The 56248-nt window shown below is 70.4% G+C and carries 53 protein-coding genes and 4 pseudogenes (1 of these 57 running past the window's edge); 24 read left to right on the forward strand and 33 right to left on the reverse strand.

The window, feature by feature from the left end; all coding sequences use genetic code 11:
- The first annotated feature begins 38 nt into the window (after positions 1-38).
- Together ACIBNA_RS27805 and ACIBNA_RS27810 are read left to right on the forward strand one after the other, a co-directional pair.
- Complete coding sequence (locus tag ACIBNA_RS27805; protein ID WP_399167929.1) at positions 39-1376, forward strand: hemolysin family protein; 1338 nt, start codon at positions 39-41, stop codon at positions 1374-1376.
- Entirely contained in the window at positions 1373-2398 is a 1026-nt protein-coding gene (locus tag ACIBNA_RS27810) for a hemolysin family protein (protein WP_399167930.1), read from the forward strand. The genes ACIBNA_RS27805 and ACIBNA_RS27810 overlap by 4 nt, the downstream gene beginning before the upstream one ends.
- A 219-nt stretch (positions 2399-2617) precedes the next feature.
- On the opposite strand, the gene ACIBNA_RS27815 is transcribed toward ACIBNA_RS27810, so the two are convergent.
- From ACIBNA_RS27815 to ACIBNA_RS27825, 3 genes are read right to left on the reverse strand one after another with little or no spacing between them, the layout of a single operon-like run.
- Positions 2618-3664 (reverse strand): ABC transporter ATP-binding protein, encoded by a 1047-nt coding sequence (locus ACIBNA_RS27815; RefSeq protein ID WP_399167931.1) that lies wholly within the window; start codon positions 3662-3664, stop codon positions 2618-2620.
- Complete coding sequence (locus ACIBNA_RS27820; RefSeq protein WP_399167932.1) at positions 3661-5307, reverse strand: ABC transporter permease; 1647 nt, start codon at positions 5305-5307, stop codon at positions 3661-3663. Before ACIBNA_RS27820 ends, ACIBNA_RS27815 begins: the two co-directional genes overlap by 4 nt.
- A 6-nt stretch (positions 5308-5313) precedes the next feature.
- Positions 5314-6360, reverse strand: coding sequence for an iron ABC transporter substrate-binding protein (locus ACIBNA_RS27825; RefSeq protein ID WP_399167933.1), 1047 nt, complete (start codon positions 6358-6360; stop codon positions 5314-5316).
- Positions 6361-6625: 265 nt separating this feature from the next.
- On the opposite strand from ACIBNA_RS27825, the gene ACIBNA_RS27830 reads away from it, so the two are divergent.
- Complete coding sequence (locus ACIBNA_RS27830) at positions 6626-9202, forward strand: AMP-binding protein (RefSeq protein WP_399167934.1); 2577 nt, start codon at positions 6626-6628, stop codon at positions 9200-9202.
- Between the two features lie 21 nt (positions 9203-9223).
- Here the strand turns inward: ACIBNA_RS27830 and ACIBNA_RS27835 are convergent, their stop codons facing one another.
- Positions 9224-10525 (reverse strand): cytochrome P450, encoded by a 1302-nt coding sequence (locus ACIBNA_RS27835; protein WP_399167936.1) that lies wholly within the window; start codon positions 10523-10525, stop codon positions 9224-9226.
- A 9-nt stretch (positions 10526-10534) separates the two neighbouring features.
- Complete coding sequence (locus tag ACIBNA_RS27840) at positions 10535-10960, reverse strand: hypothetical protein (RefSeq protein WP_399167937.1); 426 nt, start codon at positions 10958-10960, stop codon at positions 10535-10537.
- A gap of 156 nt (positions 10961-11116) precedes the next feature.
- Between ACIBNA_RS27840 and ACIBNA_RS27845 the strand changes: the two genes are divergently transcribed.
- Positions 11117-11872: a HipA family kinase gene (locus ACIBNA_RS27845; RefSeq protein WP_399167938.1), complete on the forward strand. Its 756-nt coding sequence runs from the start codon at positions 11117-11119 to the stop codon at positions 11870-11872.
- Positions 11869-12282, forward strand: a complete 414-nt coding sequence (locus tag ACIBNA_RS27850; RefSeq protein ID WP_399167939.1) for a DUF3037 domain-containing protein — start codon at positions 11869-11871, stop codon at positions 12280-12282. The genes ACIBNA_RS27845 and ACIBNA_RS27850 overlap by 4 nt, the downstream gene beginning before the upstream one ends.
- A 22-nt stretch (positions 12283-12304) precedes the next feature.
- Here ACIBNA_RS27850 and ACIBNA_RS27855 read toward each other — a convergent pair whose 3' ends face one another.
- Positions 12305-12733 carry an excalibur calcium-binding protein gene (locus tag ACIBNA_RS27855; protein WP_399167940.1) on the reverse strand — a complete coding sequence of 143 codons (429 nt, stop codon included), beginning with the start codon at positions 12731-12733 and terminating at the stop codon, positions 12305-12307.
- A gap of 230 nt (positions 12734-12963) precedes the next feature.
- Here ACIBNA_RS27855 and fabG point away from each other — a divergent pair, with 230 nt between their 5' ends.
- From fabG to ACIBNA_RS27880, 5 genes are all read left to right on the forward strand, one after another.
- Positions 12964-13725: a 3-oxoacyl-ACP reductase FabG gene (fabG, locus tag ACIBNA_RS27860; protein ID WP_059418653.1), complete on the forward strand. Its 762-nt coding sequence runs from the start codon at positions 12964-12966 to the stop codon at positions 13723-13725.
- A 12-nt stretch (positions 13726-13737) separates the two neighbouring features.
- A complete protein-coding gene (locus tag ACIBNA_RS27865; protein WP_399167941.1) occupies positions 13738-14496 on the forward strand; it encodes an SDR family oxidoreductase in 759 nt (252 codons plus the stop codon).
- A gap of 197 nt (positions 14497-14693) precedes the next feature.
- Positions 14694-16280 carry an ABC transporter substrate-binding protein gene (locus tag ACIBNA_RS27870; protein WP_399167942.1) on the forward strand — a complete coding sequence of 529 codons (1587 nt, stop codon included), beginning with the start codon at positions 14694-14696 and terminating at the stop codon, positions 16278-16280.
- 94 nt (positions 16281-16374) lie between these two features.
- On the forward strand, positions 16375-17058 hold the full coding sequence (locus ACIBNA_RS27875; protein ID WP_399167943.1) for a uracil-DNA glycosylase: 684 nt from the start codon (positions 16375-16377) through the stop codon (positions 17056-17058).
- A 101-nt stretch (positions 17059-17159) separates the two neighbouring features.
- Positions 17160-17651, forward strand: coding sequence for a hypothetical protein (locus tag ACIBNA_RS27880; protein WP_399167944.1), 492 nt, complete (start codon positions 17160-17162; stop codon positions 17649-17651).
- Between the two features lie 199 nt (positions 17652-17850).
- Here the strand turns inward: ACIBNA_RS27880 and ACIBNA_RS27885 are convergent, their stop codons facing one another.
- The 3 genes from ACIBNA_RS27885 to ACIBNA_RS27895 form a co-directional block, all read right to left on the reverse strand.
- Positions 17851-18366, reverse strand: coding sequence for a hypothetical protein (locus ACIBNA_RS27885; protein ID WP_399167945.1), 516 nt, complete (start codon positions 18364-18366; stop codon positions 17851-17853).
- 112 nt (positions 18367-18478) lie between these two features.
- Positions 18479-18991 carry a DinB family protein gene (locus ACIBNA_RS27890; RefSeq protein WP_399167946.1) on the reverse strand — a complete coding sequence of 171 codons (513 nt, stop codon included), beginning with the start codon at positions 18989-18991 and terminating at the stop codon, positions 18479-18481.
- A 44-nt stretch (positions 18992-19035) separates the two neighbouring features.
- Entirely contained in the window at positions 19036-19626 is a 591-nt protein-coding gene (locus ACIBNA_RS27895) for a TetR/AcrR family transcriptional regulator (protein ID WP_399167947.1), read from the reverse strand.
- A 106-nt stretch (positions 19627-19732) separates the two neighbouring features.
- Here ACIBNA_RS27895 and ACIBNA_RS27900 point away from each other — a divergent pair, with 106 nt between their 5' ends.
- Both ACIBNA_RS27900 and ACIBNA_RS27905 read left to right on the forward strand, forming a co-directional pair.
- The gene (locus ACIBNA_RS27900) at positions 19733-20917 is read left to right on the forward strand and encodes an FAD-dependent monooxygenase (protein WP_399167948.1); all 1185 of its coding nucleotides are present in this window, start codon (positions 19733-19735) and stop codon (positions 20915-20917) included.
- A 13-nt stretch (positions 20918-20930) separates the two neighbouring features.
- Positions 20931-21836: a Gfo/Idh/MocA family protein gene (locus tag ACIBNA_RS27905; protein ID WP_399167949.1), complete on the forward strand. Its 906-nt coding sequence runs from the start codon at positions 20931-20933 to the stop codon at positions 21834-21836.
- Here ACIBNA_RS27905 and lnt read toward each other — a convergent pair.
- From lnt to ACIBNA_RS27930, 5 genes are all read right to left on the reverse strand, one after another.
- Positions 21760-23334 (reverse strand): apolipoprotein N-acyltransferase, encoded by a 1575-nt coding sequence (gene lnt / locus ACIBNA_RS27910; protein ID WP_399167950.1) that lies wholly within the window; start codon positions 23332-23334, stop codon positions 21760-21762. The two genes, ACIBNA_RS27905 and lnt, sit on opposite strands and share 77 nt — an antisense overlap.
- Positions 23335-23397: 63 nt before the next feature.
- Positions 23398-23868, reverse strand: a complete 471-nt coding sequence (locus tag ACIBNA_RS27915) for a nuclear transport factor 2 family protein (RefSeq protein WP_399167951.1) — start codon at positions 23866-23868, stop codon at positions 23398-23400.
- 193 nt (positions 23869-24061) lie between these two features.
- The gene (locus tag ACIBNA_RS27920) at positions 24062-24241 is read right to left on the reverse strand and encodes a hypothetical protein (RefSeq protein ID WP_399167952.1); all 180 of its coding nucleotides are present in this window, start codon (positions 24239-24241) and stop codon (positions 24062-24064) included.
- Positions 24242-24338: 97 nt separating this feature from the next.
- A complete protein-coding gene (locus ACIBNA_RS27925) occupies positions 24339-25214 on the reverse strand; it encodes an undecaprenyl-diphosphate phosphatase (RefSeq protein WP_274814797.1) in 876 nt (291 codons plus the stop codon).
- Positions 25215-25376: 162 nt separating this feature from the next.
- Complete coding sequence (locus ACIBNA_RS27930) at positions 25377-25847, reverse strand: winged helix-turn-helix transcriptional regulator (protein WP_399167953.1); 471 nt, start codon at positions 25845-25847, stop codon at positions 25377-25379.
- A gap of 95 nt (positions 25848-25942) precedes the next feature.
- Here ACIBNA_RS27930 and ACIBNA_RS27935 point away from each other — a divergent pair, with 95 nt between their 5' ends.
- Positions 25943-27112, forward strand: a complete 1170-nt coding sequence (locus ACIBNA_RS27935; protein WP_399167954.1) for a thiolase family protein — start codon at positions 25943-25945, stop codon at positions 27110-27112.
- A gap of 21 nt (positions 27113-27133) precedes the next feature.
- Here the strand turns inward: ACIBNA_RS27935 and ACIBNA_RS27940 are convergent, their stop codons facing one another.
- A complete protein-coding gene (locus ACIBNA_RS27940) occupies positions 27134-27925 on the reverse strand; it encodes a TVP38/TMEM64 family protein (RefSeq protein WP_399167955.1) in 792 nt (263 codons plus the stop codon).
- Positions 27926-28280: 355 nt separating this feature from the next.
- Between ACIBNA_RS27940 and ACIBNA_RS27945 the strand changes: the two are divergent.
- Positions 28281-28547 (forward strand): annotated as a pseudogene (locus tag ACIBNA_RS27945) (GTP-binding protein); the annotation flags it as partial.
- Between the two features lie 322 nt (positions 28548-28869).
- Here the strand turns inward: ACIBNA_RS27945 and ACIBNA_RS27950 are convergent.
- The 11 genes from ACIBNA_RS27950 to ACIBNA_RS28000 all read right to left on the reverse strand — a co-directional run bounded on the left by ACIBNA_RS27950 (position 28870) and on the right by ACIBNA_RS28000 (position 39850).
- Complete coding sequence (locus tag ACIBNA_RS27950) at positions 28870-29088, reverse strand: hypothetical protein (RefSeq protein WP_399167956.1); 219 nt, start codon at positions 29086-29088, stop codon at positions 28870-28872.
- Between the two features lie 568 nt (positions 29089-29656).
- Positions 29657-30505, reverse strand: a complete 849-nt coding sequence (locus tag ACIBNA_RS27955; RefSeq protein ID WP_399167957.1) for a helix-turn-helix domain-containing protein — start codon at positions 30503-30505, stop codon at positions 29657-29659.
- Positions 30506-30518: 13 nt separating this feature from the next.
- Positions 30519-31043, reverse strand: coding sequence for a DUF6879 family protein (locus ACIBNA_RS27960; RefSeq protein ID WP_399167998.1), 525 nt, complete (start codon positions 31041-31043; stop codon positions 30519-30521).
- Entirely contained in the window at positions 31015-31257 is a 243-nt protein-coding gene (locus ACIBNA_RS27965) for a hypothetical protein (RefSeq protein ID WP_399167958.1), read from the reverse strand. The genes ACIBNA_RS27960 and ACIBNA_RS27965 overlap by 29 nt, the downstream gene beginning before the upstream one ends.
- Positions 31258-31606: 349 nt before the next feature.
- The gene (locus tag ACIBNA_RS27970) at positions 31607-32407 is read right to left on the reverse strand and encodes a transglycosylase SLT domain-containing protein (RefSeq protein ID WP_399167959.1); all 801 of its coding nucleotides are present in this window, start codon (positions 32405-32407) and stop codon (positions 31607-31609) included.
- A 32-nt stretch (positions 32408-32439) separates the two neighbouring features.
- A complete protein-coding gene (locus tag ACIBNA_RS27975; protein WP_399167960.1) occupies positions 32440-34653 on the reverse strand; it encodes a hypothetical protein in 2214 nt (737 codons plus the stop codon).
- A 1205-nt stretch (positions 34654-35858) separates the two neighbouring features.
- Positions 35859-36113, reverse strand: coding sequence for a hypothetical protein (locus ACIBNA_RS27980; RefSeq protein WP_399167961.1), 255 nt, complete (start codon positions 36111-36113; stop codon positions 35859-35861).
- 488 nt (positions 36114-36601) lie between these two features.
- On the reverse strand, positions 36602-36850 hold the full coding sequence (locus ACIBNA_RS27985; RefSeq protein WP_399167962.1) for a hypothetical protein: 249 nt from the start codon (positions 36848-36850) through the stop codon (positions 36602-36604).
- A gap of 3 nt (positions 36851-36853) precedes the next feature.
- Entirely contained in the window at positions 36854-37228 is a 375-nt protein-coding gene (locus tag ACIBNA_RS27990; RefSeq protein WP_399167963.1) for a hypothetical protein, read from the reverse strand.
- Positions 37229-37236: 8 nt separating this feature from the next.
- Entirely contained in the window at positions 37237-38010 is a 774-nt protein-coding gene (locus ACIBNA_RS27995; protein WP_399167964.1) for a hypothetical protein, read from the reverse strand.
- Between the two features lie 1336 nt (positions 38011-39346).
- Positions 39347-39850 (reverse strand): hypothetical protein, encoded by a 504-nt coding sequence (locus ACIBNA_RS28000; RefSeq protein WP_399167965.1) that lies wholly within the window; start codon positions 39848-39850, stop codon positions 39347-39349.
- Between the two features lie 399 nt (positions 39851-40249).
- Between ACIBNA_RS28000 and ACIBNA_RS28005 the strand changes: the two genes are divergently transcribed.
- Positions 40250-40456, forward strand: coding sequence for a hypothetical protein (locus tag ACIBNA_RS28005; protein WP_399167966.1), 207 nt, complete (start codon positions 40250-40252; stop codon positions 40454-40456).
- A 52-nt stretch (positions 40457-40508) separates the two neighbouring features.
- Here the strand turns inward: ACIBNA_RS28005 and ACIBNA_RS28010 are convergent, their stop codons facing one another.
- Complete coding sequence (locus tag ACIBNA_RS28010) at positions 40509-41999, reverse strand: recombinase family protein (protein WP_399167967.1); 1491 nt, start codon at positions 41997-41999, stop codon at positions 40509-40511.
- Positions 42000-42040: 41 nt separating this feature from the next.
- On the opposite strand from ACIBNA_RS28010, the pseudogene ACIBNA_RS28015 reads away from it, so the two are divergent.
- A pseudogene (locus ACIBNA_RS28015) lies at positions 42041-42961 on the forward strand (elongation factor Tu); the annotation flags it as partial.
- Positions 42962-43070: 109 nt separating this feature from the next.
- Positions 43071-43916 (forward strand): spermidine synthase, encoded by an 846-nt coding sequence (locus tag ACIBNA_RS28020; protein WP_399167968.1) that lies wholly within the window; start codon positions 43071-43073, stop codon positions 43914-43916.
- A 129-nt stretch (positions 43917-44045) separates the two neighbouring features.
- Here ACIBNA_RS28020 and ACIBNA_RS28025 read toward each other — a convergent pair.
- Positions 44046-44261: pseudogene (locus ACIBNA_RS28025) on the reverse strand (MFS transporter); the annotation flags it as partial.
- Between the two features lie 92 nt (positions 44262-44353).
- Complete coding sequence (locus ACIBNA_RS28030) at positions 44354-45370, reverse strand: hypothetical protein (protein WP_399167969.1); 1017 nt, start codon at positions 45368-45370, stop codon at positions 44354-44356.
- Between the two features lie 164 nt (positions 45371-45534).
- Here ACIBNA_RS28030 and ACIBNA_RS28035 point away from each other — a divergent pair, with 164 nt between their 5' ends.
- Positions 45535-45987 carry a DUF4442 domain-containing protein gene (locus tag ACIBNA_RS28035; RefSeq protein WP_236711722.1) on the forward strand — a complete coding sequence of 151 codons (453 nt, stop codon included), beginning with the start codon at positions 45535-45537 and terminating at the stop codon, positions 45985-45987.
- A gap of 93 nt (positions 45988-46080) precedes the next feature.
- On the opposite strand, the gene galU is transcribed toward ACIBNA_RS28035, so the two are convergent.
- The gene (gene galU / locus ACIBNA_RS28040; RefSeq protein ID WP_399167970.1) at positions 46081-47028 is read right to left on the reverse strand and encodes a UTP--glucose-1-phosphate uridylyltransferase GalU; all 948 of its coding nucleotides are present in this window, start codon (positions 47026-47028) and stop codon (positions 46081-46083) included.
- A 351-nt stretch (positions 47029-47379) separates the two neighbouring features.
- Here galU and ACIBNA_RS28045 point away from each other — a divergent pair, with 351 nt between their 5' ends.
- Positions 47380-49254, forward strand: coding sequence for a ricin-type beta-trefoil lectin domain protein (locus tag ACIBNA_RS28045; RefSeq protein WP_399167971.1), 1875 nt, complete (start codon positions 47380-47382; stop codon positions 49252-49254).
- A 461-nt stretch (positions 49255-49715) separates the two neighbouring features.
- Here ACIBNA_RS28045 and ACIBNA_RS28050 read toward each other — a convergent pair whose 3' ends face one another.
- Entirely contained in the window at positions 49716-49946 is a 231-nt protein-coding gene (locus tag ACIBNA_RS28050; protein ID WP_399167972.1) for a hypothetical protein, read from the reverse strand.
- A 239-nt stretch (positions 49947-50185) separates the two neighbouring features.
- Between ACIBNA_RS28050 and ACIBNA_RS28055 the strand changes: the two genes are divergently transcribed.
- On the forward strand, positions 50186-52573 hold the full coding sequence (locus ACIBNA_RS28055) for a phosphoketolase (RefSeq protein ID WP_399167973.1): 2388 nt from the start codon (positions 50186-50188) through the stop codon (positions 52571-52573).
- A 71-nt stretch (positions 52574-52644) separates the two neighbouring features.
- Entirely contained in the window at positions 52645-53268 is a 624-nt protein-coding gene (locus ACIBNA_RS28060) for a DedA family protein (RefSeq protein WP_399167974.1), read from the forward strand.
- Positions 53269-53280: 12 nt separating this feature from the next.
- Here the strand turns inward: ACIBNA_RS28060 and ACIBNA_RS28065 are convergent, their stop codons facing one another.
- Positions 53281-53808 carry a gamma carbonic anhydrase family protein gene (locus ACIBNA_RS28065; RefSeq protein WP_399167999.1) on the reverse strand — a complete coding sequence of 176 codons (528 nt, stop codon included), beginning with the start codon at positions 53806-53808 and terminating at the stop codon, positions 53281-53283.
- A gap of 112 nt (positions 53809-53920) precedes the next feature.
- On the opposite strand from ACIBNA_RS28065, the gene ACIBNA_RS28070 reads away from it, so the two are divergent.
- From ACIBNA_RS28070 to ACIBNA_RS28080, 3 genes are all read left to right on the forward strand, one after another.
- Positions 53921-54685 (forward strand): acyltransferase, encoded by a 765-nt coding sequence (locus ACIBNA_RS28070; RefSeq protein WP_399167975.1) that lies wholly within the window; start codon positions 53921-53923, stop codon positions 54683-54685.
- Between the two features lie 100 nt (positions 54686-54785).
- Complete coding sequence (locus ACIBNA_RS28075) at positions 54786-55358, forward strand: XRE family transcriptional regulator (RefSeq protein WP_274814778.1); 573 nt, start codon at positions 54786-54788, stop codon at positions 55356-55358.
- A gap of 43 nt (positions 55359-55401) precedes the next feature.
- Positions 55402-55959, forward strand: a complete 558-nt coding sequence (locus tag ACIBNA_RS28080) for a YbaK/EbsC family protein (protein ID WP_399167976.1) — start codon at positions 55402-55404, stop codon at positions 55957-55959.
- 25 nt (positions 55960-55984) lie between these two features.
- Here ACIBNA_RS28080 and ACIBNA_RS28085 read toward each other — a convergent pair.
- A pseudogene (locus tag ACIBNA_RS28085) lies at positions 55985-56248 on the reverse strand (IS481 family transposase); it runs 719 nt beyond the window's last position.

Raw genomic sequence — 56248 nt, forward strand, 5'->3', positions numbered from 1 at the left:
CGCCCGACCCATGCGACCGAGGGAGCGGGGGTGGCACGGTGACCGAGGTCCTGCTGCTCCTGCTGGCCCTCCTCCTCACACTGGCCTGCGCGGTGTTCGTCGCGGCCGAGTTCTCCCTGACCACCGTTGAGCGCGGTGAGCTGGAGCGGGCCGCCGAGGCCGGCGAGCGCGGCGCGGACGGCGCGCTGAAGGCCGTACGGCGCCTGACCTTCCAGCTGTCCGGCGCGCAGCTCGGCATCACCGTCACCTCCCTGGTGATCGGCATGCTCGCCGAGCCGTCCTTGGCGGCGCTCCTGCGCGGCCCGCTGCAGGCGGTCGGCCTGGGCGGCGCCGCGTCATCGGTGGCGACCGTGCTGGGCGTGGTGATCTCCACCGTCGTGCTGATGGTCGTCGGTGAGCTGGTGCCCAAGAACTGGGCGATCTCCCGGCCGCTGGCGGTCGCCAAGGTGGTGGCCGGCCCACAGCGCGGATTCACGGCCGCGTTCGGCCCGTTCATCCGGCACCTGAACAGCACCGCGAACCGTTTTGTACGCCGCTTCGGCCTGGAGCCCGCCGAGGAGTTGGCCTCCGCCCGCAGCCCCGGGGAACTGGTCGCCCTGGCCCGGCACTCGGCCGCGGAAGGCGCCCTGGAAGCCGACTCCGCCGAGCTCTTCGTCCGCACCCTGCACCTGAGCGAGCTCACGGCGGAGAACGTGATGACGCCCCGGGTCGATGTGAAGGCACTCGAAGTGCACGCGACGGCCGCCGACGCCGCGAACCTCTCCCACGCGACCGGCCTGTCCCGCTTCCCGGTCTACCGCGACAACCTCGACGAGGTCGTCGGCAGCGTCCACATCCGGGACGTCCTCGCCCTGGATCCGGACAAACGGGCCGCCACCGCGGTCACGGAGCTGGCCACCGAACCCCTGCTGGTTCCGGACAGCCTCACCGCCGACCGGCTGCTGGAGCGACTGCGGGCCGCGCGCACGATGGCCGTGGTCATCGACGAGTACGGCGGCACGGCCGGCGTGGCCACGGTGGAGGACATAGTCGAGGAGGTCGTCGGCGAGGTCCGCGACGAGCACGACCCCGTCGAGGTCGTCGACCTGCTGCCCGGGCCCCGCACCGGGGACGGCCGCGCGGTGTGGGAGGCGGACGGCAGCGTCCGCCTCGACCAACTCGCACAGACAGGACTCACCGCGCCCGACGGCCCGTACGAGACCGTGGCCGGCCTGATCGCCACCCGACTGTCCCGTATCCCCGTCAAGGGGGACGTGGTGGATCTCGACGGCTGGGAGCTGGAGGTCCTCGACGTCGACCATCACCGCGCCGACCGCGTCCGCATCACCGGACCGGTCACCGGGCGGACCCTCCAGCTCGCGGAGGAAGCCCGATGACCCTCCTGCAACTCGCCATCGGCGCACTGACCCTGCTGACCAACGCGTTCTTCGTCGGCGCCGAGTTCGCGCTGGTCTCGGTGCGCCGTAGCCAGATCGAGCCGCACGCCCAGGCGGGCGACAAGCGGGCCCGGATGACGCTGTGGGCCCTGGAACACCTCTCGGCGATGATGGCCACCGCCCAGCTAGGCATCACCGTCTCCTCGCTGGTGCTCGGCGCGGTCGCCGAACCCGCCATCGCCCACCTGCTGGAACCCGGTTTCGAGGCCGCCAGCATCCCGCACGCCCTGGTGCACCCCATCGCGTTCGTCATCGCGCTCACCCTCGCCACCTATCTGCACATGCTGATCGGCGAGATGGTCCCGAAGAACATCGCGCTCGCCGCGCCGGTGCCCAGCGCCCTGCTGCTCGGCCCGCCCCTGGTCGCCCTCACCCGGGCGCTCAAGCCGGTCGTGTTCGGCATCAACGCCTTCGCCAACGTCCTGCTGAAACTGCTGCGCGTCGATCCGAAGGACGAGGTCGAGTCGGTCTTCACCGACGACCAGCTCGCCCGCATGGTCCTCGACTCCAGCCAGGCGGGACTCCTCTCACCCGCCGACGGCGAACGGCTCCGCGACGCGCTGGAACTGGGCACCCGTCCGGTCGGCGAGATCCTCGTCCCCGCCCGGCGCATGCGCACCGTCGACCACACCGTCACGCCCGCGCGGCTGGAGCGGGTGGCCGCGGAGGCGGGCTACTCCCGCTTCCCCGTCACCGGCCCCGAGGGTGCCCTTCTCGGTTACCTGCACATCAAGGACACCCTCGGCGTCACCGACCGCGACCGCCCCTTCCCCCGTACCGCGCTGCACAAGGTCACCCGGGTGCGCATCGACACCCCGCTGGACGACACCCTCACGGCCCTGCGCGCCGAGGGCAGCCATCTCGCCGCCGTCGTCGGCGAGAGCGGCAAGGTCATCGGCTTCGTCACCATGGAGGACGTGCTGTCCGAACTGGTCGGCCCCGCGGCTGCGGCCCCCGCGTGACCGCCGGACCGCCCCGAGCGCGCCCTCGCATGGGGCGGTTCGGCCCGACAGGCCGATCGCGGAACCGGCCGGGTGGTTCGGCGCGGAGTCGGCGGGCCGTTCGGGCCGGCCTGGCCCAGGGCACCGGCTCCGCGTATGGCCCCCCGGGCCCGGCCGGCTGAGCCGGTACGCCCTTCGCGATCGAGTACTCACATGCGAGAGGGCCGCAGGTAACCGTTGCTACGGGTGGAGGGCGGCCTCGCCCACGATGAGGACACCCGTCTCCTCTCCCGGGCGGACGGACAGGGGGCCTGTGACCCGGATGCCGACGGGCGTGTCGTGGCCCTCGACGGTCACGGTGACCATGGCGTCGTGGCCGTAGTAGCAGACGTCTGTCACCGTGCCCCGGACAGCGCCTTCGGAGTCCGTGCCGGTGAGACGGAGTTGCTCGGGACGGAGCAGTACCGTGCCGGTCCGGAGGGTCTGGGGCGGGGTGGCGAGGCGCACGGTGCCCAGGGCGGTCCGTGCCGTGCCGTGGGTGTCGACGGTGCCGGGGAGCAGGACGGCGTCGCCGACGAAGTCGGCGACCCAGGGATCGGCGGGGCGCTGGTAGAGGTCCTGTGGGGTGGCGCACTGGGCGACCCGGCCGTCGCGTACGACGGCGACGAGGTCGGCGGTGGACAGGGCCTCCTGCTGATCGTGGGTGACGAGGACCGCCGTTGCTCCGGTCGCCCGAAGTGCTGCCCGTACGTCTGACCTCACTCCTGCCCGCAGCGCGCTGTCGAGGGCGTTGAACGGCTCGTCCAGCAGCACGAGCCCCGGCCTCGGGGCGAGCGCGCGGGCCACGGCGACGCGTTGTTGCTGGCCGCCGGACAACTCGTGCGGCATGCGGTCGTCGTATCCGGCGAGGCCGACCAGCTCCAGCATCTCCGCGGTACGGTGCCGCCGTTCGGCCCGGTCGGAACCGGTGAGGCCGAAGGCGACGTTGCGGGCGACGCTCAGGTGCGGGAAGAGGGCGCCTTCCTGAGGGACGATGCCGATGCGGCGGCGCTCCGGCGGAAGGTGGACGCCGGGCCCGTTCAGGAGCCGGTCGCCGAGTCGGACGGTGCCCGCGTCGGCGCGCAGGAAGCCCGCGACGAGGCGCAGCATGGTGGTCTTGCCGCATCCGGAGGGGCCGAGGACCGCGGCCAACGCGCCCGCCGGGACGGTGAGTTCCAGCCCGCGCAGGACGGGTTGTTCGCCGGCTCCGTAGGACTTGGTGAGTCCCCCTACGTGCAGTTCGTTCATGTCCGGTGCCTGCCCAGGAGATAGGAGGGGACGGCGGCCAGCAGGATGAGCGCGGCGGCGTAGGGGGCGGCGGCCGCGAAGGATCCGGCGCCGGTCTCGGTCCACAGCCGGGTGGCGAGGGTGTCCATGCCGGTGGGGCGCAGGAGGAGGGTGGCGGGGAGTTCCTTCATGCAGACCACGAAGGTGAGGGCGGCCCCGGCGGCCACGCCGGGCGCGGCCAGCGGGACGGTGACCTCGCGGAGGACCTGCCATGGCCGTCGGCCCAGCGAGCGGGCCACGTCCTCCAGGACGGGCGGTGCCTGGAGCACGGCCGCGCGGGTGGCGGCCACCGCGACCGGTAGGAAGAGGACGGCGTAGGCACAGACCAGGAGCGGGAGTTGCTGGTACAGGGGGTATGCGTAGCGCACGGCGAAGAACACCAGGGCGAGCGCGACCGTGATGCCGGGCAGCGCGTGACCCGCGTACGCCGCCTGCTCCAGCAGGCGGGCTCCGCGCCCCCGGTGCCGGGCGGCGATCACACCGACCGGCAGGGCGAGGACCGTGGTGAGGCCCGTGCCCGCCGCCGCGACGCCGAGGGTGGTCCAGGCCGTCTGAGCGAGCCCGCTCAGGTCCCAGGTGGCCGAGCTGCCGACGGTCAGCCAGTACCCGAGGGTGCCCAGCGGGAAGGCCACGGCGACGGCCACCACCGCCCCGCACCACAGAAGGGCGAGCGGCCGCCATCGGCCGAGTGCGAGGGGAACGGCCGGGCGGGCGGTTCCGGTTCCGGTTCTGGCGTGTCCGGACCGGCCGCGGGTACGGGCCTCGGCGGCGACCAGCGTGATCGTCATCACCACCAGCACCACGCTGAGCGCGGCGGCCGGCGTGCGGTCGAAGGATGCGCGGTAGGAGGTGTGGATGGCGCGGGTGAAGGTGTCGTACCGCATGAGGGAGACCGCGCCGAAGTCGGAGAGAACGTACAGCGCGACGAGCAGTGCTCCACCTGCGGCGGCCGGGCGCAGTTGCGGCAGGGTGACCTTGACGAACGTCCGCAGCGGGCCGTGCCCGAGGGAGCGAGCGGCCTCCTCCTGCGCCGGGTCGATGCCCCTGAGCGCGGCGGCGACCGGCAGATGGACGTACGGGAAGCTGACCAGTGTCAGGGCCAGTGCCGCGCCGCCGAATCCGGCGAGGTCCGGCCCGGCCGACAGCCACGCGAACGCGGCGACGTAACTGGGCACGGCCAGCGGCAGCGCGACCAGCACGGACCAGGCGCGGGTCGCGGGCAGTGCGGTGCGCACGGTCAGCCATGCCAGCGAGACGCCCAGCACCAGGCAGGCCGCCACGACCACGGCGGTCAGGCCGAGGCTGCGGCCAAGGAGTTGGAGTGTGCGTTCGTCGGCGACGACATTCCAGGCGAACGCGGGGCCGCGTTCCCAGGCGCGGACGGCGAGGTAGCCGAGGGGCAGCAGGGCGAAGAGGGCGGCCACGCCGGCGGGGACGAGCAGGACCAGGGGCGGCCTTCGCTCGGCCGTACGCCCTTTCCGCTGGGCGGAGGGCCTTCCGGGCCTGCGGAGTGAACGACCCGAGCCGCCCGGCCCGGCCCCGCGCTCGCGCCCGTCCGGCGCGGGGGCCCCGGCCGGGCGCGAGGTGGACGGTGATGTGCGCACGGCGGGTCAGACCAGTCCGACGTCCTGGAGCATGGCCAGCGTCTCCTGGAGGGAATCCAGCTTGCCGAGGTCGATGTCGGGAGACTGCAGCGACTCCAGCGGCGGCAGGTCCTCCACGGTGCTGGTGACACCCGCGGCCAGCGGGTACTCCTTCGTCTCGTCGGCGAAGTAGCTCTGCGCCTCCTTCGACAGCAGGTAGTCCACCGCCTTCTGGGCGGCCGCGCTCTGCCCACTGTCCTTGAGGATGCCCGCGCCGGAGACGTTGATCAGCGCGCCGGGGTCCTTGCCGGGCAGGAAGTGCAGCTTGGAGTTGACCTTGTCCTCGCCCTTCTCGGCGACGCGCTCGTACCAGTAGTAGTGGTTGACCAGGCCGAGGGAGACCTCGCCGGCCTCCACGGCATCGAGGGTGGCGAGATTGTGGGCGTAGGTCTTGGCGCCGTTCGCCTTCAGGTCCGCAAGCCACTTGCGGGTGGTGTCGTCGCCCTTAAGAACGCGCATGCCGGTGACGAACGCCTGGAAGGAGGCGTTGGTCGGCGCGAAGCCCACCTTGCCCTTCCACGCCGGCTTGACGACGTCGAAGACACTGTCCGGGACGTCGTCCTCGTCGACCTGGTCCGGGTTGTACGCGATGACGCGGACGCGTCCCGAGAGGCCGACCCAGTCGCCGGCGGAACCGCGGTACGCCTCGTCGACCTCGTCGAGGGTGCCCTGGGGCAGTTTCTGCAGCATGCCCTCCCTGGAGAGGGCGCCCAGTGCGCCGGCGTCCTGGGAGAAGAACAGCCCGGCCTTGGTGCGGTCTCCCTCCTCCAGGATCTGGGCGGCCAGTTCGGCGCTGTCGCCGTAGCGCACCTCGACCTTGGTGTCCACGGCCTTCTCGAGCTTGTCCAGAAGTGGCTTGACGAGCTTCTCGTTGCGGCCGGTGTAGATGACGAGGGAGGGGTCCCCGCCGTCACCTGCGCCGTCCTTGTCGCCGGAGCCGCACGCGGCCAGGGCGGGGAGCAGCAGACCGGCCGCGACCAGCGCGGTTATCCGGCGAACCGAGGGGCGTCGCATGGTGTCCGTGTGCCTTCCTGCGGGGCTCGCCTGTACCGCCGGTCATGCCGGTGGAGAGCGGGGGCGAAGCGTTCCTGTGACTTTTCTGTGGCTTGTTTACGACCATGCTATGAATAAGGTAAAGCTTACCTAAACGTCAAGGGCTCCGTGCTGACAAGCGGACGTTGCCGCAGAAAGGGCGCGCCCCGTGATCCACCTCTCCGGGCCCCGCCCGGCACCCGCCGCTCCGGCCTCACCCGCGGTGCCGCTCCCGCAACCGAAGGCCGTGCCGTTCGCACACCAACTGGCGGACCACGGCGACCGCGTCGCGCTCGTCACCCCGGACGGACACGTGTCGTACGGCGAGCTGGCCGAGCGGGTTGCCGTCACCGCCGAACGCCTCGGGCCCGTACGGCGCCTGGTGCTGCTCGCCGGGGCCAACAGCACCGACGCGCTCGTCACGCACCTGGCCGCCCTGTCCGCCGGTCACCCCGTCCTGCTCGTCCCCGGCGACAGCGAGTACACCATCCGCTCACTGACTCAGGCGTACGCCCCGGACGTCGTGGCCCGCCCGGATGCCGACGGGAGGTGGACCCTCGACGAACGGAACCCGGAGAGCGCCCACACCCTCCACCCGGACCTCGCCCTGCTGCTGAGCACGTCCGGCTCGACCGGCTCACCCAAGCTGGTGCGGCTCTCGCACGAGAACCTCCAGGCCAACGCCGAGTCCATCGCCACCTACCTCGGCATCGACGACACGGACCGGGCAGCCACCACGCTGCCCATGCACTACTGCTACGGCCTGTCCGTCATCCACAGTCATCTGCTGCGCGGCGCCGGGCTGATCCTCACCGAACGGTCGGTGTCCGACGCGGCCTTCTGGGCGGAGTTCCACGCCGCCCGCGGCACCTCGCTGGCCGGTGTGCCGTACACCTTCGACCTGCTCGACCGGATCGGCTTCGAGCGGATGGGCCTGCCGCACCTGCGCCGCGTCACCCAGGCCGGGGGCCGACTCGCGCCGGAACGCGTCGCCCGCTACGCCGAGTTGGGCCGCCGCTCGGGCTGGCGGCTGTTCGTGATGTACGGGCAGACCGAGGCCACGGCCCGCATGGCCTACCTCCCGCCGCACCTCGCCGCCGAGCGTCCCGAGGCCGTCGGCGTGCCCATACCCGGCGGCTCCTTCAGGCTCCAGCCGGTCGACGGCCACGGACCTTGTGTCGGTGAACTGGTCTACTCGGGGCCGAACGTGATGCTCGGTTACGCCGAGAGCCCGGCCGACCTCGCCCTCGGCCGGACCGTGCGGGAACTGCACACCGGGGACCTCGCCCGGCGCGCGTCCGACGGGCTGTACGAAATCGTGGGCCGCCGCAGCCGCTTCGTGAAGGTCCTCGGGCTGCGGATCGACCCGCAGCGCATCGAGACCCTGCTGGAGGAGCAGGGCGTCAGCGCCTACTGCGCGGGCGACGGGGAGGCGCTCGCGGTGGCCGCGCTCAGCCGCGCCGGCGACGAGGGACGGATCCGGCGGCTGATCGCACAGAAGTGCGGACTGCCACCGCGCGTCGTACGGGTCCGGGCCGTCGCCGAACTGCCCCGCCTGGCCTCGGGCAAGCCCGACTACGAGGCCGTACGACGGCTGACGCACCCCTCGCAGGAGGCGACGCCCCAACCCGCCGGTGATCTGGTCCGCCTTTACGCGGAGATACTCGATCGCGCCGACGTCACCGAGGACAGCAGCTTCGTCAGCCTGGGCGGCGACTCGCTGTGCTACGTCGAGATGTCCCTGCGCCTGGAGGAAACCCTGGGCCACTTGCCCACGGACTGGCACACGAGGACCATCCGCGAGCTGCACACCATGGCGGCGCCCGCGCCGGAACGGCTGGAAGGGCTGCAAGGACAGGCCGGGCCGGAGCCACCGCGGGCCCGGCCGGCCACGGGCATCCGAAGAGCCCTGCGGGCCTGGACGAACCCGCGGTCCTGGAGGACCCGCCGCACCCTGGAGACCAGCATCGCCCTGCGCGCCCTCGGGATCGTCCTCATCGTCGGCTCGCACGTCCAGGTTTTCGACATCAAGGGCTTCGCTCACATCCTCATCGGCATCGCGGGCTACAACTTCGCCCGCTTCCAGCTGACCGATGCCGAACTCCGCGAGCGAGTGCGGAACCTGTGGCGCAGCATCGCCCGCATCGCTGTTCCGAGCATGGTGTGGATCACCGGCGCGGTGATCCTGACCGACTTCTACGACCCGGCCAACGCCCTGCTCCTCAACAGCCTGCTCGACCAGGGGAACGACCGCTTCGACTGGGCCTACTGGTTCGTGGAGGCCCTGGTCTACTTCCTCGTCGTCCTCGCCCTCCTCATGGCCGTACCCCTGCTGGCCCGGCTGGAGCGGCGGTACCTGTTCGGTGTGCCGCTGGCGCTCGTGGCCGTCGGCCTGGTCGGCCGCTATGACCTGCTGGACCTGGCGTCCGCCCGCCCGCAGCTGAGCCCCACCGTGGTCTTCTGGCTGTTCGCGCTGGGCTGGGCGGCCGCGCGGGCGAACACCGTGCGGCAACGGGCACTGCTGACGGCGGTGCTGCTGTTCACCCTGCCCGGCCTGTTCCAGGACCAGCCGGTACGCACGGCCATCGTGATCGCCGGGGCAGGGCTGCTGATCTGGGTGCCGACCCTGCCCAGCCTCGGCCCGCTCAGCGCGCTCGCGGGTGTCCTGGCGAGCAGCTCCCTCTACATCTACCTCACGCACTACCAGGTCTACCCCTACCTCCAGGAGGACTTCCCGCTCACCGCCCTGTTCGCCTCTCTCGTCGTCGGCGTCGGCTACGCGGCGGTCGTGACCCGGGTGGCGCGAACTGTCCGGTGGCTGTAACCCGGGGCACCGCGACGACCATCAGTGACCACACTCGCCGGCAGGTGTCGCGCGGCTGAGGCCGCGTGGGGGACCGTCGGTCCGCAGGTTCTGCGGGCCTGTGTCGTGTTCGGCCGAGAACGGGGTGAAGGCGACGTCCAGCCGGGTGAGGCCGCGGAAGTTGAGGCTGCGCTGCCACTGTGGCGCGGTGCCGTCCAGGCGCAGGCCGGGGAGCCGGGTGAGGAGTGCTTCCAGTGCGATCGTGCCTTCCAGCCGGGCCAGCGCCGCGCCGAGGCAGAAGTGCGGTCCGTGCCCGAACGACATGTGCCGTCCGCCGGGCCGCTCGAAGTCCAGTACATGGGGATCGGGAAACGCGGCCGGATCCCGGTTGGCGGCACCGCTTACGAGGAGCACGGTCTGCCCTTCGACGACGGTGCGGCCCGCCAGGTCCAGGTCCTGGCGTGCCCGGCGCAGCATCAGCTGTACCGGGGCGTCGTAGCGCAGGAGTTCCTCGATGGCGGCGGGCATCAGATCGGGCCGGCGGCGCAGTTGGTCGGCCGCGTGCGGGTGGCGGAGCAGGGCGAGTGTGGCGTTGCCGATGAAGTGGGTGGTCGTCTCGTGGCCGGCGATCAGGAGCAGGGCGCAGTTGGCGAGGAGTTCGTCGACGTTCTGCTCGGTGTCCTGTGCCTGTGCGGTCACCAGCGCGCGCAGGGTGTGGGGGGTCGGCGGGGTGTCGTGGCGCGTGAGGAGTTCGCGGAGGTAGGCGAGCATCTCCGCCATGCTCTGCGAGGCCGCGCGGTTGCCGTCGGCGTCGAGCCGGGAGTTGCCGATGGCTTCGGCGATCGGCTCGGACCAGGCGGCGACAGCGGGGCGATCCTGCTGTGGTACGTCGAGGAGGTCGCAGATGATGGTGAGAGGCAGGGGGCGGGCGAGGTCCGCGACGATGTCCATCCGGCCGGTCGGCGCGGCGTCGGTGATGATCCGGTCGACGGCTTCGACGATCCGTGGGCGGAGTGCCGCTACCGCCTTGGGGATGAAGGCCCTGCTGATCAGGGCCCGCAGCCGGGGGTGGTCGGGGACGTCGTTGTAGAGCATCTGCCGGCTCAGGACTCGGGCCAGCGGCCGCAGTTCCTCGCAGACGGCTGCGATGTCGGGATAGCGCACCGAGGACAGCCTCGGGTCACCTGCGGCGCTGCTGACCACTGCGTGCCCGGTCGCGACCCAGGCGTCCAGGTGGCGGTCCCAGAAGAGGTCGTCGGCGCTTCGCAGCTCTTCGTAGAAGTCGTAGAGGCGCTCTTGGACTTGGGGACGAAAGGCCCGTAGCAGCGATGAGGATGTGCGCATTGTCGGATGTTAGTGGTTACGCAGGGGCTCGTCGGCGTTCTTCATCCACATACAGCGCCACGGGATCGGCACCTGCGGAATCTGCTCGGTGAGGATCTGCCGTCCCAACTTGGCCCAGGCGTCCGGGGATTCGACCAGGCCGGGGGCCTTCTCCGCCTCTGCGGTCCGGTCGTCCACCTCGACGGACTCCAGATGCGAGTAGTTCCCACCGCCCTCGAACACCGATGAACCGTGGAACAGCTGCGGCAGGGTCTGGGACCCGGAGGGCCACTCGGAGCTCCAGCCGGTGACATAGAGGTCGAACTCGTTGTCCAGCGCGCCGGCCCGCGGGCTACGGATTACCCGGGTGAGTACGTCGGCTTCGGCGATCACGCGGTCCTGGAGTTCCGTGGCGACGGTCCTGTCCATCCCGAACCGCAGATACGTACGGGGCATGCGCCGTCCAGCGTGATCACCCTCGGTTACTATGCTCGCTTCATGCCGGAGACCGGAAGCAAGGGGCGAACCGCCGGCGACGGACTGCTCGGGAAGCAGGGAGAACCGCATGCCGGTCGCGGATTGCAAGGTTGAAGAGATGGATGGCCTGGGAAAGTGTTGAAAGAGGTCACCGCGACCCGTTACATCACGCCGCTGCGTGAGGGCGGTTCGCTGCCGGGACTCGTCGAGGCCGACGACTCCGGGACGTACGTCCTGAAGTTCACCGGCGCGGGACAGGGGCGCAAGACGCTCGTCGCCGAGGTGGTCTGCGGGGAACTCGCCCGCCGGCTGGGATTGCGCGTGCCGCGGCTGGTCACCGTCGACCTCGACGCGGAGCTAGGCCTCGGTGAACCCGAAGAGCAGGTGCAGAGCCTGCTCCGGTCCAGCGGCGGCACCAACCTCGGCATGGAATTCCTCTCCGGCGCACTCGGCTTCGACCCGCTCGCCTTCCCGGTGAGTTCCCAAGAGGCGGGGCGGATCGTCTGGTTCGACGCGCTGGTCAACAACGTCGACCGGTCCTGGCGCAACCCCAACCTGCTGATGTGGCGGGGCGAGCTGTGGCTCGTCGACCACGGGGCGACCATGATCTGGCACCACAACTGGCCCGGAGCGGAGGCCTCCACGGCCCGCCCGTACGACGCCTCCGACCATGCCCTCGCGCCCTTCGTGCCCGATGTCGCCGCCGCGGCGGCCGAGTTGGCTCCCCAGGTGACCGAGGAACTGCTCGCCGACGTCACCGCGCAGGTCCCGGACGCCTGGCTGACGGGCGAGCCCGGCTTCGACGCGCCGGACGACCTGAGGCAGGCCTACGCGCGGCCGCTGCTCGCCCGTGCCGCCGTCATCCACGACCGCATCCAGGGGATCAAGTGAGCGACCGGCACATCATCAAGGGCGGGGCGCGCGACCGCCAGATCTACGAGTACGCCGTCCTGCGTGTCGTCCCACGCGTCGAGCGCGGCGAGTGCATCAACGCCGGGGTGCTCGTCTACTGCCGCGCGGAGTCCTACGTCGGCGCCCGCACCCACCTCGACGAGGCCCGCCTGCTGGCTCTCGACCCCCGGGCCGACGTGGTCGGCGTCCGCGCCGCGCTGCGTGCCGTGGAGGGCATGTGCGCGGGCGGCCCAGCGGCCGGCCAGGCAGCGGACGACACCCCCGGCCGCCGCTTCCGCTGGCTCGTCGCCCCGCGCTCCACGATCGTCCAGCCCGGCCCCGTTCACACGGGCCTGACCACGGACCCGGCGGCGGAGACGGAGCGGCTGCTGGACCTGTTGGTGAAGTGATGCCCACCGCCGCGCCGGGGCGTCAGCTCCGGCGGCGTTTCACCACGTAGGCGGCAACGAGTGTGGCTCCGCCGACGAAGGCCAGACCGAGACCGACCTCCCATTCGCTCGGCCCTGAAGCCACCGCACCCCCGGTCCCGCCCCGCACGCCTCGGGGCGGGGCGGTAGTGGGGGTGGGGGTGACCGGAGAAGGTGTGCTCGTCGGGACGGCGGGGGAGATGACACCAGTGCCGAGGCGGGGCAGTGCCTCGCACGCGATGCCGTCGTCCGGGCCCTGGTCCTCGTCGAGCCTGTTGGGATCGCTCGGATCCGCGTCGAACACGGCCTGGGCGTCCTCCTGGAAGGCGAAGTCGCGGCAGTCCCGGTCGGTCTGGGCGTGAGCGGGACCGGCCAACGGCACGATCGCGGCGATCGTGAACAGGGTGCCCGTGACACGGGTGCGACGGCGCATGGGAGCGCCTCCTTTCCGCCACGAGTGGCTCGCCCTCCGACGCTAGGGGCACAGGGCCGCAGCGGCGCGAAGCCATAGGCCGATCGGGTGCCCGCGGGAGGCGGGCAGGGCAAGGTGGGCGCGGGTAATGGATCACATGCCGAGCCCGGCCGTTGACACCACGTGCCAGGGCTTCTAGCGTCACCTCCACTGAAGGTACTAAGCGGTCGCTCACCTGAGGAGAAGCAGCCATGTCCACCACTGAGCAGCGGGTCGCCGTCGTCACCGGTGCCGCGCGCGGGATCGGCGCCGCCACCGCCGTACGGCTGGCCGCGGAGGGCCGCGCGGTCGCCGTGCTCGACCTCGACGAGGCGGCCTGCAAGGACACCGTCGAGAAGATCACCGCCGCCGGCGGCAAGGCCATCGCGGTCGGCTGTGACGTCTCGGACGAGGCACAGGTCGAGGCGGCCGTCGCGCGGATCGCCGAGGAGCTCGGCGCGCCGACGATCCTGGTCAACAACGCGGGCGTGCTGCGCGACAACCTGCTGTTCAAGATGAGCGTCTCCGACTGGGACACCGTCATGAACGTGCACCTGCGCGGCGCCTTCCTGATGTCCAAGGCCTGCCAGAAGCACATGGTGGACGCGGGATTCGGCCGGATCGTCAACCTGTCGTCGTCCTCGGCGCTGGGCAACCGCGGCCAGGTCAACTACTCGGCCGCCAAGGCCGGTCTCCAGGGCTTCACCAAGACCCTCGCCAAGGAGCTCGGCAAGTTCGGCGTCACCGCCAACGCCGTCGCCCCCGGCTTCATCGCCACCGAGATGACCAAGGCCACCGCCGACCGCGTCGGCATGGGCTTCGAGGACTTCAAGGCCGCCGCCGCCACCCAGATCCCGGTGGCGCGCGTCGGTGAGCCGGAGGACATCGCCAACGCCATCGCCTTCTTCACGGGCGAGGCGGCCGGGTTTGTCTCCGGCCAGGTGCTGTACGTGGCCGGCGGACCGCTCGACTAGAGGACGGCAGACATGACTTCCGTGGAACTCTCCGGCAAGACCGCCCTCGTCACGGGCGCCAGCCGCGGCATCGGCTACGGCGTCGCCGAGGCGCTCGTCGCACGCGGCGACCGCGTGTGCATCACCGGCCGCAACGAGGACGCCCTCAAGGAGGCCGTCGAGCAGCTCGGCGCCGACCGCGTGATCTACGTGGCGGGCAAGGCGCACGACGAGGCCCACCAGGCCGTCGCCGTCGAGCGCACGATGGAGGCCTTCGGCCGCGTCGACTTCCTGGTCAACAACGCCGGCACGAACCCGGTGTTCGGGCCGATCGCCGACCTCGACCTGGACGTCGCCCGCAAGGTCTTCGAGACCAACGTGATCTCTGCGCTCGGCTTCGCCCAGAAGACCTGGCACGCCTGGCAGAAGGACAACGGTGGCGCGATCGTCAACATCGCCTCCGTCGCCGGCCTCTCGCCCTCGCCGTTCATCGGCGCGTACGGCGTCAGCAAGGCGGCGATGATCAACCTGACCGTGCAGCTCGCGCACGAGTACGCGCCCAAGGTGCGGGTCAACGCGATCGCCCCGGCCGTCGTGAAGACGAAGTTCGCCCAGGCCCTGTACGAGGGCCGGGAGGAGGAGGCGGCCGCGGCCTACCCGCTCGGCAGGCTCGGCGTGCCCTCGGACATCGGCGGCGCGGCCGCGTTCCTCACCTCCGGGCAGTCCGACTGGGTCACCGGCCAGACGCTCGTCGTGGACGGCGGCATCTTCCTCAACGCCGGCACGGGCTGACCCGGCGCGTACGCGGCCCGGAACGGGCGCCCCTTCGCACAGGCGGCGCCCGCGCCCGGGTAAGGACGCTGCAAATGGCGATGACAACGTCGTTAAAGGTTTATCGATCAAGGAGTCATGTCCCTGGGCGGGTCAGGGGGCACGGCACTGCGGTATGGTCTGCCGACCCTTGGTATGGCAGATCGAGGAGCGTGCGCGTGTTCAACCGGAACCGATGCCTGCGGCGGGTGGCGGCCATCGCGTCCATATCGTCCCTGGTCGCCGGGTGCGGTGTGCTGTCGTCCGACACCCCGGAGGACGCAGGGCCGATCGTCGTGGGCACCACCAGTGCCCCCAGCACGCTCGACCCTGCCGCCTCCTGGGACAGCTCCTGGGAGCTGTTCCGCAACGTCTACCAGACGCTGCTGAGCTATCCGACGGGCGCGAGCGAGCCCCAGCCGGACGCCGCCGAGAGTTGCGGCTTCAGCGACTCCTCGAACCAGGTGTACCGCTGCGAGCTGCGCGAGGGCCTGAAGTTCTCCAACGGCGACGCGCTCGACGCCCGGGCCGTGAAGTACTCGTTCGACCGGATCCGCAAGATCAACGTCAACGGCGGCCCCGCCGGTCTCCTCGGCAGCCTCGAACGGGTCCAGGCGTCGAACGAGCGCGAGGTGATCTTCCACCTCAACAAGCCCGACGCGACCTTCCCCTTCGTGCTCGCAACCCCCGCCATGTCGATCGTCTCCCCGGACGCCTATCCGGAGAACTCCCTGCGCAAGGGCGGCGACGTCGTGGGCTCCGGGCCGTACACCCTCGACTCGTACGACGACGGCAAGGAGGCCGTCCTCGTCCGCAACGACGGCTACAAGGGCTACGCGGAGCGCCGGAACGACGCGGTGACCATCCGCTACTTCCAGGACTCCGGCGCCATGGTCAAGGCCCTGCGGGACGAGCAGATCGACGTGACCTACCGCGGCCTGGCCGCCGGCGACGTCGTCGATCTCCAGAGCAAGACCTCCAACGAGAAGGAGATCCAGCTCGTCGAGGGCACCGGCACCGACATCAACTACCTGGTGTTCAACCCCAAGGACTCCTGGGCGAACAAGAAGGCCGTACGCCAGGCCATCGCGCAGGTCGTCGACCGGGCGGCGATCGCCCACAAGGTCTACAAGGACACCGTCGACCCGCTGTACTCCATGGTCCCCAAGGGCCTCACCGGTCACACGACGGGCTTCTTCGACGACTACGGCGACCCGGACGTCGACAAGGCCCGCAAGATCCTCACCGACGCGGGCATAAACCGGCGGGTCCCGCTCACCTTCTGGTACACGAGCGACCGCTACGGCTCCGAGACCGCCGCGGAGTTCAAGGAGCTGGAGCGCCAGCTCGAGGCCTCCGGCCTGTTCCAGATCACCCTCAAGAGCCGCCCCTGGAAGACGTACGTCGAGGGCTACCAGAAGGGCGAGTACCCGGTGTTCGGGCGTGGCTGGTTCCCCGACTTCCCGGACGCGGAGAACTTCATCGCGCCGTTCGTCGGCGAGCAGAACGCCCTCGGTACGCCCTACCCGGCGCCCGAGATCACCGGCGACCTGCTGCCCCGCTCGCGCCGCGAGAGCGACCGCGCGAACGTGGAGAAGGAGTTCGAGGAGGCCCAGCGGATCCTCGTGGACGACGCGCGGCTGCTGCCGCTGTGGCAGGGCAGGCAGTACGTGGCGGCGAGCCGGGACGTCTCGGGCGCGGAGCGGGCCATGGACCCGTCGACGATCATGATGATGTGGGAGCTGCACCACAAGACCGCCTGGTAGGCGGGGCGGGCCCCGGGCTTTCCCGGGCACGTTGTCAGTGGTCGCCTGTAGGTTCTGTGGCCTGGAAGTGACCGCACATCGTGAGGACGTTGACGTGACCGACATCGCCATGCTGCCCGAGTCCTGGCGCGGGGTTCTGGGTGACGAGCTTCAGCAGCCCTACTTCAAGGAGCTGACGGAGTTCGTCGAGGAGGAGCGGGCGAAGGGTCCGGTCCATCCGCCGCGCGAGGAGGTCTTCGCCGCGCTGGACGCCACGCCGTACGAGGGAGTGAAGGTCCTCATCCTCGGCCAGGACCCGTACCACGGCGAGGGGCAGGGGCACGGGCTGTGCTTCTCGGTCCGGCCCGGTGTGCGGATCCCGCCGTCCCTGCGGAACATCTACAAGGAGATGCACGAGGAGCTGGGCATCCCGATCCCGGACAACGGCTATCTGATGCCGTGGGCCGAGCAGGGCGTCCTGCTGCTCAACGCGGTGCTCACGGTCCGTGGCGGCGAGGCCAACTCGCACAAGGGCCGGGGCTGGGAGAGGTTCACCGACGCGGTCATCCGGGCGGTGGCCGGCCGGCCCGACCCGGCGGTGTTCGTGCTGTGGGGGAACTACGCGCAGAAGAAGCTCCCGCTGATCGACGAGTCGCGGCATGTGGTGGTCAAGGGCGCGCATCCGTCGCCGCTGTCGGCGAAGAAGTTCTTCGGCTCGCGTCCGTTCACGCAGATCAACGCGGCGGTGGCGGCGCAGGGACACGAGCCGATCGACTGGACGATCCCGAACCTGGGCTGACGGCAGCCGGACGCTCCGGCGGCGTACGGAGCGGCCTCAGCCGGTTCCACCCCGCCTGCGGTTAGCGTCGGGAGGGACAGCGGGCGAGCGGTGCGGAGGGCGTGGTCGTGGAGCGACAGGGACAGGCGACGCCGGATGCCGTGCCGACGCGGATCGGGCAGGTCGTCATGCTGCACCACGCCGGGGACCGGGAGGAGGCCCGGCAGCGGTTCCTGGACCTGTGGGCGGAGATCGGGGAGCACGGCGACCCGCTGCACCGCTGCACCCTCGCCCACTACCTGGCCGACACGCAGGACGATCCCGCCGACGAACTGGCGTGGGACCTGCGCGCGTTGACGGCCGCTGAGGAGATCACCGGCGCCGGGTCCACAGCGGGGGAGGGCGCGCTCGCGGTACGCGCGTTCTACCCCTCCCTGCATCTGAACCTGGCCGCCGACTACGACCGACTCGGCCACCGCGTCGCCGCCCGCGCACACCTGCGGCGGGCCCGGGGAGCGGCCACCGCCCTCACCGACGACCCCTACGGCGAGGGCGTCCGGGCGGCCATCAGACGGCTGGAGTCCCGGCTGGGCGAGGAGGGCGATGGGATGTAGACACCGCCGCGGCAGCGGCCGTAGCGCCGGGAGCGGGGCCGGGGCCTTCTCGGGGCAGTGGCCGAGCGCCGGTAGCGGGCAGGTCCATCCGGGCAGCGGCCGTAGCGCCGGAGCCGGGGCCGGGAACTGGTGTGAGGGCCGCCGTACGGGCAGGTCAGGTCCGGGTCGGCGTCCCGGCTGCGCCGGCCCGGGACGCGGTTCAACGCCCGTAGGTGTCGCGGCAGATGGTCGCCTCCGGGCTGTCCGCCCCCCACCCCCCGTAGCGCCTGCCCAGCGCGCACACGTCCGTGTTGTCCGGGACGCTCTCGTGGACGTCCTGATGTACCGACTCCGGGACGTAGGGCAGATCGGCGTGCGGACGCCGTGGGCCGCGCGGGGCCGGCTCGGGGCGTTCCGGGCGGGCGGGGCGCGGACGGACGTCGCGGGTGCCGGACGGCGGCTGCATCCGCTCCGGCGAGGCCGCCGGGGGCGTGGCCGGGCGGGACGCGGACGCGGCCGGCTCCGGGCGGTCGGACTCCTCGATGAGTTGCAGGGCCTCGCGGGCCGGCGCCTGCGCGATCTGTGTCTGCGTCCGCCCCTCCGGCTGCGGTGCCGACGGCCGGGACGGTGCCGCCGAGGACCCCGGCACGGGCGGATGCCGGACGGTCGTACAGCCGGAAAGGGCCGAGACAGCCACGGTCACCAGGAGCGTCGCTGTGGTCGTCGTTCGATGCACCCGCGCCACTCTGGTGCGTCCGGCCCGCGGCGGGGCAGCGGACAGCCGGAGGATGCCCCGCACGGGTGATCTCCCGCCCCGTGCGGAAGCAGTCGGCCTGTCCGGGGTGACGTCAGTCGCCGGTCGAGCCGTCGATGCGCTCGCGGATCAGGTCGGCGTGGCCGTTGTGCCGCGCGTACTCCTCGATCATGTGGGTGTAGATCCACCGCAGGTTGTACCGCTCGCCGGTGCGGCGGTGCTTGCCCTCGGAGATGTCGTCCAGGCCGAAGCGGGCCGCGTTGCTCCGGGCGGTCTCGATCTCGGCCTGCCAGGCGGCGTGCGCCTCCTCGTAGGTGTCCGCCTCGGTCAGGTGGAACTCGCCGTCCAGGTCTTCATCGCTGAAGTAGATCGGTGCCGCATCCTCGTTCGTCAGCACCCGGCGGAACCAGCTCCTCTCCACGTCCGCCATGTGCCGCACCAGCCCCAGCAGGGACAGCCCGGAAGGCTCCACGGCGCAGGACCTGAGCTGCTCGTCGCTCAGACTCTCGCACTTCCACGCGAGGGTCTGACGGTGGAACTCCAGCCAGCCCTCCAGCATGGTGCGTTCGTCGGCGGTCGTGGCAGGCATACGGCGTTCGGTCGTCATGCCCGCATCCTTTCCCAACGCCCCTTGCCGCACCACGGCTTTTCTCAGGCCTTGAGCATCCCGTCCAGCAACTCCCGCAGTCCGGCCCGGACTTCCTCCAGGCTCGGCACCTCGGCACCGAACGACCCCGCCACACAACTGAACATCAGCCCGTCCGCCCAGGCGACGAGCGACAGCGTGTGCCGGGCCGGATCCGTCGAGCCCATCCCCGTGACGAGGGCGGTGAGCTGCTCGCGGAAGCGGGCGCCGGTCGCGTCGAAGTAGGCCCGCAGCTCCGGGCGGCGGGTGGCCTCCAGGGCCAGTTCGTAGCGGGCGAGGGTCAGTTCGCGGTTGCGGGTCAGCGCGCGGTGGGTGGCCAGGGCCAGCGCGTTCGCCAGGGAGCCGGCCCCGGCCCGGGGGTCAGGCATCTCGTGCAGCGCCAGCACTCGCGCCTCGCGGTCGGCCAGGCGCCGCACCGCCAGTTCCAGCAGGGTCTGCCGGGTCCGCGCGAGGTTCGACGTGGAGCCCTGGGGGAGTCCGGCCGCCTCGTCGACCGCCCGGTGCGTGAGGCCCCGCATCCCCCGCTCGGCGAGCAGGGCCAGGGCGGTGTCGGCGACGAGGTCGGAGCGGGAGGGGCCGGCGGCGCGTACGGACATGGAGCTCACGCTACCCGTATGACTACAGCTGTAGTAAAGTCGAAACGGAACTACAGGTGTAGTCGCCACCGGGCAGCAGGTCCGGTCGCCGGTTCGAGGAGGAGCCATGACGCAGCGGAGGCGGGCCGTCATGATCGGCGGCGGAATCGGCGGCCTGACCGCGGCGGCCGCACTGCACCGGCGCGGCTGGCAGGTCACCGTGCTGGAGCGCGCCCGCTCACTGGAACCGGTCGGCGCCGCCATCTCGCTCGCTCCCAACTCCCTGCGCGCGCTGGACGTCATCGGCCTCGGCGACGAGATCCGTGACCTCGCCGCCTGGGCGGGGGACGGCGGGCTGCGCACACCGTCCGGGCGGTGGCTCGCGCGATCCTCCGCCGACGCCGCCGCCGAGCGCTTCGGCGGCCCGCTCGTGCTGCTGCACCGCGCCACCCTCGTCGAGCGGCTGACCGCACAGCTCCCACCGGACGCCGTCCGCACGGCCGCCGCCGCGACCCTCACCGACAGCGGCGACACCGACCGACCCGCCCGCGTCACCACTGCGGACGGCGAGCTGGAGGCCGACCTGGTGGTGGGCGCCGACGGCATCCGGTCCGCCGTACGCCGCGCGCTCTTCCCCGGCCACCCGGGGCCCGTCTATTCCGGGTTCACCACCTGGCGGGTCGTGATCCCCGTCCCCGGCGTGGAGTTCGCCTCGCACGAGACCTGGGGCAGGGGCCGCATCTGGGGCACGCACCCGCTCAAGGACGGCCGCGTCTACGCCTACGCCGCCGCCGTGACACCAGCCGGTGGACGCGCGCCCGACGACGAGAAGGCCGAGTTGCTGCGCCGCTTCGGCGACTGGCACGACCCGATCCCCACCGTGCTCGCCGCCGCCCGCCCCGAGGACGTACTGCGGCACGACGTCCACCACGTCGCCGAGCCCCTGCCCGCCTACCACCGCGGCCGGGTCGCCCTGGTCGGCGACGCCGCGCACGCCATGCCCCCGACCCTCGGCCAGGGCGGCAACCAGGCCATCGAGGACGCGATCGTCCTGGTTCACCACTGCGAGGAGCTCCCCGCCTACACCGCCGCCCGGCTGCCCCGTACGACCGCCATCGCACGCCAGGCCGTGCGGGTCGCCCGCCTCAACCTCATGACCAGCCGCGCGGGGATCGCCGTACGGGACACTGCCGTGGCCGCGCTGTCGAAGGCCGGACCTGCACTCTTCCTGCGCGGCTTCGACGGCATCGCCGACTGGCGCCCGCCGCAGCAGCCGTATGCTTCCGACCAGACCCCGGCAGGCAACCGTTAGAGGAGAGCACCCCGTGAAGGTCGGCTGCATCGGACTCGGCGACATCGCGCAGAAGGCCTACCTTCCGGTTCTCGCCTTCCAGCCCGGGGTGGAGCTGCACCTCCAGACCCGCACGCCCGCCACGCTCGCCCGGGTCGCCGACAGCCTCCACCTCCCGTCGCAGCGGCGGCACACCACCCTCGACTCCCTCCTCGCCCAAGGCCTCGACGCCGCCTTCGTGCACGCGCCCACGATCGTCCACCCGGATATCGTGACCCGGCTGCTGGAGGCGGGCGTGCCGACGTACGTCGACAAGCCGCTCGCCTACGAACTCGACGAGTCAGCGCGACTGGTGGCGCTCGCCGAGGAGCGGGATGTGAGCCTCGCCGTCGGCTTCAACCGGCGTCACGCCCCCGGCTACACACAGTGCGCCGACCATCCGCGCGAGCTGATCCTGATGCAGAAGAACCGCATCGGGCTCCCGGAGGAGCCGCGCGCGATGATCCTCGACGACTTCATCCACGTCGTCGACACCCTGCGGTTCCTGGTGCCCGGCGAGGTCGACGACGTCACTGTGCGCGCCCGCGTCCGGGACGGCCTGCTGCACCACCTCGTGCTCCAGCTCGCCGGGGACGGCTTCACCGCGCTCGGCGTGATGAACCGGCTCAGCGGTTCGGCCGAGGAGATCCTGGAGGTGTCGGGGCAGGACACCAAGCGGCAGGTGATCAACCTCGCCGAGGTCGTCGACCACAAGGGTCAGCCGACCGTGCGGCGGCGCGGCGACTGGGTGCCGGTGGCCCGGCAGCGCGGGATCGAGCAGGCGGTGCTGGCGTTCCTGGACGCGGTGCGGGCGGGCAAGGTGCTCAGCGCCCGGGACGCGCTGGAGACCCATGAACTGTGCGAGCGGGTCGTACGCGCGGTTCAGGAGCCGACGGCCTGAGCCGCAGCGTCCGTACGCCCTCGCCGGCGGCCCAGGCGGCGAGGATCAGCATGGCCGCGTGCACGGTCCAGTCGCCGAGGCGGACATACGGCGTGGTGCCGTGGGCGAGGGGGATCTCGTAGATCTGCGCGGCGGACGCCTCCGTACCGAGCCACGAGCCGACGCGCTGCCCGCTCGGGCCGTAGACGGCGGAGACACCCGTCAGCGTCGCGTGCACCATCGGACGGCCGGTCTCGGCGGCGCGCAGCGCGGCGAGTGAGGCGTGCTGCTCGGGCGCCCAGCTCTGCTGGAACGTGGACGTCGACGACTGGCCGATCAGCACGTCGACGCCTTCCCGGGTGAGGTGGCGCGTCATGTCGGGGAAGGCCGTCTCGAAGCACACCATCGGGCCGACGCGCAGGTCGTCCCCCACGTTCATCACGACCGGCTGGGAGCCGCGCCTGCGGTCCTCGCCCGCCGCCTTGCCGACGGAGGTGGCCCAGCCGAGCAGGGAGCGGGCCGGGATGTACTCGCCGAAGGGGACGAGCCGCATCTTGTCGTAGCGCTCGCCGGTGAGGCCGTCGGGCCCGACCAGGACGGAGCTCTTGTAGATGCCGGGCTTGTCGGAGCGCCGGGCGTCCACGTTGACCAGGATGTCGGCGCCCGTCTCGCGGGACAGGCCGGCGAGCCGCCGGGCGAGGTCGGGTCGGTCCCCGAGGTCGAAACCGACGCTGCTCTCGCCCCAGACGATCAGGTCGACGTCCTGTCCGGCGAGCCGGCGGGTGAGCTGTTCCTCGCGGGCGAACCGGCGGTCCGCGCTGTCCGGGCCGCCGACGACGCCCGGCTGGACCACGGCGATCCTGACCTGGCCGTCGACGGCGGGGCGGGGCGAGAGGGTCCAGGCGGCGGAGGTGGCGGCGGCCGTGGCGACGAGACCGGCCACGGCGGGCACGCGGGCCTGACGGACCGCGACGAGGAGGGCGACCGCGACGTTGACGGCCACGGCCAGGAAGCTGAGCAGCCAGACCCCGCCTACCGAGGCCAGCCGCAGCGCCGGCTCGACCTGCCACTGACTGGAGCCGAGCATGCCCCAGGGGCCGCCGAGACCCTGCCAGGAGCGGACCAGCTCGATCGCCAGCCAGCCGGACGGCAGGACGACGAGAGCGGCCGCGGTTCTCCGCCGCGAGGGCACGCCTGCCAGCAGCCGGTGCACGAGCCGGCCCCACAGGGCCCACAGGGCCCCGAGCAGCGCGGCGAGGACGAACGTGAACACGTGCAGGAAGGGCAGCAGCCAGTGGTGCATGGCCAGCATGAAGGCGAAGCCGCCGCACCAGCCGTCGTACGCCGCCCGCTTACCGGTCGGCGCGGTGCGCATCAGCAGGATCCAGGGGACCAGGGCGATGTAGGCGCACCACCACAGGGACGGGGCGGGGTAGGCGAGTACGGGGAGGGCGCCCGCGATCACGGCGGCGGCCGAGCGCCGCCAGGGAGAGGCGAGCCAGTGGCCGAGCGTCTTCATAGGCGCCTCCTACCCCGTGGTGCCTCCAGTGTGCGCCCTGCGGACGATCTAGGGGACGCCGGGTCAGTTGACCACGGGTGCCGTCCGGCGCTCGGGAAGGCGCCGCCACTTCTCCCGTACGACCACCTCGCTCAGCCGCCAGCCGTCGATCGTGCGCCGCAGCGCGAAGGCGTACCGGCCGCCGCACACGAAGTCGGGCGCGGGCCCTTCGGTGGCCATGGGATTGATGTAGTCGGCCTGGACCTGGGCGGTGTCGCCGGTGTCCTGCTCCCAGACACCGAAGCGCACCCGCCGGTTGACGATCAGGTGCTGTCGCATCGGGAACAGCCGCATGCTCTCGGCGAGCCACGCGGCGACCGCCGTGGCCTCCCCCTCGATGCCGCCGGCCGAGCGGTAGTCCGCCCGCCCCTGAGGGACGAACAATTCTCCGTACGCCTCCCAGTCACCGTCGTCGACCGCCACCGCGTAGTCGGTGATCACTTCGTCTACGGCCAGCCGGTCCCTCACGGTGGCGAGCTCCACACGCTGCGTCATCGGCTCAGTGTTGGGCATCGGAGGTGCGCAGCCAAGGGGTGTGCGTGATATTCGGTGGCGGGGAGCGCCGCCGGGGTCAAGCCTGTCGTTGGTGAACGATGCGCTGGTGCGGGCCGGTGACCTCGATTCGGCCGCCGGGCTGTTCCCGGAGCGGCCGTACGCCGTCGAGGACGAAGTCGGGGGCGGGGACGGGTCAGGCCGCCTTGACGACGGCGCCGCGGATCGCGGCCGCCCACTCGACGACCAGGAGCTCGTACTCCGCGCGATCCTCGGCCGACAGGGTGCCGCCCGTGCGCCGCCAGAGCGCACGGATCTCCTCGTTGACCTCGGCGGCGGACCGCACGGAACCAGGGGTCAAGAAATCGGGGGACATGCGGACAAGCCTAGGGGCAGCCACTGACAGCCCGCTACCGGACGGCTACTCCAGCCCTATGTGGTTGGTCACGAGACGCGGATCACAGGCCGCCGGGTCAGCCCGCCGACTCGGCCGCGTGCGGGCTCAGCACACCCATCGTCACCAGGGCGATGATGACGATGCCGAGTGCGATCCGGTAGTAGACGAACGGCATGAAGCTCTTGGTCGAGATGAACTTCATGAACCACGCGATCACCGCGTAGCCGACCGCGAAGGCGATGACCGTCGCGAAGATCGTCGGCCCCCACGAGACATGGCCGTTCTCCGTAGCGTCCTTGAGCTCGAACAGGCCGGAGGCGAGCACCGCGGGGATCGCGAGCAGGAAGGAGTAGCGGGCCGCGGCCTCGCGCTTGTAACCCATGAACAGGCCGCCGCTGATGGTGGCGCCGGAGCGGGAGACGCCCGGGATGAGCGCCATGGCCTGGCAGACGCCGTAGATCAGTCCGTCCCGTACGCCCAGGTCCTCCAGGGCCTTGCGCTGCTTGGGCGCGCGGTGCCGGCCGCCGCTCTCGTCCCGTGCCGCGAGCCGGTCGGCGACGCCCAGGACGATGCCCATGCCGATCAGCATCGTCGCGGTGATCCGCAGGTCCCGGAACGGCCCCTCGATCTGGTCCTTCAGCGTCACGCCGAGCACACCGATCGGGATCGAGCCGACGATGACCAGCCAGCCCATCCGCGCGTCCGGGTCGCTGCGCAGCGCCTTGTTCGTCAGCGAGCGCGTCCACGCCGAGATGATCCGCCCGATGTCCTTGCGGAAGTAGATCAGCACGGCGGCCTCGGTGCCGATCTGGGTGATCGCCGTGAAGGCCGCGCCCGGGTCCTCCCAGCCCGAGAAGGCCGCCGTCAGCCGCAGGTGCGCGCTGGAGGAGACGGGGAGGAACTCGGTCAGCCCCTGGACGAGTCCGAGGATGAGTGATTCGAACCAAGACATGAGGTAGCGGAGTCCAAGTGCCGATCGTGGAACGGACGACGGGCACGCCGGGCCGCCGGGTGCGAGGACCGGGGGATCAGGTGTGCCGAGGGGGAAGCGTAGCGTCCCCGGATGGCCGCTTGGACACAGGGGTTTGGCAGGTGCCCCGCAGCAAGGGCGGGATCAGGCCGCCGTCGGTCCGGTCACCGTCCAGCCGGGCGCCTGGGGGCGGGCCGTCAGGTCCTCGTGGCGCACCTCGTCGCCGCAGGCCCGGCAGCTGACGACCGGGGCGAGGGCCCGGCCGCAGGAGTGCTCGACGACCATCGGGCGGTCGCCGTCCGTCCGCAGATGGCGGTCGCCCCAGGCCATGAGGGTCATCAGCACCGGCTCCAGCTCCAGCCCGGCCCGGGTGGGCCGGTACTCGAAGCGCTGCGGGCGCTCGCTGTAGGGCTCCTTGATCAGGATCCCGGCGTCGACGAGCCGGCGCAGCCGCGCGGCGAGGATGTCGCGCGGCGCGCCGATGTTGCGCACCAGCTGGTCGAACCGGCCGTTGCCGAGGCACACCTCCCGCAGCACGAGCAGGGAGTACTTCTCGCCGACGAGAGCCAGGGTGTCGGCGATGGAGCAGGGGCGCGGGTCTTTGCTGGCGGCCATGCGGCTCAGTCTAGGAGAGGGTTGGATTTTCCAACCCATCGGGCTACGGTGAGTTCGGATTTCCTACTCACCGGTAAGTCGTGGAGGCCCGCACCATGCGTGACGCAGTCATCGTCGAAGCCGTACGCACCCCGATCGGCAAGGGCAAGCCGAACGGCGCCCTCGCGCACGTCCACCCGGTCGAGCTCCTCGCCCACACCCTGCGCACCCTCGTCGAACGCTCCGGCGTCGACCCGGCGCTGATCGACGACGTCATCGGTGGCACCGTCGACCAGGTCGGCGAGCAGGCCATGAACACCACTCGCTACGCCGCCCTGTCCGCGGGCTTCCCGGAGTCGGTGCCCGCGACCACCGTGGACCGCCAGTGCGGCTCCTCCCAGCAGGCCGTGCACTTCGCGGCGCAGGGCGTCCTCTCGGGCGCGTACGACCTCGTCGTGGCCTGCGGCGTCGAGTCGATGAGCCGGGTGCCGATGTGGTCGAACGTGCCCGAGGGCAAGGACCCCTTCGGCCCCGGGATCGCCGAGCGCTACCCCGAGGGGCTCGTCCCGCAGGGCATCAGCGCCGAGCTCATCTCCGCCAAGTTCTCGATCGGCCGCGAGCAGATGGACGACTTCGCCCTCTCGTCGCACCGCAAGGCCGCGGCGGCCTGGGACGGCGGGCTCTTCGACGCCGAGGTCGCGCCCCTGGAGGGCGTCACGCGCGACGAGTGCGTACGGCCCGGCAGCACCACCGAGACCCTCGCCGGCCTCAGGTCCGCCTACTACGACCCCGGCTTCGCCGAGCGCTTCCCGCAGATCGAGTGGAACGTCACGGCGGGCAACGCCAGCCCCATCAACGACGGCGCCTCGGCGGTGCTCATCACCTCGAGCGAGACGGCGGCCCGTCTCGGCCTGCGCCCGCTCGCCCGGCTGCACAGCTTCGCCGTCACCGGCTCCGACCCGCTGCTGATGCTCACGGGTGTCGTCCCGGCGACCGAGAAGGTGCTGCGCAGGGCGTCGCTGACCCTCGACGACATCGACCTGTTCGAGGTCAACGAGGCGTTCGCCAGTGTCGTACTGGCCTGGCAGCAGGAGACGGGCGCCGACCTGGAGCGGGTCAACGTGCACGGCGGCGCCATCGCGCTCGGCCATCCGCTCGGCGCCAGCGGCACCCGGCTGACGACGACGCTGGTGCACGCGATGCGGGAGCGGGGCGCCCGGTACGCGCTCCAGACCATGTGCGAGGCGGGCGGGCTCGCCAACGCCATGGTGCTGGAACGGGTGTGAGCCGGCGGGTGTAACGGTTCGTCAGAGCCGGCGCAGGCTGTGCCGCTTGCGCCAGGCCAGCACCACGCCCGCCAGCGCGGGCAGGGCGATGCAGGCCAGAGCGATGAGGAAGGCGGGGGACGTCGGGGCGGAGGCGCGGGCGCCGGCGACGACGTACGCGGCGGTGTTCGGGATCGAGCCGAGGCCGGTCGCCAGCAGGAACGGCAGCAGGCCCATGCGGGAGAACGAGGCGCAGTAGTTCGCGGCCCAGAACGGCACACCGGGGAAGAGCCGCACCGCCAGCATCGAGCGGAAGCCGTGCCGGCTGAGCTGGCCGTCCGCGGCCTTCAGCCAGCGCCCGCGCAGCAGCGGCCGCAGCGCGTCCTGGCCCAGCGCCCGGCCAAGGCAGAAGGCGATCCCGGCACCGAGCACCGTGCCCGCCAGCGCCACGCCGATGCCCAGCTGCGAACCGAACAGCGCCCCCGCCGCGAGGTTCAGCAGCGGCCTCGGCACGAACGCCACGGTGCACACGCCGTACGCGACCGCGAACACCAGCGCCGCCATGGCTCCGCCGAGCTGTGGCGGCCAGCCCTGCGTCAGCAGCCGCTGCGGCTCGAACAGCAGCACCCCGCACGCGCCCGCGGCGAGCAGGGCGACGAGCAGGGAAAGCCGAGACCACGGAGAGAGCAGAACTCTCGTGCAGCGGGCGGCGAAACCGGTGGGTACGTCGGGCGAGGCGGTCGTTGCCGGGGAAGCGGCGACGGCGAGCTCCGTGGAGGTGGCCCGGGGAGAGGCCGTGGCGGTGCCCCCAGAGCGGGTGGTGGCATCGAGCATCCGGTGACACTAACCGACAAATGTGTGTGATCGCCGTATGGTTCGTCTCACGAGCGTCACAGGTGCCTGGGCGCAACCCCTTGCGCGCATCCGCGGGCGGGCTCACGGGGCGGGCCCGAAAACCATTCGACGTGCGGTAAAGCGTCGGCAATGATCTGTCTCATGTTCCGGCACGCCTTCACCCTCGCAGCATCCGTGGTCACGGATGCCCCGAAGGCTGCCGTCGCCGTTCTCACGGCCGTTGCCGACGGCGCCCGAAGCTGACCCTCTCCGGTTCGTCCGGCGGCCCCGCAAGGGGAGGGTCGGGCAGGTCCTCGGGGTCCCACTTCATGACGAGACGCTTCGAGGTACAGCCATGTCCAAGACGGCCTACGTCCGCACGAAACCGCACCTCAACATCGGCACGATGGGTCATGTCGACCACGGCAAGACCACCCTGACGGCCGCCATCACCAAGGTCCTCGCCGAGCGCGGCACCGGCACCTTCGTGCCGTTCGACCGGATCGACCGGGCGCCCGAGGAGGCGGCGCGCGGCATCACCATCAACATCGCGCACGTCGAGTACGAGACCGACACGCGGCACTACGCGCACGTCGACATGCCGGGCCATGCCGACTACGTGGTTGGCTCACCCTGTCATGACTCTAACATCGCAGGTCGGAGACGCAAAGAAGCCCCGCCCACCTCCACGGGGGAGGGAGTGAACGGGGCTTCCAGGCGCCCCACCCGGAACGCGGGGGCTGCCAATAGGTGGGGCACTGTGCCGCCCGCATCCCCTGCGGATTGGGGATGTTGACCTCGGGCGGCGCCTCGTCCCCGGCAACGAGGAACCGGGGACGAGAAGTACAGGACGCTAACGGGGGCGGGGCGGGCCGACCTCACCGGCGCTTCCGCCCCCGTCGCGCCCACCGCGAGCTAGGCGCACGGGCGCCCGGCACGCGGGTCTATGGAGGGCCTCCCCAGCAGTACACGCCATACGGCGAGCCGTTTCGGATCATCAGGCCGACGTGTCCGTCTTCATCGCCGTGCGGCTCTTCAAAGCACGTCACAGTGACGCCGGCCCAGTCGACGCCGGTCACCTGACGTTCGAGCTCCACGAATTCCGTCGGCATCTCTGCCGTGACGCCACACATGCCCAACTGCTCGTCAGTCTCGTCGCTCATGACGCCGTCTGCTTCGGAACCAGCCGCCAACTTGACGTGCTGACGGTTCGGAACGTGTCGTGACCCTGGCGTATCCGGTGGTGGTTTTCCGCCCACTCCTGGACGCTGCTGTCGTCTGCACTGTGGTCCAGGCAGCGAGCGCATTCGATGTACTGATTCACGGACAGACCCGACGGCTTCAGCGTCATCTTCGATGTCGGGGAAGAGGTGGTCATCGCTTCAGCACCATCTTCCCGCCCCATCCGACGACCCGCGTGGCGAGATGCCCGCCTTTCAGGTCCTCCTCAGTTGCGGGCCGCGCCCACTTGGGGTCTACGTTCCACTCACGGCCCCCGCCCCGGGGGCGCAAGCAGTATCGGCCGCCGATGGTCCCGCGGAACTCGCCGATGACGCTTCGGGCCGTGTCCACGAGGACCGTTCCGACGGCCGGCAACTCTCTCGGTTCAGGGCGCGTCATGACGCCTCCTAATCCCTGCATGTGATCACCCACTGTGCGCGGAATGGCTGACACCGACGCTACGGAGCAACACAGCCGGGATCCTAGGGAGTTCTACAGAGTTCTACGCATTCACCCGAGCGCGTCAATCGCGGCAGTGATTCGGGCACGGGCGTTGGCTCCATAGACGGCCAACTTCGAGAACTCACCGAAAGCTTTGAGGTACTGGGCAACCTCTGAGGGTGCCGTGACGTTCACCTGAGCCGTGAGTAGCTCGACCTGGGCCTGTACCTCGTCGTAGACGCTGAACGTCTCCAGCATCCACATCCGCCTGTCAGCCGAGAACGGGATGACACCCAGGGAGACGGACGGCAGGGCCATTATGGAGAGCAGATAACCGAGTTGGCCGGCCATGACCTCCGCACCACCCACACGGTGCCTGAGTACCGCCTCCTCGACGAGGAGCGCGAACCGGTGGTTTCCCTCACGAATGACCCGTGAGCGCTCCATACGAGCCGCCACGGCCTCCGACACGTCGTCGGGCGTCTCCCTGAAGGCAGCAATGGAGCCAAGGAGGGCGCTCGCATAGCCGTCCGTCTGAAGCAACCCGGGGACGACGTTCGAGCAGTAGATCCGGAAGACTCGCGTGCGCTCGAAGAGGGGTACGTAGGACTCCTGCAACCGTCGGAGCCCCGTGCGCTGCAACCGGCGCCACTCGACGTACATGGAGTCCGCTGAACGGGAGGCCGCAATCAGATCTGCGGCCAACCCGTCAGCGTCACACGCCCGGCACCATGCCCGGATGTCGTCGTCAGACGGGGGCGTCGTGGCGTTCTCCAGCCGGGAGACCTTCGAGCGCTGCCACCCGATCCGCTCCGCGACGTCCTTACCCGTCAGGTTGGCATCCTTGCGGATCTCCCGGAGCCTGTCGGCTACGGCCCTGCGGGCAGCCTGGACACTCGATGATGGCGACGTTGGCATGTGTGGAGGCTCGTTAGATCCTGTACTCCTCGTGCGGCGTCGCCCTGCTCCACACGCCCTCGAAGGCGTCGACGCAGAGCTTCACCACGGCTGGTTCGTCCGTGACGTCGTCGCCCAGGTAGGCGCCCTCTCCAGAGAAGTAGCCGAAGCGGACGAGGCGATCGTCAAACACCCAGAAGTCGTTGCCGGGCAACGCCAGATCGGACGCCTGCCGTCGTGGAAGCCAACGGATCTGCTCGCCGGCCGCGACGTTCGTGAACGTCCCGTCGTGCAGATAGCGCGTGTACTCGCTGACGGGCTCAGAGACGATCCGTGCGCGCCTGATCTCGACGCCGCGCGCCGCTGTCTCCGCCACCATGTCGAGCCACGGACGCCACCACGTCGACCGGTCGTCCGGGTCAGGGCGGTAGCCAGACTTCCACGCTGCGACGCGCGGAGCCTCGTCAGGGTCGTCGTAGTGGTCGCGCATCTCAAGATGCACGGCCGACCGCTGACAGCCCGCCAGAAGCTCACTGAACGGCGGAGCGCTCTGCCACATCACACGCCTCCCGAATGGCTGCCAGCATGCGCACCGGCAGCCGGACGACCTCTTCATTGTTGGGGATCGGACCGGACGTCAGACAGTCGGCCCGAGTCTCCTCGTCGACCTTCCAACCCTGCATGACGATTTCCTGCCGTTCCACGTCCACCCACACCGTGGGGCAGTTCGCTCCGTCGGTGTTGGGGTCCTTCGCGATGAACCGTAGCGCCATGGCTGCTCCAACCCTCCTGCGGGTTCTACGAATGTCTACGACCATCCCGCCGGAGGGTGGTGTTGCGCAAGACCGCCTAGAGCCAACCAGCGTGGCGCATGCGACGTCGCCAGGCCCGACCGTGCTCTACCGAGCAGTAGAGCTTGACGCGTCCCGCTCCGGGCTTCTGCTCGACATCCGTCCCGCACTGCGGGCAGGTGACGTTCTGGTTCTTCGCCGGCTGTCCAAGCATTGGTGCTCCTCCTGATCAAGTCATAGGTACGCCCCACGGACCATGTCGGCCCGTGGGGCGCGGGTGGGAAGTGTGCGAGCCGCCCCGTCCATGGCGGAGGGGCGGCGTAGGTGTGCGTCAGATGTACACGCGACCGTTGTTCAGATCGCGGGCAATCTCGCCGTCGTACATGTTGATCGTCTTGACGACGACGCCCTCCAGCTCCTTGCCGTCGAGCTCTGTCTTCGTCGTGACGTTGATCGTGATCGGTCGTCCCGAGCCCCGGCCGGCGCCGATGGCGTCCCACTGCTGCGACGTGAAGACGGGCTCCGGCTTCCCTGTCCCATTCGCGACGAGGGAGAGGCCAGGCGGGATCATCCCGCCGTCGTCGTACCACGTCGGCGTGACGCGTCCACCGTCGGCGTAGCCACCAGGACGGTTGTACGCGGTCGGCAGCGACCCGTACGCCGCCATCGCGTAGCGCATCGACGCGTAGATGTTGGCCAGGGGGTTCGTCGAGACGCCGTAAGAGAACGGGCCGACGTTCCGCATCTTCCCGGCGTACGCCCGGAAGGTGGGGCCGATGACCTGCATGAGTCCGACCGAGGGGTGCCCTGCATGCCAGTTGCTATCCCACTTGTTCACGATCGTCGGGTTGCCGCCCGACTCCTGGTTCATCCGCCGAAGCGTGAGGTCCGCGTACGACGCCGGGTTGCCCGTCATGCTGAGCGCTTGCAGCACCGTCGGGCGCCACCTGGCGACACCAGAGCCGCCGTTGCCGCCGGGGGCTGCGCCTCCACCTCCGCCACCGGAGGACGTCACGGCGTCAACGATCTTGTCCTTCAGGCCGGCGACCATCTTCACCGGGAACTTGGCGAGCGTCGTGCCCAGTCCACCGACGTCGAGGTTTGCCTTCACCTTGTCGAGGATCGGCTTCATGAGCTTCGCCCAGATCTTTGAAGGATTGGCGATCAGGTCACCAGCCGTCTTCGCCCAGTCGACGCCCTTTGAGACTGCGCTTCCGACCTTGTCCTTCGTCCAGTCCCACGCAGAGCCGAGGGCACCGACGATGCCACCGTCGGCGAATCGCTGAGCACCTGGGGGAAGAAGGCGTCAATGACTCCTGCTGCACCCTTGAACGTATTGCCGATTGCGACGCCCAACCCAACGATCGCCGGCTTCGCGCTCTCGGCAATTCCTCGCTTGAAGCGCTGCCAGAACGGGGACTTCAGGTCGTCGGATGCCCGGTCCATGAGTTCGCCGATAGCGTCGGCAGAATTCAGGACGAGGGGGGTAAGGCCAGGTAGCGCACCCTTTGCCCCGTTGACCATCCTCGTGAAGAGCGGGAGGACGTCAGGGCTGAGTTCCTTGGACCACTCCTTGAAAGCAGCCGTCAGACCCTTGGGGCCGGCGATGGAGTCGAAGAGTGCCCGCTGTTCCGGCGTCAGCTTCGCCAACGCTGCGCGGTATTCGTCAGCCTTCGTCGCAGCCTTCGCCGTCGTGTTGATGCCGGACAGTCGAGCCGCCTTGACGCCTCGTTCCGCGGAAGCGATGCTCTCGGCGGCTTGGACTTGCGCGTTGGCTGCGTTCGACACGGCGTCGGCAAGGCTGCGCTGAGCGTCGGCGACCGTCTGAGCCGCTTCGACCTCCGCGCGTGCAGCGTTCTGGCGAGCCTGCGCCAGGGCGTCAGTCTGGTCCCTGACGTTCTGCTGCGCATCTGCCTGCTGCTCCAGGGCACGCTTGACGCCCTCGTTGCCGTCGACGCCTGCCTTGGTCGCCTCGTCGACGGACCGCTTGAGTTCCGCGTTCTTGGCCTTCTGACGCTCCGCACCGCGGACCGCTTCGTCGACGCTGAGCTGTGCACGCTCGCGCTGGAGGTCGGTTGCCGTCGGGTCGGCGAGGATCCGGTCAAGCTCTGCCTGCGCCTCTTGGATGCGGAGGGCTGCGTCCCTCTCATCGAGCATGCCGTCAAGGAGCTGGTCGTTCAGATCCTTTAGCTGCTGTGCGGCGTCCTTGCGTGCCTGCGTCAGCCCCTCTTCCGCCTCCCGGGCCTGACGCTTCGCGTCGACGAGGGAGCGCTCCGCCCGCTCGACGGACTCCGCGGCCTGGCGTCGCTGGTCCGCAGCACGCTGTGCGGCCTGTGCGACGGCCCGTTCGGCATCCTCGATCTGCCGGTTGGCCTGTGCGATGGACTGCGCTGCCTGGCGATGAGCGTTGCGCAGTGCGGCCTGTGCAGACGTCATCTGCATGGCGGACTGCGCAGCGCGCACGGTGGCAGCAGCAGCGTTGTTCGTCGCTGTCGCAGCCTCCTTCTCCGCCGCAGACTTCGCCTGAATGACGCTGGTGACTCCCTTGATCGCCGGAATGGCAACCAGAGCCATTGCCCCGACGCCTGCGCCGGCCGCCACGGCAGCGCTCGCAAGGGCTCCAATGCCCGCCGCAGCTATCGGGACGAGGGGGATTGCCGCTACGGCGCCCAGAGCTACGGCGAGTTGCATAAGCGCGGCTTGTGCCTGTGCAGTGTTCGCCGTAACGCGAATGCGGACGTCGTCGCGGTCTAGGTCATTGACCTGCCGCTGCATCTCCGCGAGTTCGGCACGTGCGGTAGCGATATCTGAGCGGACCTGAATGTTCGGGCTTCGTGCCCCGAGTCGAGCAAGCTCCGCGTCGATCGCTTCGAGTTCCGCAAAGGCGGTCGCAGCGTCGATATCGACGCCGATTCGCTTATTGCTGAGCGTCTCCATTCGCGCCCGAACGCGCGCTAGGTCAGCGTCGAAACCTGTCGTCGACAGCCGGACGTCGGGGCGGGGAAGCGAACGGAATGCTACCTCCAGGCGGGACCTAAACGCCCTCCCAAACGCTCCCGCATTGTCGTTGCCCTGACGAGTTGCGGCCGTTCTCGCAGCCCGTCCGCCGTTGTTCACAGCGTTTGGGATGGCCGTTGCTATCTGACGAGCCATGGCGTCGCCTATTGCGTCGCCAAGGGCGTTACCGATTCGGTCACCCGAGCCGGCCAGGGTGGCACGCATGGTCTCCGCCATGCGCTCGCCCATCTTCTGACCTGCGTCGATGCCTACCCGGTCCGCGGCAGGGAGGACGGCCTCCTTGAGCTTCCTGTGAAGCTGCGGAGTGATCGGAACGACGTCAACGGCGACCGTTCCGACGACGTCTATATCTCCGGCCACGTCAAACACCCCCGTTTGCAGGGCGGTATTCCGCGGGGTGCTCACGCAGGTCCAACAGATGCGCCAAAACGAAGAGCTGTTCTGACTGACGCTCGACCGTTGGGGAGAACGGAGAACGCGCAACGACTACCGCAGCTTCCGCCCACGCTTTACATTCGGCACTGCAATACGCGAATACCTCTACGCCTCCCGATTCCGTCAGCGCCGGCAAGGGCGCGAAACGGCATCCGGGGCGGAGGCACCGCGTTGGATCATGCTTCATTTGGACGTCCAGACATGACAACGCCCCCGATGCGTCCACCGGGGGCTGAAATGGTTTATGGGGTGTTACTCGTCGACGTCAGGCGGCCTCCCGAGTGTCCTCGAAGATGCCGGGGACGTAATCCCGCGAATCACGTCGAGCGTCGAGGAGTTCGGCCAGGCGCAGGAGTTCCGCGGCTTCCACGCTGTCGCAGTTCTTGGCTGCCCGCTTCGCACGGATGAGCCAGATACGGCATGCAACCGAGCAATTTCGCTGCCGTCGGTAACTGCCGTCCTCGCACGTGAGATACGCGCGGTCGAAGGTGCACCCGGGACGCCTACAGGGCTGAGGCTGATTGCTGGTCGACATGGGCTCCTCCAGGGAATTGAAAGAGCCCCGGAGATGCTCCTCCGGGGCTATGCGATGTAACGGTTAAAGGGGCTCTGACCTGCGGTTTGTCACACTTCCAGTAGGCGCCTCTCGCCTGCCGCTTGATCGTTCTGCGGGCACGATCCGCCTCGTCCGCGGCATGGGAGGGGCTATCAGGAGGCGTCAGAGGGCGTCTCGGGGGCGTTCTGGAGGCTCCTGGATCGACCTCTAACCGGTTGTCAGACAGCGACGCCCAGCAGCCTTCCGGTGAGGAGACCGTCAGGAGGGGATCACTCCCCTGGTGGTTACCGCAGGTCAGAGCGTTGCAGCGTCGGCCGTCCCGTCGGTCCGCACGCTGCCGTCTCGCTCAGCCCGACGCGCTCCGCGTGCTCGCGTCGAGCGTCCTGCCAGCGTCGCCAAGCGCGGATGACGAACGCTGAGTTCATCCCGTTGCGCTCGACGTCGGCTGACTCGTCCTCGTGCAGCCAATCCCACACGACGCACGGTGTGCGTAGCTCGGGAGGGCAGGACGGTCCACCCTCGCCGGCCGTGCCTGCTGCCGCACGTCGGGCAAGCATGGCCTGCGTGCGTGCGCTCACGCTGCACCACCGGGCAGGGCGTGCAGCTCACCCGTGCTCGTGTTCACGGGCTCCATCTGCCACCCGAGTGTGCGCATGCCCGCAGGGCTGAGCCCCAGATGATCGGCCAAGTGCCGTGCTTCCTGCGCCAGTCCAGCCGTCGCCTTGCCGGCGAGTGACTGGCACACGATCTGCACGTACATCGCGACGAGCGGGACGTAGGCGTCGAACCACTGTGTGGCCTGCGGGCTCTGCCACAGCTCCTCCCACATCGCTGCCTCCGCCTCGCTCCACGTCCGCCCTGGCGGCATCGGTGGCACGGGCAGGTCACAGCCCGACAGCGGAAGGACGACGAGGCTGGCGCGGGGCTGTCTTCCGCCCTCCCGATTAGCGCGGCTGTAGGGCCGTGTGGGGTCTCTTCGCGGACCCGGGGCAACCATGGTTCCTCCTGAGATAAGCTGTGGTGGCCGTCGCTCTTTACGTGCCGACGGGCTAAGGGGGCGTAAGCAGCTACGCCTATCCCGACCACGCGGGGACCCACGTGGACGCTCGCACCACTGCGAGCCGCAACCGCATTCGCCGTGTGGTGGGTCCATCCGCAGAAGACCCACCGAGATTTCTCGCGAGGGTCTTCGATGACTTCCCTGTTGCTCAGCCTTCTTACTGCTGCCTTCGTGGCTCTGCTGACGCCCCTCATGCAGCACGTAGCCGACGCCATTTGGCGCCGTGTGCGTCGCTGGTGGGCGTCGCGCCGTGACGGTTAGCCCTGGCCGATGCTCGACACGTGGTCGAGCCGGACCGTGTGAACCTTCGTCGACACGGTGACCGTCAAAGACTTCGGCCACTCCGTCGAGCCGGTAGGCCAGCCCGCGGACCGTGACGCATACGCCAGCGTTCCCGTCAGCGACGCTCCGCCGACGAGGTTGACGGTTACCGCCTGGCCGTTCAGCGCTGCCGCGCGGTCCCGGATGTCAGAGACGAATTCGTCGAATACGCGTGTCAGAGGCATGGGTCATCGTCCATTCATGGTGTAGGTCCGCTCCTGGAACGGATTCCGGCGCTGCTGCTCCGGCGTCGCCTCCGGGAGCGGCTCGCGCCGTGGGTGCTTCTGTCGGTAGCGCTCAGCGCCTCCGCTGACGGTCCCGGCGCCGTTACCGACGTCGGGACCCATGGGGCCGCCAGAGCGGGGCGCAGGAGGCGCAGGCGGGCCGGTGAGTCCGAGCTCAGTGGCGAACGCCTGCGCGTCGGCCGTCAGCTCCTCGTCCGTGCTGCCCTGGAGTCGGGCGCTCTGCTCGACGGTGAGGCCAACGGCCAGGCCGGCGCGGACGCGGGCGAGTTCGAGCACCGCGGGATGTGGCTGTTCTGGGGTCTGCGTAGTGGGTTCCATGTCTGTCCTTAGTCGACGAACGGCCGCGGGTCGCGGCGCGTGTTGAGGGGCTTGTACTCGCGCTCAGGGAGGACGACCGGGCTCAGGTCGCGGATCGGCCCGAAGTCGTCGTAGGCGACAGGCTCCGTCGACGCCGTGACGCTGAACTCCAGGTCGTCATACGACGTCGGCACGAACGCGGAGCCGCTACGGGCGAGCCACACGAGGTACTCGATGGTGTAGGCGCGCGACCGCATCACATCCCGGATGTGTGCGGGAACGTCGTCCATACGGACGTCCTTGATCTCTCCGTATCCCTCGTTGCGCCATTGCTGCATGCTGGACCGCTCGTCCATGCCGGACACGGCACGCAGGACGTCCCAGGACGCGTCACGGACGTTGCGGTAGTCCTTCAGGAGCGACGTCAGGCGACGCCAGGCGTCCAGGACATCCCCGCCCGCCTCGATGGCCTGCTCTGCCGTCGTGACGTCGCCCAGGGTCTCCCCGGCGTCCTTCGCGGCGTCAAGGATCTCCGACAGCCGGCCGTCGAGGTGCTCCAGGACATCGACGGAGAGGGAATCACGGAGATCCTCCGCATTGGCCTTCGTAGCGCGCTCCAGCTCGTACAGGGCGGCTGCCTCCGACTCCCACACGAGGGCGTCAGCGTGCGCCTTCGCAGCGTCCTTCGCGAACGTCGACGGCCACGTGCCTGTGCTCGTGAACGTCGCTATGGCGTCGCTCTGTACGTCCGCCAGAGCCTCCGCGGGCGTCTTCCCACGGGGGAAGTCCCGGCGTAGCTTCACGGCCGCCTCGTGGCGCTCCTGCGCCTTCGCGACGTCGGGAACGGTTGCCCACGCATTCGTTAGTTCAACGTTGGTACTGGCTCGCATGTCTACCTCTCGGGGGTCATGAAAGAAGCGACCGACCCGTGTTGATCAGTCGCCATGTGGCGTTCCGTCGGGCGCCACTGGGGGGAGTTCTTCAGGAGCTCCGCGCGCTCCGCGCGACGCTGCCGGACTCGTCGCCGGATGATGTCGGCCGAAGCGGCATACCGGGCGCGCTCGCCGGCGTTGACACACTCTCGGCAACGGCGCTTCAGCCCTTGCCGTCCCAGCGCGTCCTTGTGGAAGTAGACGACGGTCCGCGGAAGTTGGCGCCCGCATCCGGGGCACGGGTGCTGATCGCGCGGAGGCGTCGGGACGTCGCACATCGACATGGCGTCCTCCGTTCTGTCGGTTTGACGAATGAGGGGCAAAAAGAGAGCGCCGCCCGCAGGCAGCGCGAAAGAACGTCGATTTGAGGTCCGGGCGACGGAGCGTCAGGCGCGGAGCGACCGAAGGAGGAGAGAACTCGTCGCTCAACACAGCCGGCTCGACGTCGCCCGGACCTAGCGCCGCTGAGAGGAGGGAGCGGCGCAGCTTGCAGGAGGAGCCACGGCCCACAGCTCGTACAACTCCGCCTGACACATAGGTTATGGGGCGGGGTGAACGCTGGGGGATCATCACGCAGGCGCACTTTCCGGGAAATACCGGTCATTTGCCGCACATATCGTTATCAACCCGATGCAATCCACCTGAGCTCCGGTGGCCCCTCGCGGACGCAACTACGCTACGTAACCGTCCCGTGAGATGGTCCAGCAAGGAAAGCGAAGCAGGCAGGAATCCGCGAAACGCCCCGTGGTGCTCTCCAGGGGCGTTCAGGGGTCGGGTGAGCCCCCGGGAGTCAGAGCGCCTGCGAGGGGCTCAGACGGCCGCACAGCCCCCTTCTCGCGCCTCGTCCGCCCTCCGCCCTCCGTCGGCATCCGTCAAGAGAGGCCCTCGACGTCCTCCGGGGCTGAGGCTCCGGACGGCCTGGCCCAACTAGACAAACTTTTGGCACTTTTCAAGGGAGAGTCAACGCGTATAGAAGGAGAGGCTGAAGGGGGGTTAGTTGGACCCTTTGGACCCTGAAATGGCACCGACGAGGACGGAGGGTGACGACGGATGAGGAATCCGTCACTCTCCGCGTTCATGAATTCCATGCACAGTGAACGCACTTCCGTCGGCCACCCGCCGGGCTGACCAAACCGGCCCGTCTCACAATGCGTCGAGGGCCGCCCCCGGTTGCCCGGGGAAACGGCCCATCGTCACGGAGTGTTACTCAGATAGCAGCGGGGAGGACGCCGGGCGACGCGCGGCGGATCCCGGCGAGGCAGTCAGCGTGCAGCGGATAGAACGTGGCGCCGCTCTCGACGATCTCCACGTCCTCCATGTCCGGGTACTCACCGCACCATGCGCAGCCGGTCTCTCCGCGGCACTCAGCGCACCACACCTCGCCCTGCTCGTCGACGACCGTTCGGACGGTCTGAGCCTGCCCGCAGACGCACACAGCGGCTTCCTGGGGCGACTGGGGCTCGTGCACCTCCATGCCGACCGCGAGAGCTTCGGCGAGAAGGACGAGCGTGGGGGCGTCGCGCAGCTCGGTCACGGTGCCCGTGGTGTAGACGGCCGCGAACTGCGTCACGTCGTAGTCGGCGTGGAGAGCGTAGGTCGCGGGAACGCCGATCTGGTCCGCGATGTCGAGCGAGTACCCGCGGAGGTTGTCGACGTCGTCAGCAGTGGCCAGGGCGCCGACGACGAGGACAACGGGGGTCGTGTGCGTCATGATGGAAGCTCCTCTGTAGAGGACGAACGCCCCGTGATGGTCTGCCAGGACTGCGGGGCGTTCGCCGTTTCGGCGTGCTGTCCTTGTGGCCACAAAGCTAGACCGCTTGTGGCCACAAGCACAACCTCTGGGCGACTTGAATTTGTGGCCACAAGAGAGCTACCGTCTGCGCATGGACGTCGAAGAGAACGAGTACGACAAGGCCCGTCGAGTGCGAATGCCTGACGACGAGTGGGAGCCGCTTCTCCAGGCCGCGAAGGTCATGCATCCCACTGGCCGTAGCCCGCGGGGCCGAGTCATCCGGGAGTTTGTTCAGTGGTACCTACGGAGGCCAGGGGCCAAGCTGCCTGAGCGGCCACCTGCCGGCCCGTGGAGCGAGACCGCGAGAGATGAGGCGTCATGACACTCGACGATGACACTCTTGCCACCTTGGAGTTCCTGGAGCACGTCGACGACGCGGAGCTCTTCAGGGTGCACCGCCGATCCGCTTCGCTGCTCAGGTATCTCATGGCAGCCGGCTACGTCGAGAACTCCGGCCCGGGACGCATGCGGATCACGGACGTCGGACGTCTAGCGCTCCGGGAGCATCGCGAAAGCACCGCCTGAAGCGACATATGGCCCCCGTCGGGTGATCCGACGGGGGCTCTGGTGCGCGCGGTTAGTCCTCCGCGGGTTTCGCCCACTCGATGTCACAACGCGCGTCACCGTCGAAGGGAGCGCCGCGACGAGCAGCCTGTGTGACGGTGATCTTGTCGATAGCGACACGCAGGAGGTCACGGCGCATCGGCAGATCTGCGGCCTCCCACGCCTCCTCCAACATGTTGTGGTCATCGAACATTGTGAGGTCGAGCTGTCGTCCACTGAGGGCGTCAGCCCGCTCCTGCGCTTCCCTCAGGAGCTCCTCAGCCTCCGCGACGAGGCGGGGGAAGTGCTTGCCCATGGCGCCGTCATAGAGCCCCTTGGCACGGTCGTTGGCCAACCGCTCTACGGCAGCTTCCGCAGCCTTGACGGCCGCGAGTGCCTCGTGTACTTCCTCTGTCTCCTCCGGGGCCGTCAGCGCTGCCCAGCGCTCCGCTACAGCAATCATGAGCGGGTCTCCCGACTCGACGTCTGCTGAGCTCACCTGCGCGAGCCACTCCGCATACACGTAGGCCTCGATACGCGCCCGCATGGCGGAAGCCGGCGCAGGGCACGGCTTGCCCATAGCGTGGCCGTTGCAGACGTAGGAGCGACCACTCGTCGGCATCTTGGCGCCACATCCCGCGCACCGCAGGAGATCCGTCAGTAGGTGGGACGCCTTGCCGACGCGTGGCCCCAACGCTCCGCGCTGATGTCCGGCGTGCACTCGACGTGCCTTCGCCACGAGGTCCGGGGGTGCGGGCTTCACTCCGTCAGCGAATACGGAAACGCGGTTGCCTACCTCGTCGCGGTACGCGATGGGCCACGTGTGCTTGCGGGACAGGGCGACGACTTGCCACCCCTCGTAAACGGGGTTGTAGATGATGCGCCTTACGGTCGACGCACCCCATGCCCCGCCCTTTGGCGCCGTCGTTCGGTCGGCCGTCAACGCGCGCGCAATGCCCCGGGGCGCGATACCGTCCGCGGCTTCGGTGAGGACGCGGATTACGTTGTCCCACTCCTTCGTGTGGTGCAGCTTGCCGCGCTTGTCCTTGCGCAGTCCGTACGGTGCAGCCCCGAGCCATTCCCCTCTGCGTCGCTGGCCCTGCTTTGTGTCCCGGACTCGATGAGAGAGGAGGTCCGACGCCGTCTTTGCTCGTTCGGCGTCGGTGATGATTCGTTCCCGGTCGCGCGGAATGGCGCTGTCGAGACGCTCATAGTCGAAGATGATTCGGGCGCCGGCGTCGAGTAGCTGAACGACGGAGAGGGCGCCCTTGCGGTCGAAGCGGTCCACGGCGTAGCACCAGAGCGCCGGCACCTCTTTTCGCTTTAGCGCTCCCAGCGCCTTGATGAAATCGGGACGCTTGACGTCCGTCCACGCACTGAGGTTGTCTTTCCAGACTTTCCGCACCCGGTAGTTATGCTGCTCTGCCCACGCCCGCCCCCGCTCCTCCTGCGTCTTGAAGGTGAGAGCCTCCACACCCTGACGCGTGATCTTGCTCCGGCGTAGATAGAGGTCGATCTCCTCCACGTTCCCGCCCCTCGTTGTGTCGAGTGCCAGTATGACAGGGTGGACGAACCACGTACGTCAAGAACATGGTCACGGGCGCCGCGCAGCTCGACGGGGCGATCCTCGTCGTCTCCGCGCTCGACGGGATCATGCCGCAGACCGCCGAACACGTGCTGCTCGCCCGGCAGGTGGGCGTCGACCACATCGTGGTCGCCCTCAACAAGGCCGACGCGGGCGACGAGGAGCTGACCGACCTGGTCGAGCTGGAGGTGCGCGACCTGCTCACCGCGCACGGCTACGGCGGTGACTCCGTACCCGTCGTACGGGTCTCGGGGCTGAAGGCGCTGGAGGGGGACCCGCGCTGGACGGCGTCTATCGAGGCGCTGCTCGACGCGGTGGACACGTATGTGCCGATGCCGGAGCGGTATCTGGACGCGCCGTTCCTGCTGTCCGTGGAGAACGTGCTGACCATCACCGGGCGGGGGACCGTGGTGACCGGTGCGGTGGAGCGGGGCGTGGTGCGGGTCGGGGACAAGGTCGAGGTGCTCGGGGCTTTTGTCGAGACGGTGGTCACGGGGCTGGAGACCTTCGGCAAGCCGATGGAGGAGGCCCAGGCCGGGGACAACGTGGCGCTGCTGCTGCGGGGGGTTCCTCGGGACGCCGTCCGGCGGGGGCATGTGGTGGCTGCGCCGGGGAGTGTGGTGCCGAGTCGTCGCTTCACGGCGCGGGTGTATGTGCTGTCCGCGCGCGAGGGCGGGCGTACGACGGCTGTCTCCAGCGGGTATCGGCCGCAGTTCTACATCCGTACGGCGGATGTGGTGGGGGACGTCGACCTCGGTGAGGTGGCGGTGGCGCGGCCCGGGGACACGGTGGTCATGACTGTGGAGCTGGGTCGGGAGGTGCCGCTGGAGCCGGGGCTCGGGTTCGCCATTCGTGAGGGCGGGCGGACGGTGGGGGCCGGGACCGTGACCGTGGTGGGTTGAGGTTGTGGGGGACTGCGGGCCGTCCGGGCTGGTCGCGCCCACGCGGCGGAGCCGCACGTCAGCACAGCCCCGCGCCCCTGGCGGCGTTGCCCTGTCGCACAATGGTGACGTGAGCGAGCCCATCCCCGTGACCCGCGATGTCGATCAGGGAACCGCCAAGCTGATGCCCGACGTCGACCGGGAACGGGCCTGGCTGCTGACCGTCGACGGGGCGCCGCAGTCGTATGTCGATCTGGACGAGCCCACGCATCTGGAGTTCGAGTACGCGCGCCGGCTCGGGCACGCGCTGGACGTGGTCGCGGAGCCGGGGCGTGCCCTGGACGTGCTGCACCTCGGTGGCGGCGCGCTCACGCTGCCGCGGTACGTGGCCGTGACCCGGCCGGGGTCCCGGCAGGACGTCGTCGAGGCCGATCGGGGGCTGCTGGAGCTGGTGGCCGAGTATCTGCCGTTGCCCGAGGGTGCCCGGGTCGCGCTGCACGCGGCGGACGCGCGGAGGTGGCTGGAGAACGCCGCCGGGGGCTCGGCCGACGTGATCGTCGCCGATGTGTTCGGCGGTTCGCGGGTTCCGGCGCATCTCACGTCCGTCGCCTATGTGCGGGAGGCCGCGCGGGTCCTGCGGGGCAGTGGGGTCTACCTCGCCAATCTCCCCGATGCTGCGCCGTTCGACTTCCTGCGGTCGCAACTCGCCACCCTGGCCGCCGCCTTCGAGGAGCTCGTGCTGATCGCCGAGCCGGGTGTGCTGCGTGGGCGGCGGTTCGGGAACGCGGTGCTCGTGGCCGGGCACGAGCCCGTGGACGTCGCCGCCCTGGGCCGGCTCATGGCTGCCGACGCCTTCCCGGCCCGGGTCGAACACGGCGCCGCCCTGCGAGAGTTCATCGGGGACGCGCGTGCGGTGCGGGACAAGGACGCCGTGCCGTCACCCGAGCCCCCCGACGGGGCGTTCGGTATCGGCTGACGCGTGCTCGGTGCCGCCCTGGGTCACCGGTGTCGTCCCGCGCCGCAGGTCGCGTACGTCCGGTACGCACAGCGCGGACGCTCCTGGTGCAGGGCCGCCATCCAGGAATACGGATGTCGGCGGTGTCGCCCGGCCGGAGAACTCCCGCCAGCCCTCCCGCAGATCGGCGAGCAGACCGCCGCCCGGTGCGCGCGGCGGGATGTGGCCTACGTCGAGGAAGCCCGCAGCGCACCGGCGAGGGCGAAGCAGCCGCGTCCGCCGCGAGCACTCAGCCGGCCCGATCGCGGCCACCATGGCACAGCCGACCGCGGCACCGGCCAGGGCCGCGCCCTGCCAAACCATTTGCGCGTCGTCCCGGGGATCCGGTGCGCGTCGTCCCGGGGTTCCGGTGAGCCGGGCCCGACCCATGCCGGGGGCGGGCCCGTTCGGCTTCCGGGTCAGCCTCCGGTCGGCTCCCCGTGCAGCCGGACCGTGCTGAGGATCTTCATGATGGTCTCCTTGGGCACCTCGCCCTTGACGCCCTTGGCCCCGAAGAAACTCCACGCGACGAAGTCGCCGGCCGAGTTCTTGAAGCCGAACGTGACCGCCTTGCCGTCGCTCGCGCACTTGCCCTTGTCGGGCGTGTTCTCCGACCACGCCCAGGCGACGCTGCCCTTCACACCCGCGGCGGTGGTGTAGGGCACGGCCTTCTCGTCGGTCTTGACGCTCTTCTTGTCCGGCTGCGTGTAGCCGCCGAACACCCACGAGGCCGCCTGGTTGAGCGCGACCTCGTCGGTGTTCTTCGCGCCGTCCGCGCCCTTGGTGCCCGCCCCGGCCAGGGACTCGCTCTCGGTCCTGCCGTCCTTGTTGTCGTCGCTCGTGCACCACTCGGACTTGTAGAAGGCCGGCGCCGACATGAGGATGAGCGGCTTGCCGTCGTCGGACTTCTCGTCCTCGAAGAAGACGTACGACGTCGGGGACGCCACCTCCCAGTCCGCCGGGACGTCGAAGGCCGTGCCCCACTTGGGGTTGATGACGACCTTCCAGCCCTTGACCGTGGGCTTCTCCTCCTCGCCGCCGCGGGGGTTGTCGCCGCCCGTGGCGGGTGCGCTCGGCTTCGCGGACGGGCTCGCCGGCGCCGTGTTCTTCTCGCTCTTGCCCTTGCCGCCGTCCGCCGTGTCGTCCTTGTCGCCGCCCAGCACCAGGAAGCCCGTGACACCGGCCGCCACGACCACCGCCGTGGCGGCGATGATCGCGACCAACTTCGTCCGGTTGCCGCCGCCACCGCCCTGCGGGGGCTGCGGCGCGCCGGCCGGCCCGGGGGCACCCCATTGCGGCTGCTGCCCATAGGGGTTGGGCTGCTGCTGATAGCCCGGCTGCTGATACGGATTCGGCTGCTGGTACCCCGGCTGCTGGTACGGGTTGTTCGCTTGCGGGTTCTGCTCGCCCCCGGGCGGCTGCTGTCCTGGCCACATGGGCAGCCACCCTAGCCGCGCTCCGGACACGATTCGGTCACTGCCCGTGGACGGAGACGTAGCAACCCGCGAACGGGGCGGCGCGGACGGTTGGGGCGAGGACCGGTGCGGCGGTCGTCACACGGACCTGGCCAGCCGTCTCTACTCGTGAGTAACATGCGGCCATGAGCGCAGACCAGATGTCCATCGGCGAGATGCTCGCCGCCACGGTGCCCATGGCCCGGACCCTCAACCTCGAGTTCCTCGAGACGACGCCGGAGCGGGCGGTGGTGTCCCTGCCGGACCAGGGCGAATACCACAACCACGTGGGCGGGCCGCACGCCGGGGCGATGTTCACGCTCGGCGAGTCCGCGAGCGGGGCGATCGTGCTGGCCGCGTTCGGGGACCAGCTCTCGCGCGCCGTGCCGCTCGCCGTCAGCGCCGAGATCTCCTACAAGAAGCTGGCAATGGGTGCGGTCACCGCGACCGCGACCCTCGGTCGTCCGGCCGCCGAGGTCGTCGCGGAGCTGGACGCGGGCGAGCGCCCGGAGTTCCCGGTGGCCATCGCCATCCAGCGGGCCGATGGTGCGGTGACCGGCGAGATGACTGTCGTGTGGACGCTGCGTCCCAACGGCTGATCCGGCTGTCGTGTGAGCGGGCCCCGGCCGGGTGCCGGGGCTCTCGCATGCCGGGCTGCGATGTCCCGTTGCCGGGCTGCGGCGTCCCCGCTGTCAGGCTGCGACGTCCCGCCGCGCGGGGTGTGCGCCGTCGAGGCCGGCGACGAACTCCTTGAGCCACGCCACGAACTCCGGCCCCAGGCCGGGGCGGTCGCAGGCCAACCGGACCACCGTGCGCAGGTAGTCGGCCTTGTCGCCGGTGTCGTAGCGCAGGCCCTTGAAGACGACTCCGTGCACCGTGCCGCCCGCGGCCAGTTCCTGGAGGGCGTCGGTCAGCTGGATCTCGCCGCCCCGGCCCGGCGGGGTGCGCTCCAGGACGTCGAAGACGGCCGGGTCCAGGACGTAGCGCCCGATGACCGCGTAACGGCTGGGCGCGTCCCGCCGACCCGGCTTCTCGACCAGGCCGGTGACGCGGACGACGTCCTCCTCGCCGGTCGGCTCCACGGCCGCGCAGCCGTAGAGGTGGATCTGTTCCGGTGGGACCTCCAGCAGGGCGACCACGCTGCCGAGCCGGCGGTCGCGGACGTCGAGCATCCGGCTGAGCAGGCTCTCGCGCGGGTCGATCAGGTCGTCGCCGAGGAGGACCGCGAAGGGCTGGTCGCCGACGTGCCGGCGGGCGCACAGCACGGCGTGGCCGAGGCCGAGCGGCTCCCCCTGCCGGATGTGGTGGATGCTCGCCAGCCGCGCCGGGTCGCGCACCGTGTCCAGCCGCACGGTGTCGCCCTTGGCCGCGAGGGTCTGCTCCAGCTCGAAGGCGTGGTCGAAGTGGTCCTCGATGGCCCGCTTGTGCCGGCCGGTGACCATCAGGACGTCGTCCAGTCCCGCCGCTGCCGCCTCCTCGACGACGTACTGGATGGCCGGCTTGTCGACGACCGGCAGCATCTCCTTGGGCGTCGCCTTCGTGGCGGGCAGGAAGCGGGTGCCGAGACCGGCGGCCGGGACGACCGCCTTGCGCACGGTGCGGGCGGGGGTGACCGGGGTGGAAGAGTGGGGGGCGATCATGCGGCCCATGCTGGCGGGCGGAGATGAGAGCGCGCCGAGAGTCACATGGGAGCGGGCTGTGGAGTTGGAGATTTCGTGGACCAACCGTCTTTGGCTGCACACAACTTGAGAACGATCGCGGCAGTGGTTCTCGAAAACCGGTGCGGATACCGCCGGTAACATATCTGAATTCCCCTCGCTTTGAACTTGGGTCATCGAACTCCTTGTTACCTGTGAGTCGCGTGTGCGAAAGTGAGCCGCCTCACAGCCGAGTCCGCAGCTGACGCGGCATAGGTATGCACCAATCACGCACCTGCTTTCCGACGGACGCGCAATTCGCCTGCCGTCCTGCGGCTGGAAGGAAATGGTTCAGTGCAGTCCCCTCACCCCCCACGTCCGCCGTACCCGCCGCGCCCGGGAGCGGGACCCGCGGATTCCGATCGCAATCTCCTCGCCCGGGTCGGTGATACCGGTGAAGGCCCACGCGCCGCCGCGCTGTTGCTGGCCCGGCACTGGCGGGCGGTGTACGAGTACGCCGTGATCTGCCTGGCCTCCTCGCAGGATTCGGCGTCGATGGCCGCCGCCGCCGCGTTCCGCCGGGAACTCGCCCGGCCGGGCGGCGGCGCCCTGCGCCCGCGACTGCTCGCGGCCGTGCGGGACACGGTCGGGGAGTGGGCCGCGGACGACGGCATTTCCGGAGTGCTGCCGGAACTCCGCAAACCCGTCGGCGCCCGCGGTCTGCGTGCCGCGCGGTCCGTGACAGCCGAAAGGCGGCGGCTCGCCGAGCGCGCATTCCGGGCCCTTCCGGGGGCTTCCCAATGCCTGCTCTGGCACACCGAGGTCGAGGCCGAGCCCATATCCGTACCAGCCGGTCTGCTGGGAGTGGACGTCCGTACCGCATCGACCGCGCTGGAGCAGGCGCGCGAGCAATTCCGGGCGGGTTGCGTCCGGGCCCACCGGGAACTCGCGCCGACGCGGGAATGCCGCTTCTACAACCGTCTGCTGGACGTTCCGATGCGCCGCGGCGGGGCCCTGCTGCCGGATGTGCAACGGCATCTGATGGCCTGCCGCTACTGCCGGCACGCCGCCGAACAACTCAGCCATTTCGAGGGCGGGTTGGAGGACCTGCTCGTCGAGACCGTGCTCGGCTGGGGCGCCCGCCGCTACCTCGCATCACGGCCGGGCCGCGACGGGGGCCGGGGCGCCCTGCCCGCGGTCCCGGCCGGTGGCCGACACCGGCTCCGGGCCCATGCCCTGCCGGCGGGCGGCCGGCTCGGGCCGTCGAGGAGACGTTCGAAGGCGCTGGCCGCCGCGGTCGGGGTGACCTCCCTCGTGCTGCTCGCGACAGTGCTGGCCGCCAGGGGCTGGACCGAGGAGGGCGGCACCGTCGCTCCCCAGGCCACCTGGGGAGCGGTCAGCGGCCACTCCGTCGCCCCGGATTCCGCGGGAACCTCCCCGGCCGGCCTCCCGTCGGCCGCGTCCGCGGGTCACCCCGCCGAAGTGGCCCGTGGGCGACTGCGCAACCTCGACGCCGGCCTGTGCCTCGACGTCCGGGGCGGCCGGGCCCGGGCCGACGCCCGGGCCGTCCTGACCTCCTGCTCCGCCGCCGGGTCCCTCCAGTGGTCGTACCACGACGACGGCATGCTGCGCGTCGCCGCCGACCCCACCCTCTGCCTCGGCTCCGACACCGCCGAGGGCTCGGTCGTCCTGACCGGCTGCCTCGTGCACGCCGGAGTGGTGCGCTACGACCTGACCGTGCGCGGCGAACTCCTGCCGCGCGGCGGCAAGGGGCTGGCCGTCTCCCATGGCAACGGCCGGAACGTGATCGTCGCCGGGCGCGACGGGTCCGAGGCGCAGCGATGGGCGCTGGAACCGGAGGCTGCTCCCGGCGGCGACGCGGAGAAGCCGGGGGAGCGGCGGAGCCAGGACACACCCCGGGGGAGCCGTAATAAGGAAAGCGGCCAGAAGGAGAGCCGCAGGGAGGAGGAGCCGTACGACGACGCCCCGCCCGGGCATCGGCCCGAGCCTCCGCAGAGCAAGTCCGGGGCCCTGCCGCAGGAGCGGTACGAGACGCGGTTCGCCCGGGCGGACTGCTGCGACGCAGCGGAACCGGGAGGGGCCCCCGGCGACACCGGCGCGCCCGACACCGACGTACTCGGTCCGGCGCCCCACACCGACGCACTCGTTTCAGCGCCGGCCACCGTGACCACGGCCGTGACGACGACGCTCCACTCCGCGCTCCGGTAGACGGGGCGCCGGGGTTTCCGCCGGGTCATGCCGCCCCGATCCCGGGGCGGGCCTCCGGGCGTCCGCAGGGCCAGGTCGCCCAGGTCCCGAGGACTGGGCTCCTCCAATGTCACCGGCCGGGCAGCCAAACCCGTTCCCGAGTGCGGCCTTCCGGCGTCACTGGCCCGGTCGGCCGGGGCCGTTTCCGAGGCCGGCCCGGTCTCCCCGAGTCATTCCCGAGGCCGCCCCCGGCCCCCGCCGTCACACGCGACGCCCTCCGTCGTGTCACCCGATCGGGTGGCCCACCCCCCGGGTCCTCGGCGAGTGGTTCAGGCGGTCCGCCGGTGCTGTCCGACGAGGTGTCAGACCCGCCTGGCGCATAGTGCGTTGCAAGACCGACACCGTCCCCCGATTCCCCCGGCGGTCCGCCCTGCGTCTGCTCGGTGGAGCGATCGCCGTCGCCGCGGCGGCCACCGGTGGTCTCACCGTGCCCGTCCCGTGCCCACGCGCGGGACGGGCACGGCCCGGGCGTCGGCGCCCGCGTCGAAGGGCTGCTCGCGCGTCTCACCCTCGACGAGAAGATCTCCCTGCTGCACGGCGCCACCGACCCGAGCCCGCTCGGACAGGCGGGCTACGTCCCCGGGGTGAAGCGGCTCGGCATCCCGCCGCTGCGGCTCGCCGACGGCCCGGCCGGTGTCCGGGTCACCCGGCACGCCACCGCCCTGCCCGCCCCCGTCCTGCTGGCCTCCGCCTTCGACCCCGACCTGGCCAGGCGCTACGGGCGGGATCGGGGCGTCGTCACGGGATCTGCGGCTGCGGACGAGCGTACGGGTGGGCGGCTGACGCGGCGCGTACCGCACAGCGGGCGGCACATGGCCGGGAGGCGCCGGGCATCGAACCGGAACAGACTGGTACTCCTCCTGAGGCCGTCGCAGAACCCAGGGAGTCACTCATGCCCGAGGCCCCGCGCCTGGACACCAGCACGCAACCGACCGACGAGGAACTGCGCACGCTGGACGCCCACTGGCGGGCCGCCAACTACCTGGCGGCCGGACAGATCTACCTGCTGGCGAACCCCCTGCTGACCGAGCCGCTGCGGCCCGAGCACATCAAGCCGCGACTGCTGGGCCACTGGGGCACCTCGCCCGGGCTCAACCTCGTCCACACGCACCTCAACCGGGTGATCAAGAACCGCGGGCTGGACGCCGTGTGCATCTGGGGCCCGGGCCACGGCGGCCCGTCGGTGCTGGCCAACTCCTGGCTGGAGGGCAGCTACAGCGAGAAGTACCCGGACGTGACACGGGACGCGCAGGGCATGGAGCTGCTGCTGCGGCAGTTCTCCTTCCCCGGCGGCGTGCCCAGCCACGTCGCCCCGGAGGTGCCCGGCTCGATCCACGAGGGCGGCGAACTCGGCTACTCCCTCGCCCACGCCTACGGCGCCGCCCTCGACCACCCCGGCCTGCTGGTCGCCTGCGTGATCGGCGACGGCGAGGCCGAGACCGGCCCGCTGGCCGGCTCCTGGCACGCCAACAAGTTCCTCGACCCCGTCCACGACGGTGCCGTCCTGCCGATCCTGCACCTCAACGGCTACAAGATCGCCAACCCGACCGTGCTCGCCCGGCTCCCGGAGTCCGAGCTCGACGCGCTCCTGCGCGGCTACGGCCACGAGCCGATCCACGTCGGCGGCGACGACCCCGCCGTCGTCCACCGCGCGATGGCCCGGGCGATGGACACCGCCCTCGACCGCATCGCCGAGGCCCAGCGCGCCGCCCGCGAGGAGGGCGTGACCGGGCGCCCGCACTGGCCGGTGATCGTGCTGCGCACCCCGAAGGGCTGGACCGGCCCGGCCGAGGTCGACGGCGAGCCGGTCGAGGGCACCTGGCGCTCCCACCAGGTTCCGCTGGCCGGCGTCCACGACAACCCGGAACACCTGCGGCAACTGGAGGCCTGGCTGCGCTCCTACCGGCCCGAGGAGCTGTTCGACGCCGAGGGCCGGCCGGTCGCGGACGTCCTCGCCTGCGTCCCCGAGGGCAGCAGGCGGCTCGGCGCCACCCCATACGCCAACGGCGGGCTGCTCGTCCGCGACCTGCCGATCCCGTCCCTGGACGACTTCGCCGTCCCCGTCGACAAGCCCGGCACGACCCTGCACGAGCCCACGCGCGTCCTCGGCGACCTCCTGGCCCAGGTCATGCGGGACACCGCCGGGCGTCGCGACTTCCGCCTGGTCGGCCCGGACGAGACCGCCTCCAACCGGCTCCAGGCCGTCTTCGACGCCAGCGGCAAGGCCTGGCAGGCCGAGACCCTCGACGTCGACGAGCACCTCGACCGGCACGGCCGGGTGATGGAGGTCCTCTCCGAACACCTCTGCCAGGGCTGGCTGGAGGGCTATCTGCTCACCGGCCGGCACGGGCTGTTCTCCTGCTACGAGGCGTTCGTGCACATCGTCGACTCGATGGTCAACCAGCACATCAAATGGCTGCGCACCTCCCGGCGACTGCCGTGGCGCGCCCCCATCGCCTCCCTCAACTATCTGCTGACCTCACACGTGTGGCGGCAGGACCACAACGGCTTCTCCCACCAGGACCCCGGCTTCGTCGACCACGTCCTCAACAAGAGCCCCGAGGTCGTCCGGGTCTACCTCCCGCCGGACGCCAACACCCTGCTGTCCGTCGCCGACCACGCCCTGCGCAGCCGCGACTACGTCAACGTCGTCGTGGCCGGCAAGCAGCCCTGCTTCGACTGGCTGTCGATGGACGAGGCCCGCGTCCACTGCGCCCGCGGCGCCGGCATCTGGGAGTGGGCCGGCACCGAGGACGGCTCCCGCGAACCCGACGTGGTGCTGGCCTGCGCCGGGGACGTCCCCACCCAGGAGATCCTGGCCGCCGCGCACCTGCTCCGCCGGCACCTGCCCGACCTGTCGGTCCGCGTGGTGAACGTCGTCGACCTCGCCCGGCTGCTGCCCCGCGAGGAACATCCGCACGGCATGAACGACTTCGAGTACGACGGCCTCTTCACCACCGACAAGCCGGTGATCTTCGCCTACCACGGCTATCCGTGGCTGGTCCACCGCCTGGCCTACCGCCGCACCGGCCACCAGCACCTGCACGTGCGCGGCTACAAGGAGGCCGGCACCACCACCACGCCCTTCGACATGGTCGTCCGCAACGACCTCGACCGCTATCGCCTCGTCATGGACGTCATCGACCGCGTCCCGGGCCTCGCGGTGCGCGCCACGGCCGTACGCCAGCGCATGGCCGACGCCCGCACCCGCCACCACGCCTGGATCCGTGAGCACGGCACCGACCTGCCCGAGGTCGCCGAGTGGAACTGGAACGCCTGAGTCGCAGGGGACGTCTTGTCACCCGGTAGGCTTCCCGTGCACGCAGGGAAGCACAGGGAAAGGATCCGGCGTTGCACGTCCAGGAGTGGCTCGAGACCGTACCCGCGGTCGCCGTCTACGCACTGGTGGGACTGGTCATCGGCCTGGAAAGCCTGGGCATCCCGCTGCCGGGTGAGATCATCCTGGTCTCCTCCGCGCTGCTGGCCTCCCAGCACGGTGCCATCGACCCCGTCGTCCTCGGCGCCAGTGCCACGGCCGGCGCGATCATCGGCGACTCCATCGGCTACGCCATCGGCCGCAAGGGCGGCCGCCCCCTGCTGGCCTGGCTCGGCAAGAAGTTCCCCAAGCACTTCAGCGAGGGCCACATCGCCACCGCCGAGCGCTCCTTCGAGAAGTGGGGCATGTGGGCCGTCTTCTTCGGCCGCTTCGTCGCCCTCCTGCGCATCTTCGCGGGCCCCCTCGCCGGTGTGCTCCGCATGCCGTACTGGAAGTTCCTCATCGCCAACATCCTCGGCGGCATCGTCTGGGCAGGCGGCACGACGGCGGTCATCTACTACGTGGGCATCGTCGCCGAGTCCTGGCTGAAGCGCTTCTCCTGGCTGGGCCTGGTGGCGGCGGTCCTCGTCGGCCTCACCTCCATGCTGGTCCTCAAGCGCAAGGCGAAGAAGGCAGCACCCGCTGTCGCCGCCGAGTAGGTTTCCGCGAACCTACGCATGCACCTCGCGGTGCGCCTTGGCCAGCTCGGCGTACATCGTGCCGTTGAGGGTGATCCCCTGCCGCTCCTCCTCAGTCAAGGGCCGCTTGACCTTGGCCGGCACACCGGCGACAAGCGACCCGGGCGGCACCTGCATCCCCTGCGGCACCAGCGCCTGCGCGGCGACGAGCGACCCGGCCCCGATCACCGCCCCGTTCAGAACCGTCGCCCCCATACCGATCAGACAGTCGTCCTCGACGGTCGCCCCGTGCACCACCGCGTTGTGCCCGATGGACACCCGCTCACCCACCGTGACGGGAAACCCCGGGTCGGCATGGAGGGTGCAGTTGTCCTGAACGTTGCTGCTCGCGCCGACGGAGATCGTCTCGACGTCACCGCGCAGGACGGCCCCGTACCAGACACTCGCGCCCACCTCCAGCGTCACGCCCCCGATCACCGAAGCCGTCGGCGCCACGAACGCCTCCGGATCGACCTGCGGCTCCCTGCCGCCGATACCCGTGATCATCGCCCGCTGTCCCATGTCCGCCTCCAGAAACGTCGTAGACAACGCGCAAACCGTACGACACTCGATGGGGCGAAGATCACAGGCCTCCGACCCCGCGGGGTGAGCTACCGCTGAGTACGGTGACCTCGTGCCGAAGCGCAAGAACACGTTCTCATCCTGGCGGCGCGGCCTCGCGCAGCGCGCCGTCCACGCGGGCTGGGCCTGGGTGCAGCGCACGGGTTCCGTGACCGCCGAACATCCCGGGCGCTACCGATTCGGCGCGATGGGAACAGGTACCAGACTCGCCTTCCCGCTCGGCACGGTCTTCGGCGAACCCTGGATCCACGTGGGCGCCCACTGCATCATCGGCGAGCAGGTCACCCTCACCGCGGGCCTGATGCCCGACCTCGACCTCGGCCCGGACCCGATCCTGCGCATCGGCGACGGCGTCGTCCTGGGCCGCGGCAGTCACGTCATCGCGGACACGACGGTCACCATCGGCAGCGACTGCTACTTCGGTCCGTACGTCTACGTCACGTCCACGAACCACTCCTACGACGATCCCCACGAGCCGATCGGCAAGCAGTGGCCGCGGATGGAGCCGGTGGAGATCGGGGCCGGCTGCTGGATCGGCACGGGCGCGGTGATCCTGCCCGGTGCCCGGATCGGGCGGAACGTGGTGGTGGCCGCGGGCGCGGTCGTCCGGGGCCAGGTGCCCGATCACTCCGTGGTGGCGGGTGCGCCGGCGCGCGTCGTACGGCGCTGGACACCGGCCGACGGCTGGCAGCCGCCCCTGCGCACGCCGCCGCCGGTGCCGATACCGCAGGGCGTCACCCCCGAGCAGCTGTGCGCCCTGTCGGACCTGGACGAGGAGACGGCGGCCGGACTCGCCGAGCTGGAACCGGAGTCCTGAACCCGGCGACGGGCCGCGCAGTACAGTTCAGTGAACGCTCAGGTCAACCACACCATAGTGCAGCCAGCTGCACTATGGCATGCAGAATATTGGATGGAATGTGTCGGACCTCGACCTGCTGACCCAGTCCCTGGCGCGCAGCGTCAAGCACTGGCGCGCGGTGCGCGGCTTCACCCTGGACGTGCTCGCCGCCCGGGCGGGTGTCAGCCGCGGCATGCTCATCCAGATCGAGCAGGCCCGCACCAACCCCAGCCTCGGCACCGTCGTCAAGATCGGCGACGCGCTCGGCGTCAGCATCACCACCCTCCTCGACTACGAGCAGGGCCCGAGGGTCCGCATCGTCCCCGCCGAGCAGGCCGTACGGCTGTGGCACACCGAGGCAGGCAGTTACAACCGGCTGCTCGCGGGCACCGAGGCGCCCGGCCCGCTGGAGATGTGGGACTGGCGGCTGATGCCCGGCGAGAACAGCCCGTCCGACCCGCACCCCGCCGGCACCATGGAGCTGCTCCACGTCACGGCCGGGGAGCTGACGCTCACCGTCGACGGCGTGGAGCACCGCGTCCCCGCCGGCGCGAGCGTGTCCTTCGAGGCCAACCTCCCGCACACGTACGGCAACACCGGCGACGTTCCGATGGAGATGATGATGGCCGTCTCGGTGCCGCCCGTGACCTGAGACGCCCGGTCCGAGGGCGGTCCGGTGTTGTTAGCGTGCCGTTATGCGCGCTCCCATCGGACACTTCGACGACGCCCGTCCGGCCCCGGCCTGCCTCGACGAGCTCACCGGCCCGGTCGCCGACGCCGTACGCCACTGGCGCGGCAGCGTCCCCGCCGACCAGATCCTCTACGTCGACACCGACCCGGAGTGGGCCGACACGGCCGTCTTCGTGGAGCACTACGGGCGGGAGCTGCTGGAGCAGTCCGCGAACTGCGTGGTCGTCGCGGGCAAGCGTGGCGGCGAGTCCACGCTCGCCGCGTGCGTGGTGCTGTCCACCACCCGTGTCGACGTCAACGGCGTCGTACGCCGCCAACTCGGCGCCCGCAAGGCCTCGTTCGCCGCGATGGACACGGCGACCGGGGAGACCGGCATGGAGTACGGCGGCATCACCCCGCTCGGACTGCCCGGCGGCTGGCCCGTGCTGGTGGACGCGGCCGTCGTCGACCTGCCGTACGTGCTGGTCGGCAGCGGCCGGCGGCGCGGCAAGCTGCTGGTGCCGGGCAAGGCGTTCGCGGAACTGCCGGGCGCGGTGGTGCTGGAGGGGCTCGGGGTCGCCTGAGGGGCAGGTTCTTTGCGGACACCCCCTAGGTGTGCTGATCGGGCAGGTTGGTGACGCGGCTGGCTGGGGTGTGGCCGCCGATGCCGGTGTGGGGGCGGTGGTAGTTGTACCAGTCCAGCCAGTCGGGGAATGCGGCCTGTCGTTCGGCGTCTGAGGTGTAGGGCCGGTGGTAGGCCCACTCGTCGAGCAGGGTGCGGTGGAAGCGTTCGACCTTGCCGTTGGTCTGGGGCCGCCAGGGCCGGGTCCAGCGGGGGCTGATGCCCAGGTCGTGGCAGGTCTGGCGCCAGGT

It is taken from the genome of Streptomyces sp. NPDC050164 (genome assembly GCF_044459945.1).
In the GTDB taxonomy this organism is placed as follows: Bacteria; Actinomycetota; Actinomycetes; order Streptomycetales; family Streptomycetaceae; genus Streptomyces; species Streptomyces coeruleorubidus_A.

Bases quoted from the DNA above. Each gene is read 5' to 3' on its own strand.
- ACIBNA_RS27810 (WP_399167930.1), top strand. From the start codon at position 1,373: ATGACCCTCCTGCAACTCGCCATCGGCGCACTGACCCTGCTGACCAAC.
- ACIBNA_RS27815 (WP_399167931.1), bottom strand. From the start codon at position 3,664: ATGAACGAACTGCACGTAGGGGGACTCACCAAGTCCTACGGAGCCGGC.
- ACIBNA_RS27825 (WP_399167933.1), bottom strand. From the start codon at position 6,360: ATGCGACGCCCCTCGGTTCGCCGGATAACCGCGCTGGTCGCGGCCGGT.
- ACIBNA_RS27835 (WP_399167936.1), bottom strand. From the start codon at position 10,525: ATGCGCACATCCTCATCGCTGCTACGGGCCTTTCGTCCCCAAGTCCAA.
- ACIBNA_RS27840 (WP_399167937.1), bottom strand. From the start codon at position 10,960: ATGCCCCGTACGTATCTGCGGTTCGGGATGGACAGGACCGTCGCCACG.
- ACIBNA_RS27855 (WP_399167940.1), bottom strand. From the start codon at position 12,733: ATGCGCCGTCGCACCCGTGTCACGGGCACCCTGTTCACGATCGCCGCG.
- fabG (WP_059418653.1), top strand. From the start codon at position 12,964: ATGTCCACCACTGAGCAGCGGGTCGCCGTCGTCACCGGTGCCGCGCGC.
- ACIBNA_RS27865 (WP_399167941.1), top strand. From the start codon at position 13,738: ATGACTTCCGTGGAACTCTCCGGCAAGACCGCCCTCGTCACGGGCGCC.
- ACIBNA_RS27890 (WP_399167946.1), bottom strand. From the start codon at position 18,991: ATGACGACCGAACGCCGTATGCCTGCCACGACCGCCGACGAACGCACC.
- ACIBNA_RS27895 (WP_399167947.1), bottom strand. From the start codon at position 19,626: ATGTCCGTACGCGCCGCCGGCCCCTCCCGCTCCGACCTCGTCGCCGAC.
- ACIBNA_RS27900 (WP_399167948.1), top strand. From the start codon at position 19,733: ATGACGCAGCGGAGGCGGGCCGTCATGATCGGCGGCGGAATCGGCGGC.
- lnt (WP_399167950.1), bottom strand. From the start codon at position 23,334: ATGAAGACGCTCGGCCACTGGCTCGCCTCTCCCTGGCGGCGCTCGGCC.
- ACIBNA_RS27915 (WP_399167951.1), bottom strand. From the start codon at position 23,868: ATGACGCAGCGTGTGGAGCTCGCCACCGTGAGGGACCGGCTGGCCGTA.
- ACIBNA_RS27920 (WP_399167952.1), bottom strand. From the start codon at position 24,241: ATGTCCCCCGATTTCTTGACCCCTGGTTCCGTGCGGTCCGCCGCCGAG.
- ACIBNA_RS27925 (WP_274814797.1), bottom strand. From the start codon at position 25,214: ATGTCTTGGTTCGAATCACTCATCCTCGGACTCGTCCAGGGGCTGACC.
- ACIBNA_RS27930 (WP_399167953.1), bottom strand. From the start codon at position 25,847: ATGGCCGCCAGCAAAGACCCGCGCCCCTGCTCCATCGCCGACACCCTG.
- ACIBNA_RS27935 (WP_399167954.1), top strand. From the start codon at position 25,943: ATGCGTGACGCAGTCATCGTCGAAGCCGTACGCACCCCGATCGGCAAG.
- ACIBNA_RS27940 (WP_399167955.1), bottom strand. From the start codon at position 27,925: ATGCTCGATGCCACCACCCGCTCTGGGGGCACCGCCACGGCCTCTCCC.
- ACIBNA_RS27950 (WP_399167956.1), bottom strand. From the start codon at position 29,088: ATGAGCGACGAGACTGACGAGCAGTTGGGCATGTGTGGCGTCACGGCA.
- ACIBNA_RS27955 (WP_399167957.1), bottom strand. From the start codon at position 30,505: ATGCCAACGTCGCCATCATCGAGTGTCCAGGCTGCCCGCAGGGCCGTA.
- ACIBNA_RS27960 (WP_399167998.1), bottom strand. From the start codon at position 31,043: ATGTGGCAGAGCGCTCCGCCGTTCAGTGAGCTTCTGGCGGGCTGTCAG.
- ACIBNA_RS27965 (WP_399167958.1), bottom strand. From the start codon at position 31,257: ATGGCGCTACGGTTCATCGCGAAGGACCCCAACACCGACGGAGCGAAC.
- ACIBNA_RS27970 (WP_399167959.1), bottom strand. From the start codon at position 32,407: ATGAAGCCGATCCTCGACAAGGTGAAGGCAAACCTCGACGTCGGTGGA.
- ACIBNA_RS27980 (WP_399167961.1), bottom strand. From the start codon at position 36,113: ATGTGGGAGGAGCTGTGGCAGAGCCCGCAGGCCACACAGTGGTTCGAC.
- ACIBNA_RS27985 (WP_399167962.1), bottom strand. From the start codon at position 36,850: ATGCCTCTGACACGCGTATTCGACGAATTCGTCTCTGACATCCGGGAC.
- ACIBNA_RS27990 (WP_399167963.1), bottom strand. From the start codon at position 37,228: ATGGAACCCACTACGCAGACCCCAGAACAGCCACATCCCGCGGTGCTC.
- ACIBNA_RS28000 (WP_399167965.1), bottom strand. From the start codon at position 39,850: ATGACGCACACGACCCCCGTTGTCCTCGTCGTCGGCGCCCTGGCCACT.
- ACIBNA_RS28005 (WP_399167966.1), top strand. From the start codon at position 40,250: ATGACACTCGACGATGACACTCTTGCCACCTTGGAGTTCCTGGAGCAC.
- ACIBNA_RS28030 (WP_399167969.1), bottom strand. From the start codon at position 45,370: ATGTGGCCAGGACAGCAGCCGCCCGGGGGCGAGCAGAACCCGCAAGCG.
- ACIBNA_RS28035 (WP_236711722.1), top strand. From the start codon at position 45,535: ATGAGCGCAGACCAGATGTCCATCGGCGAGATGCTCGCCGCCACGGTG.
- galU (WP_399167970.1), bottom strand. From the start codon at position 47,028: ATGATCGCCCCCCACTCTTCCACCCCGGTCACCCCCGCCCGCACCGTG.
- ACIBNA_RS28055 (WP_399167973.1), top strand. From the start codon at position 50,186: ATGCCCGAGGCCCCGCGCCTGGACACCAGCACGCAACCGACCGACGAG.
- ACIBNA_RS28065 (WP_399167999.1), bottom strand. From the start codon at position 53,808: ATGGGACAGCGGGCGATGATCACGGGTATCGGCGGCAGGGAGCCGCAG.
- ACIBNA_RS28080 (WP_399167976.1), top strand. From the start codon at position 55,402: ATGCGCGCTCCCATCGGACACTTCGACGACGCCCGTCCGGCCCCGGCC.